Raw genomic sequence first — 57,671 nt, forward strand, 5'->3', positions numbered from 1 at the left:
GTCGGCGGAGTTTGTCGAAGGTGAGCGCACAGGGGCGTTTCGAATCGGCCAGGATGATTTGCTGGTGAGCAGTGCAGGGCGCAGCTGGATCACGTTTGCCGATTATGCAATTGCGATGCTTGATGAAGTGGAAACACCGAAGCATTCACGTCAGCGGTTCACTGTCGGATATTGAACTCATGATCGTTCCCACGCTCTGCGTGGGAATGCCTCAGGGGACGCTCCGCGTCCAGTGACGCGGAGCGTCACGGGCTGCATTCCCACGCAGAGCGTGGGAACGATCATCAGCGAGGGAACGATCAGTACCGCGCCTGAGCCTGCTCCACCAACCACCCCATTAATTCGCGCAATTTCGGCGAAGGTCCAGGTTTGTCGGGGAATACCAGGTAATACGCCAGCCCGGTTTTCACTTTCAATTCAAACGGCATGACCAGCCGCCCGGCACTCAGGTCATCGCCAATCAACGACCAATCCCCAATCGCCACGCCCGTCCCCTGGGACGCCATCGACATTGCCAGGTCCAGCGTTTCGAAATGCTGACCCTTGCCGACATTGCTCAAGCGAACATTTGCGCTGGTCAGCCAGGCCTTCCAGTCCCGTTCATCACGAGTCGGGTGCAGCAGCATGTGCTGTTCCAGATCCTCGGGCTTTTGCAGGGGCACCGGACCTTCGAGCAGCGGTTTGGAACAGACCGGTGTCAGTTGTTCATCAAACAGTCGATGGGAGTCCAGTGAAGTGTCCGGCGGCACGCCATACACCACCGCCGCATCGAACTGCTCGCGATGAAAGTCCACGCCGTGCTTGACCGTGGTGGTCAATTCCACCGGCACGTCCGGACGCTCTCGCTGCCACTGCAACAGACGCGGCAGCAGCCAGCGCATCACGCACGTCGGGGCCTTGAGTTGCAGGGTTTCGCGCTTCTCGCCGATCTGCTCCACCGCCTCGTCGATCAGCCCGAAAATCTGCTGCACCCGTGGCAGCCATTCGCGTCCTTCGGCGGTCAGGGTCAGGCCCCGGGCCTGGCGAATGAACAGCTCATAACCCAGGTTTTCTTCCAGCCCGGCGATCTGCCGACTCACTGCGCCTTGGGTGATGTACAGCTGTTCGGCGGCGCGGGTGAAGTTGCAGCACTGCGCCGTGATCAGAAAAGTGTGCAGCGCCGGCAAGGGGGGCAATCGTTTCATTTGGATCCAAGGTATGACGTAAGGACATGGCTAGTATGACTTTTTATCCATTGTTGCGGCTATGTGTCGCCCGTTCCAATGAGGCCATCCCTGGACCTGCCAACTCATCATAAACACTGCGCAGGCCCGGCGTCTCAAACGAACAAAAAGGGCAATGACATGGCGACGTGCGGCGAAGTATTGGTCAAGTTACTCGAAGATTACGGGGTCGAGCAGGTGTTCGGCATTCCCGGGGTTCATACCGTGGAGCTGTACCGCGGCCTGGCCCGTTCGAGCATCAACCACGTCACTCCGCGTCACGAACAGGGCGCTGGTTTCATGGCCGACGGTTATGCACGCACCAGCGGCAAACCGGGCGTGTGCTTCATCATCACCGGCCCTGGCATGACCAACATCACCACCGCGATGGGCCAGGCTTACGCCGACTCGATCCCGATGCTGGTGATCTCCAGCGTGCAATCGCGCAGCCAGTTGGGTGGCGGTCGCGGCAAGCTGCACGAGCTGCCGAACCAGAGCGCCCTGGTGGGCGGCGTGGCGGCGTTCTCCCACACCCTGATGTCGGCCGCTGAATTGCCAGGCGTGCTGGCCCGCGCGTTTGCGCTGTTCCAGGCCGGTCGTCCGCGTCCAGTGCACATCGAAATTCCGTTGGACGTGCTGGTTGAAGAAGCCGATGACTTGCTCGCCAGTCTCCCGGTGAACATCGACCGTGCGGGCGCCGCGCCGAGCGCCGTTGCTCGCATGACCGCGCTGCTGGCCGGCGCCAAGCGTCCATTGATTCTGGCCGGTGGTGGCGCCATTGACGCCGCCGCTGAGCTGACTGAACTGGCTGAGCTGCTGGATGCGCCAGTGGCCCTGACCATCAATGCCAAAGGCATGCTCGAATCCGGCCACCCGTTGCTGATCGGCTCGACCCAAAGCCTGGTCGCAACCCGTGCCTTGGTAGCCGAGGCCGACGTGGTGCTGGCCATCGGCACTGAGCTTGCCGAGACCGATTACGACGTGACCTTCGCCGGCGGCTTCGAGATTCCTGGCGTGCTGCTGCGAGTGGACATCGACCCGGACCAGACCGTGCGCAACTACCCGCCGAAAGTCGCCCTGGTGGCGGACTCGCGCAACGCCGCCCAGGCCTTGCTGAACGAGCTGTCCCATCACTCGCTGGCCGAGCGCCGCAACGATTGGGGTCAGGTCCGTGCTGCACGTCTGCGCGAAGACCTCGCCGCCACGTGGGATGCGCCGACCCTGGCCCAGACCCGTTTCCTGGAAACCGTGTTGCACGAACTGCCAGACGCAGTCTTCGTCGGTGACTCGACCCAACCGGTCTACACCGGCAACCTGACCTTCAACCCGGAACGCCCGCGTCGCTGGTTCAACTCGTCCACCGGTTACGGCACCCTCGGTTACGCCTTGCCTGCGGCCATTGGCGCCTGGCTCGGTGGCAGCGTCGAGGGCGGTTCGCGTCCTCCAGTGGTGTGCCTGATCGGCGACGGCGGTCTGCAATTCACCTTGCCGGAACTGGCCAGCGCCGTTGAAGCGCGTACCCCGGTGATCGTCCTGCTGTGGAATAACCAGGGCTACGAAGAGATCAAGAAATACATGGTCAACCGCGCCATCGAGCCGGTGGGCGTGGACATCTATACCCCGGACTTCATCGGTGTCGCCAAGGCGCTGGGCTGTGCAGCCGAAGCGGTCAACAGTGTCGAGAAACTGCGCAGCGCATTGCGCCACGCCGCTGATCGTCAGGGCCCGACCCTGATTGAAATCGATCAGACCCAGTGGATGAAGGCGGTGTCGAAATGACTTTGCGCATGATGTTCCCAACGGCCCTCGACGGCCTGTACATCAACGGCCAATGGTCGGCGGGCAGCGAACACCTGCGCGTGATCAACCCGGCGACCGAAGCCCTGTTGACCACCGTCAATGGCGGCGATGAGCGCTCTGTCGAACTCGCCGTCACGGCCGCGACCGACGCCTTCGCCGATTGGTCGAAAACCACCGGCGCCGAGCGCGGCGCGATCCTGCGCAAGATTGCCGCTGGCGTTCAGGCCGGTCGTGAAAAACTGATGCAGTTGCAGTCGAGCAACAACGGCAAGCCGCTGTTCGAAGCTGCCATCGACGTCGATGACGTGATCGCAACCTTCGAGTATTACGCCGGTCTGGCCGAAGGCCTCGATGCCAAGCAAGACAGCAACGTCGAGTTGCCCACCGACGATTTCAGCGCTCGCGTGCGTCGTGAGCCGTGCGGCGTGGTCGGCTTGATCGTGCCGTGGAATTTCCCGATGGTCACCACGGCGTGGAAACTCGCCCCGGCCCTGGCCGCCGGTTGCTGCGTGGTGCTCAAGCCGTCAGAAGTGACGCCGTTACCCGAGCTGCAACTGGCGACCATCATCGCCGAGGCCGGTCTGCCCAAGGGCGTGTTCAACCTGGTCTGCGGCACGGGTCTGGCGGTCGGTGCGCCGATGTCGGCGGACCCGCGCATCGCCAAGATTTCCTTCACCGGCAGCAATGCCGTTGGCGTACAGGTCATGCAGCGCGCGGCTGAAACCGTCAAAGGCGTGAGCCTGGAACTGGGCGGTAAATCCTCGCTGCTGGTGCTCAAGGATGCCGACCTCGATCTGGCCGTGGACGTTGCCTGCGGTGGCGGTTTCTTCAACGCCGGGCAAATGTGCTCCGCCACCAGCCGCGTGCTGGTCGCCGATGAACTGGCGGAAGAATTTTTATCGAAGCTGAAAACCCGCGCTGAAGCCATTCGCGTCGCCGACCCGTTCGACCCGGACGTGGAAATGGGCGCGTTGGTCAATCAGGCCCAATACCAGCGTGTACTCGGTCACATCGATCGTGGTTTGAGCGCCGGCGCCACGTTGGTGTGCGGCGGCAATCGCCCCGCAGACCTGTCGCGCGGATATTTTTTGCGGCCGACCATTTTCACCGACGTGCCCCAGGGCAGTGCGTTGTGGTGTGAAGAAATTTTCGGCCCGGTGATCTGCGTGCGCAGTTTTGCCAGCGAAGCCGAAGCAATTGCCCTGGCCAACGACAGTCAGTTCGGTCTGGTCGCCAGCGTGGTTACCCGTGACGCCGAAGCGGCGGATCGGGTCGCCAATGCCTTGCAGGCGGGGCTGGTGTGGATCAACGCACCGCAAGTGATCTTCCCGCAGACCGCCTGGGGTGGCTACAAGCAGAGCAGCATCGGCCGCGAATTGGGGCCGTGGGGCTTGCAGGCTTTCCAGGAAATCAAACACGTGATTCGCGCCGTCTGAAGGCACGAAAAAGGTGAGCGCATGCCTCCATACGAGGCATGCGCTGGCGTCATGGCTTCAATGAATTTTTATCGATAGTCAGGTGTTTTGCACGACCTCAGGATGAAGCGGTCGGCTCAGCTCAAGCCCTTTGAAACCGGGGGTTTAAGCGGATCCGATCGCGCGGATGCAACGGTTGCGACCAACCTCATACTTAAAAAAACAAAGGGAGTCCTTCATGGGCGAGCATGATCTAAACAGACGTCAATTCATCAAGACCGTAGGCGTAGCCTCGGTCGCAGCGGCGGCCATGAGCATGCCGTTCATCAAGGCCAATGCCAGCGACACGCGCTTTCAGGGCAAAACCCTGCGGTTGCTGACCTGGTCCGATGACACCGGCCTCGCAGCACTGCGCAACATTGCCGCGACCTTCGAAGACAAATACGGCTGCAAGGTCATCGCTGACCGCACCGGCAGCACCTCGGAAATGGTCGCCAAGCTCAAGGCTGGCGGTGATCGTCCGCAGTACGACGTCATCACCCTGGCGGGCGTCGGCGCAGAAGGCCTGGCCGCGGCCAACCTGCTGGAAAAACCCGACCTCAACCGTATTCCCAACCTGGTCGACGTGCCGGAGAAATACCGCACCGGCGCCAATGGCCACGGTATCGGTTACCTGCTCTGGTGCAACAGCCTGGTCTACAGCACCCGTACCCTCAAGGAAGCGCCGGACAGCTACGCGTCGCTGTGGGATCCGGAGTTGGCGCCGAACATCTTCCTGCCGCCGCCTAACTGGACCGAAGCGATGGACCTGATCATCATCGCCGCCAAACTGGCCGGTGGTGACGAGCACAACATCGAGCCTGGCTTCAAGAAACTCGCCGAGCTCAAAAGTCGTGTGGTCACCCTGGGTGAAAACCCGAACCAGATTGCCGAACTGTTCCGCACCGGCTCCCTGGACCTGGGTGGCTTGTACGCACCGGCGTTCTTCCCGAAACAGATTCGCGACCCGGCCTACGGCCTGAGTGCAACCTTTGGCATGAAGGAAGGTTTCTACACCGACTTGATGCAATCGGTGATGCCGAAGAACCGTCCGGGCGACACCGACATGGCGTACGCCTTCATCAACCACTCTCTGGACCCGCTGGTGCAGGGCAAGATGGCTGAAGACATCTACAACGGCCCGGTCAACGCCAAGGCGATCATCTCCGCCGAAGCGCGCAAGAGCCCGTTCATCCTCACGCCAGAGCAGATTGCCGAGAAGGCGATCATGCACGACAACGCCTTCCTGGCCACCGTGCATGACCAATGGATTCGTCGTTACACGGAAATCTTTTCTTCCTGATCGAGTGACGAACACAAGCCCTAAAAGCACCACAAATCAAAATGTGGGAGCGGGCTTGCTCGCGAATGCGGTGTGACATTCAACATTGATGTCGGCTGACACGGCCTCTTCGCGAGCAAGCCCGCTCCCACACTAGAACGTCGTCGCTTCAAGTCTTGTGTTTGTCAGCTGCTTTCCATTGACGAGACCCTTGCTATGGAACACCAACCTCTGACTCATCCGGTCGCCGCCGCTGCATCGCGCGCTCCCCGGGGTGTTTCGCCGACGACGCGTGCCTGGTTTTTCCTCTCGCCGTCGATGCTGTTTCTGGGCGTGCTGATCGCCGCCAGCCTGCTGGTCTTGCGCATGAGCGTGGGCACCAAAGGCGCGGAATGGACCGGGTTCAGCCTGGCCAGTTATGCCCAGTTGCTGGAACCGTATTACCTCAAATCCTTGCTGCTGACCCTGCGCCTGGCGCTGATCAGCGCAGTGATCGCGGTCATCCTGGCGATCCCGGTGGCCTACACCATGTCGCGCCTGACCTCACCGTTTGTGCGACGGATTTTCCTTGCCGCCGTGTTGCTGCCCCTGCTGGTCAACCTGTTGCTGCAAAGCTACGGCTGGCTGGTGATTCTCGGTCCTGGCGGCATGCTCAATCAGGCGCTGATGGGCCTGGGCCTGATCAAGCGGCCGATCATGCTGCTCTACAACCAGAACGGCGTCTTGATGGGCCTGGTGCAAACCGCGTTCCCGTTGGCCGTGCTGCCGATTGCCAGCGCCATGCGCGGCGTCGCCCGTACGTATGAAGAAGCCGCTGCAACCTTGGGCGCGAGCCGCTTCCAGGTGTTTCGCCAAGTGGTGCTGCCGATGAGCATGCCGGGGATCATCACCGGTGCGACGTTGGTGTTTGCCTACAACGCCAGCAGCTTCGTGGTGCCTTTGCTGCTCGGTGGCCGTCGCGTGCCGATGCTGGCGGTGATGGTGCACGACCAGATCGCCCCGCTGATGAACTGGCCCGCCGCGTCCGCTGCCGGTGTGGTGTTGATTGTCACCACGCTCGCGATCATGACCTTGTCCGAATTCATCACTGGCCGTCGTCGGCGCATGCTGGAGGCTTCCCAATGAGCACCCTGACCAAGAAACGTTATGGGCTGCTGCCCGGCGAGACCGGCAAGTTTGCCGGCATCCTCTCGGGCTTCATCCTGCTGCTGGCCGTGTTGCCGATCCTGACCATGATCGTGATGTCGTTCAGCGGTGCGTCGAACCTCGACTTCCCGCCGAGCAGCTACAGCCTGCAATGGTACAAAGCCGCCTGGCACACGTTCGTCTCGCCCGATTCCAGCGATGTGCTGAGCCTGGGCAAGGCCATGACCACCAGCTTGATGGTGGCGTGCCTGACCATGGTCTTCGCGACGATTGTGGCGGTGCCGGCGGCGTACGCGCTGACCCGTTGCGAGTTCCGCGGCAAAGCCGTGGCGCTGCAATTGATGTCGCTGCCACTGGTGTTCCCGATGGTGGTGTTGGGGCTGGCGCTGCTGTTGGTGTTCGACAGCCTGCCGTTCCAGATCACCACCTCACGGCTGGTGATCGCCCATGTGATTCTGGCCCTGCCGTTCGTGGTGAAGAACTGCACCGCCGCCATGCTTTCCATCGGCAGCGAAGTCGAGGAGGCCGCGCAAATGCTCGGCGCTTCACCGCTGCGCGCGATTGTCGATGTGGTGGTGCCGTTGATGAAGTCGGGGATCCTGGCGGGCATGTTGCTGGCGTTCATCGTCTCGTTCAACGAATTCACCGTGACCTATTTCCTCTACACCATCGACGTCATGACCGTGCCGATCTGGATGTACAGCCGCACCGTGTCTTCGCTCGACCCAACCGTATTTTCGTTTGCCGTGCTGATCGTGCTGATCGACTTCGTCCTGATCTGGGCGTTGGAGAAGCTGGTCGGTGAAGGTGGCGTTTCGTTCTGATTTCTTGAGGTGCTTCATATGACTGGTCTGATTCTGGAAAACGTCGAGAAACATTACGGCTCGGCCTGCGCGGTAAAGGATGTGAACCTGCATTTGCCGGAAGGCAAACTGGTGTGTTTCCTCGGCCCGTCGGGCTGCGGCAAAACCACTTTGCTGCGCATGATCGCCGGGCTTGAAACCCTGAGCGGCGGCGAGATTCGCCTGGACGGTGAAGACATCGGCCACACGCCGGCGCACCAGCGCAATTTCGGCATGGTTTTTCAATCCCTGGCGCTGTTTCCACACATGACGGTGGGCGAGAACATCGCCTATCCGTTGAAACTGCGTGGCGTCAGCAAGGCTGATCAGCAGGCGCGAGTGGTGGAGTTGCTGGAGCTGATTCAACTGAGCGAGATGATTGATCGCCCGGTGGCGAAGCTGTCTGGCGGTCAACGCCAGCGCGTGGCGATTGCCCGGGCGATTGCCAACCACCCGAAAATCCTTCTGCTCGACGAACCGCTGTCGGCGCTGGACGCCAAGCTGCGCGAGTCGATGCAGGTGGAAATCCGTCAACTGCAACAGCGCCTGAACATCACCACGATCATGGTGACCCACGATCAACGTGAAGCCATGACCATGGCCGATATCGTCGTTGTACTGGGTGAGCATCGGGTGCAGCAAGTCGGTTCGCCGATTGAAATCTACCGGCACCCGGCCAACGAATTTGTCGCGGACTTTATTGGCTCCGGCAACATCTTCCCGGCCACCGCACTGGGCAACGGCAAAGTCGGCTTGCCCGGTGGCGATGCGCTGGAAGTGCCGATCTGCAGCAGCATTGTGGTCGGTGAGAAAGTGAAGATGCTGATCCGTCCTGAAGACCTGCAACTGTCGCACCCACAAGCGACGGCGGGTAACCGGTTGCTGGGCAAGGTGACGTTCGTGCGCGACATTGGCGCGACGATTGAAACGACCGTGGAGTGTTCCGGGGTGTCGTTTACGGCGTTGAGCACGCCGTGCCAGGGGTTCGGGTTGAGCATTGGCAATCCGGTGTCGGTGACGTTGCCGGCTGAGGCTTGCCGCGTGTTGAGCGCCTGATCCGGATTTGAAGTCGGCCTTGCTGGCCTCATCGCTGGCAGGCCAGCTCCCACAGGTTACATCGGTGTTCACTTGATTGTGTGAGCACTCACAATCCCTGTGGGAGCTGGCCTGCCAGCGATGAGGCCATCAGTTACACCCTCAAGGCTGAATCAGACACTCAACCGCAACCGCGCCAAATCCCGCAACGGCGGCGCGCCGAACAACCGGCTGTACTCGCGACTGAATTGCGAAGGGCTTTCATAGCCCACCCGATACCCCGCCGCCGATGCCTCCAACCCCTCCGCCAGCATCAACCGCCGCGCTTCCTGCAACCGCAGCTGCTTCTGATATTGCAGCGGACTCATCGCCGTCATCGCCTTGAACCGGTGATGCAACGTCGACACGCTCAGGTTCACTTCCTTGGCCAAATCATCAATGCGCAAGGGTTGCTCATAGTTGCCATTGAGCCACTTGATCGCCTGGCTGATGCGATGGCTCTGGCTATTGGCAATGGCAATCTCATAGAGCCGGTGGCCCTGCTGACTGCGCAACAGCCGATACAGAATCTCCCTTCGAATCAGTGGCGCGAGCATGGCGATGTCTTTCGGGCTATCGAGCAAACGCGCCAGGCGCAGCACGGCGTCGAGCATCGCGGAGTCGATCCGTTCGACATACAAGCCGCGCCCCGTGGGACGTGTGGGGACGCCGAGAGGGCCGGCGTCGGCAATCAGCGCGGTAATCTCTGCCGGGTCGATGTCCAGCCGCACGGCGAGGATCGGCTCTTCAGAGGTGACATTCACCACTCGTCCGCTCAAGGGCATCGAGACGGACACCACCAGGTAATTCAGCGGATCGTAATTGAAGTATTCGTCAGCCAGCCGGACCTCTTTGCGGCCCTGCGCCATGATGCACAACGCCGGTTGTGCCAGCACCGGGGCAAAGTCATGGGACTTGCTGTGTTTGGACATGAACAGTGAGCCGATGGCAGTCGCATAATTGCCATCCTCCATCGTGTTGCGACGGATGATCGCGGCCAGTTCTGCGCGCTGTTTCTCCATGTCGGCATCCAGCGGGGCTTGAAAGTGATCGAGCGACGACATGCAAGGCATCCTCGGCTGAGCATTGGTAATGGGCTGAGCTTATGTTTGTGCAAGGACCGGCGGTAGACACATCCTGCCTCAAGCTTGCCTGATTCTGCACGCAGTGAATAAACGGTGCCTTTATGGCTGCGTAATGTCGGGGAAACTTGCTTGAATGCCGTATTCCATCGATGTGAACGTGGTTACAAGTTTTTACAGGTTATCTGAGACACCGCGCAGGATTGTGCAATACGGCGGCAGGAATCGACTAACCGCGCTTTAACCGGCGCGTTTAACCTTGGATCCTGTCGCAGCCCGTCCCACGGCTGCAACCGGACTACCTGGGAGGGTTGAACATGTCTACGCAGATCCCCGTCAGTCATATGGCTTTTGTCCGCGCCCGCGCCGGGCGTTCGGCGGAACTCGGTGCGCGCCTGAGTGCCTTGATCGAGCCGTCCCGCAGCGCACCGGGTTGCCTGAGCTTTGCCCTGCAGCATTCGCAATGCGATCCGGAGTTGTGGCTGGTGTCCGGTTTCTGGACGAACCAGCAGGCCATGACCGCGTACTTCGGCACCCCGGCCATGGAGGTTTTTGCCCGGTTGGTGCAGGACCTGGTCGTCAACAGCCTGGATTTTCATACCTTCAAGGATGTGTCGGCCGCCCAGGCGCTGGGCCAGACCGAGTCATGGGTACACAAAATGGCGGGTTGAGGGTTTAATGGTGCAACTCTCAATTAACCAGGATTCGCGACATGGCACGCAAAGCCTTTGATCATTTCGAAGCTGTTTCCGCTGTAGTACCGGGTGAGGGTGGTTATCACGCCGCGATTGCCGTCAAGGCCTTGGATGGTTCGGGTGCGCCACGCTTTCACAAAGTGCTTGAGGGGCAAATCTTCAAAACGGCAAACGAGGCCGACCTGGCCGCCGCCAAAGAGCTGACCCACCTCAAGGACGTCAAAGAAGACACCGATTTGCTCTGGTAGGTTATTTCTTCGCACCCGGGCGATACATCTTGAACAGCGCTTCTGGCCCCAGCTGGAAATAATCCGCTGGCCCGCCGCCGCGCAGAATCGGTTCTGCCGCGGCGGTGTCGTACACCCCATCCTTCAACAGCCATTTGGCGATATGCACGGCGACCACTTCGCCGAGAATCAGCCAGCTTGGCACCACGTTTCCGTCCGCCCGCTGCAACTGAATGATCTGCGTGACCTTGCACTCGAAGGACACCGGGCTTTCGGCGACGCGCGGCACCTGAATGATTTTCGAAGCAACAGGCGTCAGCCCTGACAGCTCGAACTCGTTGACCTCGGGCGGGACCATGGCGCAACTCTGGTTCATCTGCTCGGCCAGTGGCCGGGTCGCCAGGTTCCAGGCGAATTCGCCAGTCTGTTCGATGTTGTTCAGGCTGTCTTTACGGCCGATGCTGGAAAACCCGATGATCGGCGGAATGTAGTTGAAGGCGTTGAAGAAGCTGTAAGGCGCCAGGTTCAGGTGGCCGTTGGCGTCCTGGGAGGAAATCCAGCCGATGGGCCGTGGGCCGACGATGGCGTTGAACGGATCGTGCGGCAGACCGTGGCCGTTGGCGGGTTCGTAGAAGTGGATGTCGTCAGCCATGGCACAAATTCCTGGGTTCTCGATAGGCGGTCATGGTGCAAGGGCCTGCGGGATAATTCCAGTCGATCTTCGATCAAGGAGGAGCGAGCTTGCTCGTGAAACTCACTCATTGGCGTACGTGACAGATTTTTCATAAAGCACTTACCTATTTTTCACCGGTCCGCCGTCAGTCTGCGCCACGACTATTACCTGTGAAAAACGGTCGATATGACCGATGGAGTTCTACCCGCAATGAATAAGCTTCCACAAATCACCCTGGCGTTCTGGGTGATGAAAATCTGCGCGACGACCCTGGGGGAAACCGCCGGAGATTTGCTGTCGATGACCCTCAACGTCGGTTACGCCATCAGCTCGCTGATTTTGATCAGCGTGTTCGTCCTGACCCTGGTTGCACAGCTGCTGTCGAAAACCTACAAGCCGATGCTGTACTGGATCGTGATCCTGTCGACCAGCACGGCGGGCACCACCATGTCGGATTTCATGGACCGCACGCTTGAACTCGGCTACGCCACGGGCTCGATGATCCTGATCGCGATTCTGCTGGGGATATTTGCCGCCTGGCGCATGAGCGGTGATTCGCTGAACGTCACCAAGGTCCAGACCTTTCGCGGCGAGATGTTCTACTGGATGGCGATTCTGTTTTCCAACACCTTGGGCACGGCGCTGGGCGATTACCTGGCGGACGACTCTGGCTTGGGCTTTGCCGGTGGCGCGCTGTTTATTGGCTCGACCATTGCGGTGGTGGTGCTGCTCAAATACTTCACGAAGATTTCGTCGGTCGTGTTGTTCTGGGTAGCGTTCGTACTGACGCGGCCGTTCGGCGCAACGCTGGGTGATTTCCTGACCAAGCCTCATGCAAAGGGTGGTCTGGATTTCGGCACCGTCGGGTCGTCGCTGGTGTTGGCGGGGATTCTGGTGGTGATGATTGCCGGGGCTTCTTACGCGCAGAACAAGTACGCGAAGCCTGCGGTTGCCGAGTTGACCTGATACCGAGGTAAGGCCATCGCGGGCAAGCCCGCTCCCACAGAGAATGCATTCCACCTGTGGGAGCAGGCTCACTCCCACATTTGACCGCATTCTCATGAAAGAACCCGGTCAGTGTGGGAGCGGGCTTGCCCGCGATGAGGCCAGTCCAGCCACCGCTGACTCTGTTGTCAGTCCGTCTCGATCCGCGAATGCTTGCGGGTGTCTTTCATGGTCACGTACACCAGCAACGACACCGCGATGCACGCCGTGACATACCAGTAGTAACCGGTTTCCATGCCGATGCTCTTGAACCACAGCGCGATGTATTCAGCGGTACCGCCGAAGATCGAAACCGTCAGCGCATACGGCAAACCAACGCCCAGTGCACGGATCTCGGTCGGGAACAGTTCAGCTTTGACCACGGCGTTGATCGAGGTGTAACCGCTGACAATGATCAGCGCCGCCATGATCAGGAAGAACGCGCCCCACCAGGATTGAACGGTGTGCAGGGTGGTCAGAATCGGTACGGTGAACAGTGTCCCCAGAATGCCGAAGGCAATCAGGATCGGACGTCGACCGACTTTATCCGACAACGCGCCAACGATCGGTTGCAGGCACATGAACAGGAACAGCGTCGCCGCCGAAATGGTGGTGGAGTCGGAAATGCTCATGCCGACGGTGTTCACCAGGTATTTCTGCATGTAGGTGGTGTAGGTGTAGAACGCCAGGGTGCCGCCCATGGTCAGGCCGACCACGGTCATCAGTTCCTTGGGATGGCGCATCAAGGTGCGCATGGCGCTTTCCTTGGATTTTTCCTTCTTGGTGAACGACTCGGTTTCTTCCATGCCACGACGCAAATACAGCGCGACCACGGCACACAGCGCGCCGATGGCGAACGGGATGCGCCAGCCCCAGGCGTACAGCTCTTCAGTGGTCAGCACCTGTTGCAACACGATCAGCACCGCCAACGCGATGAGCTGGCCGGAGATCAGGGTCACGTACTGGAAGCTGGAGTAGAAACCGCGACGTTCCTTGGTCGCCATCTCACTGAGGTAAGTCGCCGAGGTGCCGTATTCGCCACCGACCGACAAACCTTGCAGCAGACGCGCGAACACCAGCAGGATCGGCGCGCCGATGCCGATGGTTTCATAGCCCGGGCTCAGGGCGATCAGCAACGAGCCGAAGCACATCAGGTAGACCGACGCCATGAGCGCGGCTTTACGACCCGCCTTGTCGGCGTAGAGGCCCATCAGCCAGCCGCCGATCGGGCGCATCAGGAAGCCCACGGCGAAGATCGCTGCGGTGTTCAACAGTTGCGCGGTGGTGTCGCCTTTGGGGAAAAAGGCCTTGGCGAAATAGAGGGAGAAGGCGGCGTAGACATACCAGTCGTACCACTCGACCATGTTGCCGACAGAGCCGCTGAAGATCGACTTGATGCGGCTGGCAGTGGTTCTTGATTTGGCGGGCGCGGCAGCCGACCCAAGGGGCAGGGCGTTGGAGTTATCCATTGAAGGATCCTTCGTTTAATTGTTTTTGTGGAGCGCGTTGAAACGCAGCCTGTAGGGGCTATAGCAGAAGGTGTGCCAGATCGGGGAGGGCCGGTTTAGAGGGGTTTTGAAGTTTGAGTGAGCGGAAATCCGCTTATTGGTGAGGGCGCGTGAGCGGAAAATCGCTTACTTGACGGGAGGATTGCTTTGTCTGGCCTGGCCTCATCGCGAGCAGGCTCACTCCCACAGTAGATCGGTGTACGCCGGACCATTGTGGGAGCGGGCTTGCCCGCGATGAGGCCGGAAGAAGCACTGCAAAACTCAGCTGTCTTGCAGGAACATCTCGCGGGTCAGCCCATGCCGCTGCATCTTTTCATTGAAGGTTCGGCGCGGCAGTTGCAGTTCTTCAAGCACGGCTTTCACATCGCCCTTGTGCCGGGTCAACGCCGCGCGCAGGCAGTGCGCTTCGAACGCTTCCGCCTGCGCCGCGAGTGACTGCCCGGGATCGATTCCCATCGGTTCCGGCTCATCCAGCCCCAGCACCTGCCGCTCGGCAACGTTCGCCAGTTCGCGCACATTGCCCGGCCAGTCATGACTCAACAGATGGCTCAGCTGCGGCCCGCTCAACGGTGGAAAAGTCCGTCCCAGACGCTCGGCGGCATTCTGCGCAAACGTTTCGAAGAGCAACGGAATATCTTCGCGCCGCTCGCGCAATGGCGGCAGCCGTAATTCGGCGACATTCAGTCGATAGGCCAGATCCTCACGAAAACGCCCGGCCCGCGCTTCATCCAGCAGATCAGGTTTGGTGGCCGCGATGATCCGCAAATCCACGCGAATACTCTGATTTGAGCCCAGTCGCTCAAGCTTCTGCTCTTGCAACACCCGCAGCAGTTTCACCTGTTGGGCCAGCGGCATGCTTTCGATTTCATCGAGAAACAGCGTGCCGCCATCGGCGTATTCAAGCTTGCCGATGCGTTTGCCCGAAGCGCCGGTGAACGCGCCGCTTTCATGGCCAAACAATTCAGCCTCGAACAACTGCTCGGGAATCGCCGCGCAATTGAGCGCCACAAACGGCTTGTCCGCCCGTGGCCCGAAGTCGTGCAGGCAGCGGGCGACCAGCTCTTTGCCGCTGCCGGTTTCACCACGGATCACCACATTGACCGGCAGCGCCGCCAGATCCAGCACCTGCCGACGCAATGTCTGCAAACCACGGGACACGCCCAGCAGCGTCGCGTCGAGCTTGGCGCGGTTGTCCGCCAGCTCATGCAAGGCGCGGTTTTCCAGCACCAGCCGGCGCTTATCCAGCGCCCTGCGCAAACTGCTGAGCAAGGTTTCCGGGCTGAAGGGTTTTTCGAGGAAGTCATACGCGCCATCGCGCATCGCTTCGACCGCCATCGGCACGTCGCCGTGACCGGTCAGCAGAATCACCGGCAAGTCGGCATCGCGGCGCTGAACTTCGGCCAGCAACTCAAGGCCTGTCATGCCGGGCATGCGCACGTCGCTGAGGATCACGCCGGGGAAGTGACCGGGTAAATTCGCCAGGCACTCATCGGCGCGGCTGAACAACTGCACTTCGAAGCCCGACAGGCTCAGCCATTGTTCGACGGCGCTGCGAATACTGCTCTCGTCGTCGACCACCATCACTGAGTTCAGCATGGGCTGTGAACCTCCAGGTCGATGGGCAAGGTCAGGGTGAACATCGCGCCGTTTGCATGATTGTCGGCACTCAGGCGTCCGCCCGATTCGTGAACGATGGCAAACGATACCGCCAAGCCAAGGCCCAGGCCATCGCCCACCGGTTTGGTGGTGAAGAACGGATCGAACACATTCGCCAGGTGTTCTTCGGCGATACCGCCACCGTTGTCGCTGACACTCAGACGCCAGAGTTGTTCGTCGGCCTCGATGCGGATTTCCAGGCGCTTGCAGGGTTTGTCCCGCATGGCGTCCAGGGCATTGCGCAGCAGGTTGATCAGCACCTGCTCCAGCCGAATCGCATCACCGCGCACCCACGCCGGGCGTGTCAGGTGCAGCACGGTGCTGACCTGCTCGTCCCGCAGGCGCGCATCGAGCAATTGCAGCGATTGGTCCACCACCGCCGCCAAATCAAGTCGCTCGCGCAGGCCGCTGGGGCTTTTGCGGGCGAAGGTTTTCAGGTGGCCGGTGAGGGCGGCCATGCGCGTCAGCATGTCATCCACCGGTTTCAAGGCCTTGTAAGCATCGTCGACCCGACCGTGATCGAGCAGCAGGCGCAAGGTCGCCAACTGCATGCGCTGGGCGGTCAGCGGCTGATTGATTTCGTGGGCGAGGGCGGCTGACATCTGGCCGAGGGCCGCGAGTTTGGCCGATTGCACCAGACCGTCCTGAGCGGTGCGCAGGTCTCGGGTGCGTTCTTCGACCAAAAGTTCGAGTTCTTCGCGGCTACGCTGGCGCATTTTTGCCAGGCGCCAGCGCTGATTGAGGAACAGCAACAAAAACACCAGCGCCAGCCACAACCCGGCGGCGGCGAGCGCGGCGTTGCGGCTGTCTTCGAACGCGACTTGCGGGCGACGCAACAGGTGCAAGGTCCAGCCTTCAGTGGCCAGCGGCAGCGACTCCCAGAGGTAATCCGCCGTACCGTCAGGCCCGACAACGCGCATCAGATTGCTATTGTCGTCAAAGTGCTGCAGCGCTTGATGGTCCAGCGGTGTCAGCGGTTGTTTGTCGTATTGGCGGGTGACCTTCAGTTCAGCGTGATCGCTGTCGCTCAGCGGTTTCAGCAAGCGATAGCGCCAGCCCGGCTGATTGGCGATGAAAATGATGCCGCGTGCATCGCTGACCAGCAGCGTGTCGCTGCCCTGACGCCACTCGCGCTCCAGTTCCGGAAACTCGAGCTTCACCACCATCGCGCCGAGAAACTCGCCGTTATCGCCGGTCACCGCGCTGGACAGGAAATATCCTGGAATCCCACTGGTCACGCCTACCGCATAAAAACGCCCGGTGCCCTGGGTGCGGGTCTGGCTGAAATAAGGGCGAAAACCATAGTTGTGGCCGACGTAACTGCTGGGCAAACGCCAATTGCTGGCGGCCACGGCGAGACCATTACGGTCGAGCAGTTCCAGGGTCGAGGACTGCGCAGCGCCGTTGATTTTTTCCAGTTTGAGATTCAATGCGGCCTGTTGCTCAGCCGATACCGGGCCATTGAGGGCGCCGCGCAACTCTGGGTCCAGTGCCAGCACGGCGGGCAGGGCGCGGTAACGATCGATCAATGTGTGCAAGGAATTGGCGTACAACGCCAATTGCTGGTTGGCGCGGGCGGCGTCCTCGACTAGCGCCTGGCGTTCGGCATGACGCACGGCCAAGCCTGCCGCCAGCGTGGCACCGGCGATGATAAGCAAGGTATACAACGAAAAACGCAAGGTACGGGAAATCGGCAGCATGCTGGCGCAAACAGGTAGAAAGTCGGGCGGGCACCATAGCATGGTGTGCCCGCCGCAAGAGAAAAGGGAGCCAGAAGTTGTGGGTCCCGAATGCCCTATTTGTTAAACATAAACACTCCGCCTGGACGCTGTGCTGGAGCGCAACGGTATCCGATTCAGGGATGACCTGTTGCGCACGCTGCCGGAGCCTTGAGAGGCATCAGAGTTTCGACGCGAGGAGGCGCCGCTCACACTGTCGAGACCCGGCCTCAATCGAGTGATTTTCTCAAGCATCTCCATGGTATTCCACGTAATGCCAGTCAAGCTTTCGACCTCCAGTACCTGATCACGGAGCGCGGTCTGCGCTTTCACGGTGACCTCGTCCAGCAAACTTTGTTCGGCAATCAGTCTGTTGATGGTGGTGCTCATTTCACCGGCCTTGGCTTTTTTCTCAGCTTTTTCTTTGGTGCCTCTGAACTCGTCAACATAACCGCCGACTATCGGCCCCAGCGCAACACCAACCACTGCACCGGCCAGGGTCACGCCGGTGTTGATCATATTAAAGTGCCGGTTGACCTCTTGGGTCACGTCTTTTGGAGGCATCGAGCCATCTCCCTCTGGATCCCACGTGCCAGCAGGTGACCAACCGGGGTTAAACAGAGTTGCTTGTACGGTCAACTGTACGGCCGCCGTGAGAATGGTCGAAACGACTGCTGCGTTAGCAGGACTTGAAGTTCCGGTCGGAAGCAAGGCTAATCCGGCTCGCGAGTTAACCGTCCACAAAGTGGCTCGCTTCAACCATGAACCTTCAGGCTCAGGTTCAGGCGGTAGCGTGCCGGGAGGATTCTCCCGGGGATTGTCTACCAGCGCGGGGCTGTCAGAGAGGCTCATCGTACTGCCTGCGATTGAGCTGGTACTGGACAAAGACGAGGGGCCCATCGTAATGGTGGTTTGTTGAAGATTTTGCGAAGCCGGGCTCTTCATCCCCCCTTGGTCATCAACAAAGTTTATCGGGTTGTTTCCCACCATTTGATATGGATTCAAACCGTCCACGGTTCCCAACGGATCGGGATTGATCCACCGCCATAACCATGGCGCGTAATAGCGCAGCCCATAGTAATAAAGGCCACAGGCATCCATTTCCTTGCCGGAAAAACGGATGGTTTTGTAGGCGACCTCCAGCAAGGAAATCGCTATCAACCAAGCCGTGCCGCCAAACGGGTAATAGCCTTCGTGGCTGATCAGTCTTGCGTGTTGATCAAGTTCCATCAGGCTGGAACCCAAGTGGTCATGGAGGCTATATCGCAGCTGATCCTTATCGATCCCTTCAGGTTTTTTGTTGATCCAATGCAGGCAACGTACGTTGCCACGACCACCCGGCACGGTGATGACGTGCAGTTCCTCGCCGTTGTCACGGGTGCGGATTTCCAGTCCCCGCAGGTAGATCACCTGGTGAAAATGCGTGGTGGTCGCCGTATGGGTTTCATGTCGCTTGTAAACCCGAACGCCCTGGCTGTAGCGATAGCATTCTTCGTCGTTACGACCGTCGTCGCGTTCGACCAGCGTCACCGAGGCCAACTGATCGCGGGTGTTCCAGTGCAGCGGCCGCCCCAGGTGCAATTGCTGGAGATTGCCATGGCGGTCAAACAAGGTGTCGAAATCCGGTTCGGGATCACCCGCTTTCCAGCGCACACCACGGTTGCTGGTCGAGTCGATGCGCATATGGTGGGTGTAGCCGCCCACCGCGCGATCATGGTTCAACTTGATCAGGTGGCCGCCAAGGTCGTAGGTGTAAGTCTGCTTGTAATTGAGGTGGTTGTTGGGATCGCTCGGGGAAGGTCGGCCCGGCAGCTCGGCACTCGGGGCGGCGTCATGGCCGGTGGCGCTGGTCACTTGGTACAGCGAGTCGTAGGTGAATTCGCGGTGACCATCGATGAGTTGGTTGGCGAAGTGCACTGGTTTAAAGGTGAGGTCGTCGATGCGCAGAGGGTTACCGACCGGGTCGTAAAGGTATTGGAAGTGCTGCAGCAGTGCTTGCCCGGGAACACCGGCGCTCATGCTGTCCAGCTGACCATTGGCCTCGTCGTACCTCCAGGTGCTGACCACGTGGTTTCCGGCAATTTGCTCAACGATCTGGCCGGCGGCATTGTACCGGGCGTTTTCAAGCACGGTTTGCCAGGGGCCCGTGGGATCAAGCCGCAGATGAACCTGATGTAATTGCCCGGCCCTGTCGTACCGCATTTGTTGCTGATGTGCACCGGCATCGGTCTGGGCCACGACCACACCGAGCGGGCCGAAGGTTCGGCTGCTGGTGAAGGTGCCCCCCTCGGTGATCATTTGGCTGTCGCGCAGAGGATGGCCGTGCAGGCTGAAGCTGCTGCACTCGGATACACATGCGGCATCGACTTGCCTGATCGGTCGGCCGCACAGGTTGTAGGCAGCATCGGCCGATGAGTCGGCGTAGGTATTGCTCTGGACGATGCCCTGATCGTTCTCTTCAAGCGTGAGCATACGCAACTGATTGTCGTAGGTGCTGTGCCAACGGTTGCCCCGTCCGTCCCAGCGCCGAAGGGTTTCACCCGCCAGCCCGGCCAGGATTGTGCGTTCGCCGCTATCAACGCTGCCGACTCTCACCGCTTGCCCGGCCAGTCCGTAAATTGCCGTCATATTGGGTTTGGGGGCATCAACCAGTCGCGCGTCCCGTTGCTCCACCCGCCTGCCGATAACATCAAAGTGTTGCCGGGTAATGAGCGTTTCCACGGGACCGCCCGCCACCGTGCGCCAATAGGCAATCTTGCGGACTGCCAGGCCCCGCGAGTCAAAGGATTTAACTGACGGTGTTTGCCAGTCGACAGTGGACATCATCGATTCCCCGTCTTGAGTCCTTTCGCGTCCGGCCCAACGTAAGTGTCATTGAAGTCCAGGTTGGTGATGTACCAGGGATGATTGACGACGAGCGCAGTATCCCCCTTGGCGTTGATGATCTTGATGAGGCGACCCATTACGTCGTAGAAGCTTTTATCGTGATGGCCGAATACCTTGAAGCAATCGTCATTGATGTAGCCGTAAGCGTTGGCGAAATAGGGGCGATAGGTTCGTACGGGTAATCCCTTGTTGTTGTATTCCACGCGTTCGCTGATGCGCCAGCGTTGATCGGCGTGTGCAATCTTTGGCTTGCCGTCCTCGATGACCAGTTTGCCGTTTTCCACGACATAAGCCTCACCGGGCTCGACGCGTTGCTGAGTTTGCAAGGGTCGTTCAAAACCGTCGACCAATGACAGGGTGATGTGGATATTCGCTGGAACATCATCACCCGGGTACCGGTCAGCACTCAGGCGGACGCTGTGCACCGGCATGCGATCGACGGTATGCAACAAATCATTTAACGCTTGTTCCGCCGGCGTGCGCGTTCGGATCCTGGCCAGGCGCCTGCGGGCACTGGCGCGAATGTGACCGCTGGGTAACACGTAACCGTTGTTGATCCACTCGTTCAGCCATTCGGTTTTTTGTCTGGCCGATACGGGCAATATGCCCATCCAGCAGTGAAGATCCGTGCGCAAGGTGCTGGCCGCTTTTTGCAGCTCATCTTCAGGGTGCTCGATTGCCGTGTCGGGGCTTAAGTCTCCGCTGGGGACATAGTTTCTGATGAAGTCAAAGCCGACGGGTATAGCGTTTTCTGTGCCGTGAAAAGTGTGGGTGTGCACACCGGAAGGACCGTTATAGGCTTCCTCAGTATTATCGTTGGCGTCGGTGATGCTCTTCGTTAGCCCTGAGAAGTAATCCTGCTCGAAGTGAGTGGTGCAGCCATCCGGCTGCTCGACGCTTTTGATCACCAGACAGTACTCGTCATATTGCGCCTTGGTTATACCGTGGCTTTGCGTTTCGTTGTATTTGAACACTCGGTAGAATTTATCGAGGCCAGCATACGTAGCAAAGTTGTGTAGGGCAGACCAAAGATTTCTCTGTTCGTCCTCCACTTTGTCGGCCGTGTCGTCCGTGCCCAGAAGCAGCTCCATGGGCAGATATCCAATGTTCGCAAGTTCTGCCCGGATATCGATCGGGGGCGTTACGTTGCCGTAGACCTCCAGCGCGTTCTTGTCCAGATAAGCGATTTCCATCGTCCCTCGCAAAGCCTGTAAACAGGCTTTGTCCTTCGGCAACTCGTCATTGTTCGTGTCGACGTAGAGTTGCACCGATTGCGCGGTCAGTTCCCGCACAGCGGCCCATTCGAGGGACTCGAATGAATCCAGGAAGTCCTTATAAGAAATTTTTTCGGGGTTGAGACCCGATGGTGCTGTTCCTTTTGGCAAAACCAATGCGTTGCCGCGTTGCAGAAACGGCAGACCAATCCGCCAGCCCTGCAGGTCGACCAAGTGAATGAATTGGGCGCGGGTTTCGCTCAGGTAATAAGACTGTTGTGCTCGGTCATGTGCATCGAGCCACCATTTCATTTCGTCGGGGTCTATGGAAGGTGGATCATCCTTTTCGGTCTTGCGTCGGGCGTAACTGACCGTGAAGCTGTGGGTGGGCAGGCCGAATACGTCTCGCTTCAAATTGATGACGTGGCGGCACAATGGGTCTTCGACGATACGTTCGTAACGGTAGCTGATGTTCTCCAGCAGTGATGCCATCAACACCGAGTCGGGGTGGTGGCCGCGCTCACGCACTTCGCGCACGATGTAACGATTTTGCTCCACCAGAATGGGAGTGTCGGTGTCTGCGTCTTTCTCCGCTCTGGTTTCGACTCTCAATACGGAACCTGCGAGGGCGCGGGCGATTTCGCGGGCAATGCCCTCGTCGGCCGGCGTAATGATCTCTTCGCAATCGTCGACCGGGTGATACCGACAAAACAGCGTGTCATCCAGGCGGTGTGCCTTATCGTCAAGATTGAAATATCCATCGCGAGATGCATCAATCGCTCTGCCTGTGTGATACCAGATGTCAAGCAGCGCCGATTCGGTGAAACCGGTGTCGTCGTCATCTGACGCACTTTCACTGTCGGTTTGGCGCACGCGGCCGAAGCCCCGGAATTCGCGATCCGTACTGTCGTAGTAGCCCTCGAAATAACTGAAAAACTGATTCAGGCAATTGCCGGTGATTTCGTCGAGCTGGGTCTGTTGATTGACGACTTGCACGGCAAAAGGCAGGTAACACACGGGAGTTTTCCCGAGTTCGAGGATGTCCTTTTTTTCATCCAGCCAGAATTGCGCAGAACTTCTATACACCGCCTCGGTGAAACACCCCATGTTGTTATTGCTCGATGCCAGCAAATAGGGCTTGGCGCTGACAAAGTCATAACGCCAGTGTTGGGGCTTCATGTGCGTCACGGTCAGGATCAGGCTGGCGCAACCGAGCCCTTGCAGGTCGGCGAAGGTGACTTGGCACAGGTTGTCGTAACGCACGTCTTCGGGCCACGAGACCTCGATGGGTGTCTTTTCGAAACCGTTGCCGCTGCGGTTGAGGTAAATCTCAAAGTGATCCGATTTGAGATAGATCAGCGCCGGAGCGCCGGACCCGTTCAGGTCCGCGATGCGCACCCGGTTCGCGTCGAATGTTTCGTACTCGAAAACGGGGCCTTCGATAACAATGCCGGTGCCAAATTTCCCATGCCCGAGGTTTGGCCAGCATTTGATTTCGTTGTGACGAATGCGGCACAACCCGGTCATGTCGCTACCGAGCAGGTTGCCCAGAAACACCAGCTCAGTGGGTGAGTTGCTGATCAACGGCAGACGGTCATCGGCCGGCTCATGAGCGACGTCTTCGCCTTTGGCAAAACCGTCTTCGCGCCGGTTGGCGTAAAGGCGTACAGCGTTGGGCCCGATCAGGGCCAGGGAGTTGAGCCCGTCTCCGGTAAAGTCGCCCAGTTGCGAAAAAACGTTGAAAAACTCCACCGGGAACGCCGTGAACGGAATGAAGCCGGACCAGGTTTTATCCGGGTTCAGCGTATAAAAACCACACATTCCCGGCTCGGCAATAATCCAGTTCAGACGGCCTTCGCCGGTCAGGTCCATCAGGGCCTGATGCGCCTCCTTATTGCGGTTGGCGACCGGGATCTTTTTCAGGGCTGTCCAGGGGCCATACGTGATGTGATCGACATTGTCCGCGCCACGCAGCGGTTCGCGGTAATACCAGCATTGGTCATAGCAACACAGAAAGCCGGGAATGCTTTCGCCGAACAGATCAACACATTGATATGTCTGTCCATCCTCGATTGCCGGCATGACCTCGAACGGGAAAAATGCGCTTGGCTGCTTGTTGAGTTCGAAGGATGAGTATTCGAATTCCACCGGCGGCGAGGACTCCATCAGTCCGCTGGCGTCGTACGCCTGATAATGCGCCGCTGTGATCTGACTGTAGGGCCAGAGGTTGGTGTAGTCCGAGTACTCCAGCAGCAAGCGGCGCACCAGCACAGGTTTATCACCCAGTTGCGTAAAACTGTGGAACATCAGCACCTGCTGGCAGAGGCGCCGGGTGCCCACTTCAAAGCCTCGCCCATAGGACGAAAACGGGTCGTTACGGACTAACCAAGGCTCGAGTGTCGCGCCGTCATAAACCGGTTTTTCAGTCAGGCCCAGCGTACGTTCGCCGTAATCGAATACCACGTGAAAAAGCCATGAAGGTGGTGCTGACGTCGAGACATCCCAGCCGTACAACTGGTCGCTTGCCTGAACATTGCCATACAGCACCCGATGCAAATATCGCTGGGCCCGGTAGTCATGCGGGTCAGGAAGCTCGTCCTGTTTCTCTGACAGGTACTGGTAGCAAATATGCTCGCCAAGGGCGTTCATGCTTTCCTGCAACAGCCATGTCGCCACATGGAGTGGGGCTTGCGGGTCGACCACGCGGGAGCTGTCGTCTTTGCCGAAAAGGTGCAGGCTGCCGTCGGCTCCGTGCACCAGCCAGAAGCCCTCGGGCGTTAAGTCTGAGCGCCAGAACTCGATGAGCTCGAATGCCTGTTCGACCCGAGGCCTGTACCGCACCACCCTATGTTCGCCAATGCGTTGACCACGGTATTCGGACACCGTTCTGTACTCGATCTTGCCCTCGTCGTCACGATCGGGCATCACCTCCTGCCCCAAGTGGTTGATGAACACATCCTTGTCGTCGCGATAACGTGGCACGCCCTTGTCCGTCTGGCGGGTAAAGGCCTGAAGGTTCAAGCGCCAACCGATACCGAACGGACCGTTTCCCGACTGGCTGCTGTAACTCAGTGTGAGCTGAGGATCCCAGCCACGGCCCTGTGACAAGGGCAGAGGCAATGCAAAGGAGGTGGCTCCCGTCGAACCCGTTGTACCCCAGCTACTGCCGATGGTGGCGATTGAAGCGCTCTTGGCGATGGAGGGTTCAGTGATGCTCAGGGATGCTTGGTCTTGCATGGGGCTGATCCTGTTTTGGCCTGACGCTGTTGCGTGGCAACGGTGTCGCTGGGTAGGTCAGACGCTAACAAGATGGACGGTATTCGTAACCTGTCAGATCTGACAGGTCGGAAAGGTTTTTCTAGATCGAATCGCTGTAAGAAGAAGGCTTTTAATGCCGATAAAGGTTATGCGTTAACAAAAAAAACGGCCGGATCGTCATCTGACGAACCGGCCGTTGGGGTCAATCTAAGCGCTTACTGCACTTCGACTGCCAGGCTTTCACTGATCTTTTTCTGCCAGATGGCAGGACCGGTGATGTGTACCGACTCGCCCTTGCTATCAACCGCAACGGTCACCGGCATGTCTTTAACGTCGAACTCGTAGATCGCTTCCATGCCCAGTTCGGCGAATGCCACCACGCGGGATTTCTTGATGGCTTGCGCCACCAGGTAAGCCGCGCCGCCGACTGCCATCAGGTAAACGGCTTTGTGGTCCTTGATCGCTTCGATTGCGGTCGGGCCGCGCTCGGATTTGCCGATCATGCCCAACAGGCCGGTTTGCTCGAGGATCTGACGGGTGAACTTGTCCATCCGCGTCGCGGTGGTCGGACCGGCAGGGCCCACCACTTCTTCGCGCACCGGATCAACCGGGCCGACGTAGTAGATGAAGCGACCTTTGAGGTCCACCGGCAGGGTTTCGCCCTTGTTCAGCATCTCGACCATGCGCTTGTGCGCGGCGTCGCGACCGGTGAGCATCTTGCCGTTGAGCAGGACGGTTTCGCCCGGCTTCCAGCTCTGCACTTCTTCTGGTGTCAGGGTGTCGAGGTTGACACGACGGGCCGATGGGCCGGCTTCCCAGACGATTTCCGGGTAGGCGTCCAGCGGTGGCGCTTCCAAGGATGCCGGGCCGGAACCGTCGAGCACGAAGTGCGCGTGACGGGTGGCGGCGCAGTTGGGGATCATGCACACCGGCAACGAAGCGGCGTGGGTCGGGTAATCCATGATCTTCACGTCGAGCACGGTGGTCAGGCCACCCAGGCCCTGGGCGCCGATACCCAGTTGGTTGACCTTCTCGAACAGCTCCAGGCGCATCTCTTCGATACGGTTCTGTGGGCCGCGTGCCTTGAGTTCGTGAATGTCGATGGATTCCATCAACACTTCCTTGGCCATGACGGCGGCTTTCTCGGCGGTGCCGCCGATGCCGATGCCGAGCATGCCCGGTGGGCACCAGCCGGCGCCCATGGTCGGAACGGTTTTCAACACCCAGTCGACGATCGAGTCGGACGGGTTGAGCATGGCCATCTTCGACTTGTTCTCGGAACCGCCGCCCTTGGCTGCCACGTCCACTTCCACGGTGTTACCCGGAACGATGGAGTAGTGGATGACGGCCGGGGTGTTGTCCTTGGTGTTTTTACGAGCGCCCGCCGGGTCGGCGAGGATCGAGGCACGCAGGACGTTTTCCGGCAGGTTGTAAGCCTGGCGCACGCCTTGGTTGATCATGTCGTCCAGGCTCATGGTGGCGCCATCCCAGCGCACGTCCATGCCTACGCGAACGAAGACGGTGACGATGCCGGTGTCCTGGCAGATCGGGCGGTGGCCGGTGGCGCACATCCGCGAGTTGATCAGGATTTGCGCGATGGAGTCGCGGGCTGCCGGCGATTCTTCGCGCAGGTAGGCCTCGTGCATCGCCTGGATGAAGTCAACCGGGTGGTAATAGGAAATGAACTGCAGGGCGTCGGCAACGCTCTGTATCAGGTCGTCTTGCTTGATCACGGTCATGAGTCGCGCTCCTCTAAAAGACGGGAACATTCAATAAGGTGCCTGCGGCTTGGGTGTATCGGTCGATCGCAGACACCTTTCAAGGCACGCCGGGCATGCTGGCGCGACGCTAAAAAGGCGCGGCAGTATAACGCGCCTCGCTGGCGGGTACACGCGCCAACGGTCAATCGTTGGTCGCATACCGCCCACAAGTTCTGGGCAGAGACCAGGACTCAGATGAAACGGGACATGCTTTTGACGCCAGTTTTTTGCCCCGAAAATTGAATGGTCATTTGTCAGACACCCCACTAAAGTGGCATTCGGTCTGTAGAGTAGGACACTCGATCAGCCTCCTTTCGCACGGTGAGTCAACGATTGACCCATAACGCCATCCAACGGCTTTTGCTCAAACGCTTTGCCCTCGCAGCCGGCACTTACGCCCTGGCTCTGGTATTGCTGTGGCTGGCTTTTTTCACCGGGCATTACGATCAACCGTTGAGCAACGTGGCCGTCGGCAGTGCGCTGGTGGTGATCAGCCAGGCCGCGTTGTTCGCGATGTTTTTCAGCGGCTGCAACCTTAAGTGCGCCGACCCGAGCCTGACCGAAGTGCAAGTGTTGATGGGCCTGGGGTGGCAGACATGGCTGATCGCCAATCTGGATGTAGCCCGCGGTGCGTTTCTGGTGTTCTACGTACTGATTCTGCTGTTCGGCCTGTTTCATCTTTCGCGCCGGGCCTTTTTGCGCTGCACGCTGCTGGTGTTTTTCAGTTTCAGCGCAATCACGCTCTGGGAGGGTTACCACTTCCAGCTGACCGATCCTGCGCTGGCCGCGCTGCAGGTGTGCGTGCTGTTCATCGTGCTGGTGTGGCTGGAGCTGTATGCCCGTTACGTCCAGGCTTCGCGCCAGCGTATGCGCCAACGTCGATTTGCCTTGCAGGCGCACCAGGACACCCTTCGCGGGATGATGCGCCAGCTCGAAGACCTGGTCGCGACCGACGAACTCACCGGGCTGTTCAACCGCCGCCATTTCCTGCGCCTGGCCTCTCGAGAGCTTAAAGCCATGGACGCGGGCATAGTGCACGGCCTGGCCTTGATCGACCTCGACCACTTCAAACGCATCAACGATGTTCACGGGCATGCCGCGGGTGATCAGGTGCTGCAAGCTTTTGCGGCGGTGGCCAGCGCGTGCCTGCGCGATGGCGATGTGCTGGCCCGTTATGGCGGCGAAGAGTTTGTGGTGCTGTTGCCCGACTGCAATGCCGAGCGGCTGACCTCCTGCTGTGAACGACTGCGCATCGCCTTCACCGACGTCGAGTTGATCGGCCTGAAAGTGGGCAACCTCAGTTTGTCCGCAGGCATGACGCTGCTGGAGCTCGGTGACGATCTGGACGACGCGTTGCAGCGAGCCGATCAGGCGCTTTACCGGGCCAAACGCGACGGCCGCAATCGTTGCGCGGCGGCGTGGGAGAACGTCGATGCCTGAGTTGCGTGTCGGCGAGCGCCTGTGGTCTGTGGCGCCGGGCAGCAACCTGCTCGATGCCCTGAATCAAAACGGCGTGGCCGTGCCCTACAGTTGTCGCGCCGGCAGTTGTCATGCCTGCCTGGTGCAATGCGTCCAAGGATTGCCCAGCGACAGCCGTCCCGATGCCTTGAGCGCCGAGCAACGTCAGCAGGGCTGGCGTCTGGCGTGCCAGTGCCAGGTGGTCGAAGACCTGCAGGTGCACGCGTTTGATCCGCAGGTGGACGGTCGCCCGGCCAAGGTCGCTGCGGTCGATTGGTTGAGCACCAGTGTGTTGCGTTTGCGCCTGACAACCGAGCGTCCGTTGCGCTACAGCGCCGGGCAGCATCTGGTGTTGTGGGCGGGCAACGTGGCCCGGCCCTATTCCCTGGCCAGTCTGCCGGAAGAAGACCGCTTTCTGGAGTTCCACCTCGATTGTCGCCAGCCGGGAGCGTTCAGCAACGCGGCCCGCCAGCTGAAAATCGGCGATACGATCCGCCTCGGCGAACTGCGTGGCGGGGCGTTGCACTATGACCCGGACTGGCACACCCGGCCCCTGTGGCTGCTGGCCGCCGGCACTGGGTTGGCGCCACTGTTCGGCGTGCTGCGCGAAGCGCTGCGTCAGGATCACCAAGGCGCCATCCGCGTCATTCACCTGGCCCATGAGGCGAGCGAGCATTACCTCGCCAAACCGCTGCAAGCCATGGCTGATGGGCGTTCCAACCTCAGTGTCGAGTTCTGGACCCCGGCCGGGTTGCCGCAGGCATTGGCGCAACTGCGGCTTGTTTCCCGGCAAACCCTGGCCTTAGTCTGCGGAGCCCCCGACAGTGTCGATGCCTTTGCCCGGCGTTTGTACCTGGCCGGATTGCCGCGCAACCAACTGCTGGCGGATGTCTTTGTTCCCCGGGGTTGAGCGCTGATCGTTTAACGACGCGAGACTCGCCATGCCCAATGCCATTGAAGTTGAACGCGAGCGCGGTCTGCTGACCCTGCGCCTGAATCGCCCCGAGAAGAAAAACGCCCTGACCCGCGCCATGTACAGTCACTTGGCCGAGGCGCTCAAGCAGGCCGATGCCGACCCTGAAATCAACGCCGTGCTGGTCACCGGCAGCGCCGAGTGTTTCACCGCTGGCAACGACATCGCCGACTTCATCCAGCAACCGCCGGGCAACCTCGACAGCCCAGTGTTCCACTTCATGCTCAATTTGCTGGAATGCCGCAAACCGGTGATCGCTGCGGTGGCGGGCGCGGCGGTGGGGATCGGCACGACCATGCTGCTGCATTGCGATCTGGTGTATGTCAGTCGTGATGCAAGGTTGCGTATGCCGTTCGTCAATCTTGGCTTATGCCCGGAGTTCGGCTCCAGCCTGATCCTGCCCCGAATGCTCGGCCATGCCAAAGCGGCGGAGCTGTTGCTGCTGGGTGAAGGTTTCAGTGGCGAACAAGCCGCGCAGTGGGGCATTGCGACCGAGGCACTGGGCAGCGGCGAGGCGACGTTAGCCAAGGCGCGGGAGATGGCGTTGCGCTTTGAGTCGTTGCCACCTGAGGCAGTGCGCGTCAGCAAGCAATTGATGAAAGCGCCGGACCGGGAGTTGTTGCGCAAAGTGATAGAAGAAGAGGGCGCGTTATTCACGCAGCGGTTGCGTTCGCCGGAGGCGATGGCGGCGTTGTCGGCCTTTATCAATCGGCATTGAATAATGCGGTGACTGGGCTGACGCCATCGCGAGCAGGCTCGCTCCCACATTGGATCTGTGGCGTTTCACAAATCCCCTGTGGAAGCGAGCCTACTCGCGATGGGGCCAGTCCAAACAACACATCTTCCGGACCAGAAACCAAAAAGCCCCGCCATTCACATGGCGGGGCTTTTGTTTTCAGCAACCGGTCACTCAGACCATCGGGTCGCCAACGTGCAGGATTTTCATCCCGTTGGTGCCGCCAATGGTGTGGTAGCTGTCGCCCTTGGTCAGGATGACCCAGTCGCCTTGCTGGACTACGCCGCGTTTGAGCAACTCGTCCACCGCGGCCTGGCTGACTTGCTCAGGCGGCAAGGAAGCCGGGTCGAACGGTACGGTGTAGACGCCACGGAACATGGCCGCGCGGGCCTGGGTTTCGCGGTGCGGGGAGAACGCATAGATCGGCACCGAAGAACGGATGCGCGACATGATCAACGGCGTGTAGCCACTTTCGGTCAAGGCTATGATCGCCTTCACACCCGGGAAGTGGTTGGCGGTGTACATGGCCGCCAGCGCGATGCTCTGGTCGCAGCTTTCGAAGACCTTGCCGATGCGGTGGCTGGAGGTCTTGCTGGTCGGGTGCTTTTCAGCGCCGACGCAGATGCGCGCCATCGCCTGCACAGCTTCCAGCGGATACAGACCGGCAGCACTTTCCGCCGACAGCATTACGGCGTCGGTGTAGTCGAGCACGGCGTTGGCCACGTCGGACACTTCGGCGCGAGTCGGCATCGGGTTCTGGATCATCGACTCCATCATCTGGGTCGCGACGATCACAGCCTTGTTGTGGCGGCGTGCATGCAGAATGATTTTCTTCTGAATGCCCACCAGCTCGGCGTCGCCGATTTCCACACCCAAATCACCACGGGCAACCATGACCGCGTCGGACGCCTGGATCAGCGCGTCGAGGGTTTCATCGTCGGCCACAGCTTCGGCGCGTTCGATCTTCGCCACCAGCCAGGCGGTACCGCCGGCCTCGTCGCGCAGTTGACGGGCGTATTCCATGTCGGCAGCGTCACGCGGGAAGGACACGGCGAGGTAGTCGACTTCCATCTCGGCGGCGAGCTTGATGTCGGCCTTGTCTTTCTCGGTCAGGGCCGGTGCGGTCAAACCACCGCCGCGACGGTTGATGCCTTTATGGTCGGACAGCGGGCCGCCGATCAGTACGGTGCAGTTCAGTTCGGTGGCGGTGGCGGTATCGACGCGCATCACCACGCGGCCGTCGTCGAGCAGCAGCTCGTCGCCCACGCCGCAGTCCTTGACCAGGTCCGGGTAGTCGATGCCGACCACTTGCTGGTTGCCTTCGGCCAGAGGATGGCTGGTGGAGAAGGTGAATTGATCACCGATCTTCAGCTCGATCTTCTTGTTGGCGAATTTGGCGATACGGATTTTCGGGCCTTGCAGGTCACCCAGCAGGGCAACGAAGCGCCCGTGCTTGGCAGCGAGGTCCCGCACCAGCTTCGCGCGAGCCTTGTGCTCGTCGGGAGTGCCGTGGGAGAAGTTCAGGCGGGCGACGTCCAGGCCAGCCAGAATCAGCTGTTCGAGAACTTCCGGCGAGTTACTGGCCGGGCCAAGGGTAGCGACGATTTTGGTGCGACGGACGGACATTCAAAGACTCCTGAGTTCAAGCGCTGAGTGAGGCTACTATGGTCTCGGGGTGTAGTCATTGTTCGTTTGCACTACTTTTTGTGAAGAGCTTTGTTATTCGCTTGTTTATTGAAACGAACATTCCTGAAGATTTCACGCACCGGGTCGATACAGAGCTCAAGACAGGAGATTCCCCATGCGATTCGTGCCCATTGCCGCCCTTGCCCTCAGCGTTCTCAGTGTGACGGGGTGCGCCCGTTGGTCGATGAACCACCATTTGAATAACGCCTACAGCGCATACGATCGTGGCAATTGCGAGCAGGTCATGCTCGAACTGTCGAAAGTCGAACGCTCCAGCCGCGCGCGGCCTTATGTGTGGCCGGAAGTGTCGATGATGCGCGGCCAGTGCCTGGAACGGCAGAAGCTGTTCATCGATGCGGCCCAAACGTATCAATTCATCATGGCGTCGTACCCGCAAAGCGAATACGCCTACCGCGCCCGTGCACGCCTTGAAACCTTGCAGAGCCTGGGTCATTACCCGATGCGCAGCGTGACGACCGTTCGCCCCACCCAGTACTGATGACGCAGGTCATGCAAAGTCTGGCCTGCCGGCGTCGGTGAGCTATAGTCCAATGGATCGGTTTTAGAGCCTTGCCTCTAAACCGAGGTCACACCTGTGATCGGCAGGAGTAAGCGTCAGCGGTTCGATGGACTGACGCACCGGGATCGGGGAGAGCGTGCCAGGTTTTGAAAAAAACCGACCCGTTCCGAAGCATTAGTGCGGCCCTGCTTAAGGGCCTTGCTGGGCCAACTGCGCATGTTTACCGACCGCCGGATCGAGCGGCATCAACTGCCGTATTTTCTGAAAGTGTTTAACAGTGTCACCGACAAACCCATCGGTTTTCTGGGCAACGTGTCCGCAGACGGACTGATGCTTATCAGTCAGTTGCCGATGATGGTGGGCGCCGACTTTGACCTGCGATTAAAAATCCCCGCGAGCAACGGCTGCCAGCAGGTCATCGACCTGACGGCGTGTTGCCTGTGGTGCCATGAAGACGAAACGCCGCACCATTACGACGCCGGCTTCAGCCTGCAACGGGCACCGCTGGAGTATGAGCAGTTGATGCAGGCGTTGACGCAGTATTTCAGCTTTCAGTCGTTGCCGGCTTCGGCCTGAAGTCCTGTGGTGTCTTCACCATCGCCATCGCGGGCAAGCCTGCTCCCACAAGTATCGAGTTGAAACGCAGATTTTGTGTTCACCGAATAACCCTGTGGGAGCGAGCTTGCTCGCGATGGCGTCAGTGCAAACAGCAAAAAATAGTGGGTAAAGACTAAATCGTTCTTATCGCCTGCTCGTTATCCAGCAACCGCTCCACCCGCATCAACCCCAACTCACTCATCCGATAAATCGCCATCGCCAGATGCCGCTGCTTGTCGTCCAGGCTTTCCGCCAGATCGAGCGGCGGAATGCTGACTGTCGAAAAGGTTTCGTAGATCTCGACAGTCAATGCTTCGGGGTTGGCATCGGGGATAACGGCAAGAGACCCCGGATGCCGCTCGTCGGAACTGTCAGATTTTACAGGTAGGCAATGTTCCGGTTCGCGACGTAGAAAGGAAGCCTTGGAATATTTCAACAGTCTGGGCAGAGGAGCGGAATGATGTCAGACGAAAAGGATCTATCTGTTGATTCATTGATTGGTAATGATGAAGAACCGCTTCAATCCGATGCCGTTAGAGAACTTTATGATGAGGATGGAAAACTATATTTGGATGTGGATAAGTTGCAGGTTGAGCGTGATCATTATACTGAAGATAGTGCAACGATTTCTCGTATTGAGTTTAATGTTCCGCACAGTAATGGTTCGCATCAAGTCTGGATTAAGTATGTGCATTCTTCTGGAACCTGGGATGTGGTTAGAGGAGCTTGGTATAAAGGTGTGAAATGGAATATACTTGATGTTCCAGGTCTTCCGGAGGGGCCAGGTTACTATTGGACGCAGTGGCATTACGAAGGCAATCCGTCAAAAATAGGATACAAACATATCAATGTAAAAAGTCGGCCTGTCATGGATGGAGGTGATGAGCAAGTAGTTGTTGATTCAATTACAGGCTTTGCTGGAGGTGGTCAGGTAACGGTTGTGCGGTCACGTTTTGGCACAGTAATGAGTGAATCAAAAGCATCCAGTGGAGATTTTTATTGGTCGCTGAAGTTGTTAGAGAGTGTAGCTTGGGGGAAGCATGAAATTGTTATCGAACAACTGGTCGGTTATTCGCCACCTGTTTACTCCGCCAATATAAAAACAATACACCTCCTCAAAGCGCCTGCTATTGATTCGCCGGGTTCAGGAGCTGTAATAGCACTTGGACGTCCGGTCCTGTTGAAAGGAAAGGGCGCACCGAATGAAGTCATTGACATTATGAATGGTGAAGGCACTGTCTCTCACGCGGTGACTACCGTTTTAAATGATAAAAGTTATGAGGTGGCCTTTAATCAGGCGAACTATCCCGGTGGCGGTTCGGTCGTGATAAGGGCTAGGCATCGCAGGATAGGAGACTTGGCATGGACGACGCCCCGGACTGTATATTTGCTTGCACAACCGAATATTACCGGGCCTGAAGAATACTCAGTTCAAAACACAAAATTTACGTTGACTGGGAGCTACGGCAATGTGGGCTCCAAGCTTAAAATATTGTTAGATCCGACCGACGTTGAAGTTGGAAAGATTGAATCCTTGACGAGTAATACATGGAGCTGTGAGGTGACGGTGCCTGTGGGCTCCGATCGGCAGCTCGTTGCTGTTCAGGAACGATCCGGGACGCAATCGGTGCGCAGGATTCCTCGCAAGTTCAAAATTCGACCTGCTCAGGTATCGGATATTTCAGCGGTGGTGACGTCTCCCTTTGTCGTCTTCAAGGGCGGCGGATATACAGGGTCCAAGGTTAAGGCCAGGATACCTGGTTTGGATCCCCAGCCATCCCACGTCGATGTGTCGGCGAGCGCCTGGCAGACACAGGCCATTAAAATGGTGCCGAGTGCTTCTCAACAGACTTGTTATTTCCTCCAGTCCTTTGATGGGGTTGACTCTGTGGAGGTCTCTCATTCCGTTAGGGTACCCACGCCGGTTCCGAAGGGTACACAAATCACCTTGTCTGGCGATGTTCCAACGCTCAGGGGCAATGCACATTACTGGTCTACCCATTACACGGCTATCGAGGTCAATCTCAATGGCCTGTGGGACTATATAACGGTGGAGTCTACTGGCGTGTGGAGTGCTACCGGAAAACAAGCACTTCCCCCGGGTAGCTACACACCGCAGGTTCGCCTAGGCGTCAATAATCAATGGTCCGATTATGACGTGCTCGCACCTCTTGTCATCAGGCCGAAAGAGCCGCACGACATCCTGGTTACCCCTAACGGCCTTTCCCCAACTATCACGGGGAAATGCTGGCCTCTGGCAAAGCTTTCTTTGAAGTACAGCGACGAAGACATATACCATCCCATAGATGGCAATTCGAGCGGTACATGGACAACTCGCCGTCCAAAACTGTTCACTCCCGGCAATCACACCTTCACTATTACTCAAACCTTTGGCGGACAAACTTCGCCAATCGCGGGCCCGACGTCGTTCAATATCGCTACTCCTACACCTGCTATCAAATCCCCTTCGTCAGGTGAGGAGGTTAGCTTGAGGCCGACCATAGTCGTTTCCAATGCCTACATCGACTCTGTCATCAAAGTCTACGACGCCCGGGTGGCCAACAAGGTGTTGGGCCAGCACACGGTGACCCAAGCGGGTGACTGTTCAATCACCTTGACGGACGAGTTCGTCAGTGAAGATGAACAGATCATCAAGGTCGATCAGGACTACAAAGGCCAGAAGTCTGCATCCAGTGCGGAGGTGAGCTACCAGGTGAGGCTGCCAAAACCTTTGATTAAAGTGCCGCAAGCGACGAAGTCAATCGAGCGATTCGCTGATTATTCCGGTATTGGTTGGCCCAATTCGAAGGTTTTCTTGACCCGAGTGGGCTTCCCCGACTGGGTCAGACAGGTCGATGTCGATGTGCTGGGCGAATGGAAATTGAGAGTACAGGTGGATGAGGTTGGTCCTCAAACTTTGGCGATTAACCAGCACTACGGAACTTTCACGCGCGCGGGCGATGACCAAGCATTCAACGTGATTCCGAACGCTCCTGTTTTCGAGACGCCGGCAGAGAATGAGCGCCTTACGTCGCAGCGGATGTTTACGGGGTTCGGGTATCCGGGCGATACCGTCTCCGTCGTTAGACATCGCTACCCAACCCACATCTATGGCACCGTTAAGGTGTCGGAAAAAGGTACCTGGTCCATTCGCTCGCAATACAATATTCCCATTGGACATGACCTTTGGGTGACCCTCAAGCAGGAGCGGGATGGATACCTCTCAGGCTGGACCCCGCCGCGTATTGTCCATTTGCCAAGTCCAGAGTCGTGGATCTACGAACCCGCGCCAGGTGACTGGGTGGGTATCTACCCATGGGTCTGCGGTCGGGATAAACCTGGGGCGCAGATCACGGTGGCCTCTGTGTTCGACTCTCAAGAGGTACTGGCGCCGATCACGACCGCCGATGAGTATGGCCGTTGGCGTGTACAGCTCGATAAGCCACTGCCCATCGGGCCTAATTGGGTACAGGTACGGGCCAGTCGGCCGCAACCGGATGGTCAAGAGAATGTGGTTTCCGATTGGGTGCATAGCGGGCGGTTCATTGTCGAACAAATGGGGACCGAATTTGCGCCCCCCACGGTGAAGTTACCACCGCGCAGGGGCGAAGTGGGATTAAGACCTGTGCTGAAAGGGTCGGGGCTGTCAGGCGCGAAAATACAAATCATCGTTGCCAGCGTTATCCGAGCCGAAGCCTGGGTTGACCGCAAAGGTTGCTGGACGGCTCGTTTCAAGGATGAGGTTCCAGTCGTGGACGGTCTGACGTCTTATTCCATACGTCAGTCGAGAGACGGAGTGTGGTCTCGCCAGTTGGCGCCCGAGCGCTCGTTCAAGGTGACTCAAGTCCCGGACGGTTTCCAGGCTCCTGTCATCGACGGGCCTGAGCCAGGTGATGTTGTTGACTTGCGATTCTGGCTGTACGGAAGTGCCATTCCCGGGGCACAGGTCGATGTGTGCCAGGACCTTGACGTGTATGCCACCATCGAGGCTGATGCTGAGGGTCAATGGCAAGTTTGTATTAATAGGGTATTGGCTGCAGGGGACTTTACGTTCACCGCCAGACAAACACTCGATGGCAAAGAATCGCAATCGACATCGGCCATTACCGTCAACGTAAATGAACTTCTGCCTCGGCCCGTGCTTAACCCTTCCGAGGGAACATCGGTCACTCCTGTGACGAAGATATCCGGCCGCGGTTATCCGGGCGCTACGGTTACATTGCTTCGGTCCGGTTCCCCCTATATCTCCTGGGGGGCTGGTGAAGTCGACGGCTTCGGATATTGGGAAATATTGACGAAGCCCTTGCCGTTAGGGACATTCAAAATGACCGGTAAACAAACCCTCAGCGACAAACCGCAGAGTGCCTGGATGTTGGAGCGTATCTATTACGTTTCAAACGCTGGCTAGCGTCTGATATTTCCGATGAGCGGACGCCTCTACTGTCATTTATGACAGTAGAGGTTTGTCGGTAGATGCCGCTCAATATGACTTAGTGGTTTACGGATTATCCCCCCGCATCGGATATGTCGCAGCGGGCCTTTCACGGAGTGTCACCGATGACCGACGCACCCCCGCGCCCTACATTGCAACTGGTCGACCATTTGTTCTCGCAAAAACGTAAAGCCAAACTGGGAAAATTGCAGGAATTTGTCAGCCAGGGCGGAAACGTTTTCGATCTGATGGCATACAGTCCCGCCGGATTGTGCGTTGAGTTCGACCTCACGACGATCGAGGCCAGCCAGTTGCTTGAGCTCAGCTACAGCCTTGGTTTGAAACTGGCTCGTGAATACCGCGAACATCAGCTAACCCGTAGCACCGCACCTGTAGTGGATACCCGTACTGGCTTGCGGGCGATGGTCGACAGCGCAAGGTTCGACAAGTTGTTCGAGGTGGACACGGCCAAAAATACACCAGCCAATGACATTGGTTCCACGGGTTCACCTGTGGCGTATTTGATGTGGATTATTTCTGCGGCGCTAGAACTTGAGGACGCAAGCAAAAGCGACAAAAAGATCACACTGTTCAGACGCCGTCCCGACTTGCTTCAATTGTTGATCGATGAAGCTTCCGTCAATCGTGTAGTCCCGATGCTTACGGTTGTTAATGAGGTGTTGCAATTCCATCTGGAAGCGAACAAGCAGCCTAATGATGATGTTGATACGTTGCTGCGCTCCACACGTTACCCCAATACGCTGCCCTACGACCGTGCCTTTCGCAGCATTGAATATGCAGTCACATCCAGAGAACCGAAGCTGTCACTGGGCGCGATCGTTCAAGCGCTGGACCTGGGCTTTCCTTATTTCATACAACGATCTGCCCGAGGCCCAAACTCGGACATCGCACTGCGCCTGGCCTCGCGCCTGGCACCAATGCAGCAGGAGATGTTGATCGAGCCGGCGTACCCCTTGAGCCCCCGTCAGCAATCGCAGTCCCAGCCCTGGGTCAATCCGCGCTCACGCCAGGTGGTATCGCCGGCGGAACTGACCCCCCAGGCTTTTTATCGGGCTAACTTCAATTGCGATAGCTACGAAGATCTTTTGCCGCTCAAGTCGTTTCTGCAAAAAACTCAACTCAAGCGCGAGGGGGCTGAGCGACTGTTTTCTATTGGGGCCTTTGTTCCGGCGTTGTCAGCCAACGCACCCGCCGAGCGTAAGGGACTCGATCCGAATCTGCCGATATCTGAGACAAACCCAGCACAGCCCACTGGGCCCCAGGACTTCGGTTCGGTATTTATCAACGGGGGTAAAGCACCTTCCATCGGCCTGCTACGGGAGACGGAATCGGATCAATCAATGCAGTTTGTACTGACCAACCTGGGCAAGGATAACCAAGATCGTTTTGACCGTATAAACCGCATGGTTCGCCTTAATCAATGGCTCGGTCTCAAGGCTCATGAAACCGATCAACTGGTCTGCAATGCCATCAGTGCCGAGGTTCGTAAGCGCGAGCAGGGTGCGCTCAAAATGTCCGCAAACACTATGCGCGCATTAGGTTTGTTTCGAAGAATGCATGCCGATTACGGATGCAACGCTGAAGATTTTGCATGTTTTCTCAATCGTATTTCGGCCTTTGAGTATGGTGAGGTGTTGTCCCATTTTGACCGAGTCTTCAACGCAGGATCCCTGTTCGCAACACCGCTGCAAGTAGACAACGTCGAGTTTTCGGTATTTCCGGTCAACGAGGAAGACCAGCGGACGGCAGATCATATTTGCGCGGCGCTGGGCATTGACTTCGACACCTACATCTACTTGGCCGCATTGATAGCGGCGTCGCATGGCCCGGTCGCTGAAAGACCGAACCTGATACTGAATCGCAGTCTTTCGGTTTTTTCCAGTTTTTATCGATTGGTTCGCCTTCCCAGGTTGCTGGGCATCAGCCCGCTGGAAGGGATCGCACTAATCAGCGTACTTGATTTGAAGAGCGATGGCTGGCTGACGCAATTGGCGGGACCGACACATATTGCCATGTACAAATCCGGCGACCAGATTGATGTGCTGAACGTCATTCAAGCCGTTGTTTCGATAGTGGAGTGGTGTCGACGTAATGATCTGTCGCCCAAATGGCTCACACAGCACGTCAGCACGCTGGTGGTTCCGGTGGTGGCAGGGGATCCTGAGCTTGAGCTGCTGTCGCAGTTGAGGGTGCAACTGCTGCCGGTTCGCATGACCGAGGTAATGCTGGTGGATGCCAGTGTGCCGCCTGACCCTTCCGGGGTTGGATGGATGAAGCAACTGGAAACGGTAGTGGATTCCGAGGGTCTGATCATCGGTATCAGTGATCGATCCGATGCCGACTATATGGCGTGGGTCCGCAATGAAGTCATGGTTATCGTCGATGCCATGAAGTTTCCCAAGCCGGATCAACCCTGGATTGTCGAAGCGATTTTGACTGTGGTGTTGCGCTCTCGGGCCCTGCAGCGTGCGTTGGTACAGGAAAGTTTTGCCGTGTTTTTGCAGTTGCCTTCTGATCTGGCGCTGCCGGTGATTGTATGGTCGGGCGGCTACGTCTATCAATTGCTGAGCCAGGCGCTCAAAGCCATTGCCAAGCCGCCGGCATTGACGAGCTGGCCGAAGGAAGTGCTGCGCGAAGACCCTCCGGAAAAAGACTCCGAACAGCGCGAGTTTTTGCGATTGCTCGTGGAATTGCAGCGACGTAGCGAAGTAGCGCGGGAACTCAAACTCAGTTCGGCGATGCTCATCTCTTATCTGGAAAACTCGAGCTGGTTTGGTATCGAGGACATGAGTGAGTTGTCACTGACCACCGTGTTTTATCTGACGTTGTATGGTCGTGCGGTCAAGCTCGCCAAACAACCTGCCCAGAAGCTCCTGGATTACCTGAGCCAAGTGAATCAGGAACTGGGTGAAATTTCCGAGGATGAAGAAGCCTTGGTACGTGATGCCGCAGCCGCTCTGCTGGCAGGTTTTTTTGGCTGCGGGATCAAGGAAGTCCTGGTTTGCGCCATTCACGCCAATCCGATTGGTGAAGCCGATACTCGAGCACCACTGCCGCTGATCCGCAATCTCAAACAATTGGCGCTGTTGCTGCGCATGCTGGAAACGCGTGACCAGACGGGCCTGGATTTCGATGCCCTGTTGATGCTGGGCAAGTTGACCCCCACGGACAGTGATGCAACCTACCGAGCTGCCGCACAACGCGCCCTGGAAAGCCTGTCCGAAAACTTGATTGAAGGCGCAAGCGAGGAGACGGGTGAGTTTGGGCAAAGTCTCGACGTCGTTTGCGAGGTGGACCGCAGAAAATTGGTGGCCAACATGCCGAATGAAATCGCCACGTTCACCCTGACCCTGCGCGATTACACCGGCAAGGTGTTGAAGTATGTGCAGGTGAAATGGTCTCACACTGGTGAAGGTGTACTCATGGATCAGCTGACCCGCACTGACCACCAAGGCAAAACCACAGCCCGGCTGATGGCAGGCGGCAAGATGGGTGTTGCTCATGTGACGTACCGCCTGTCATTGCGAGAGGAAATCGCTGCAGCTTCGGTGTTGATTGATTGTGACGATAAGCTGAAACCAATTAACGCCAGCATGAGCGTTGAACCCCAGCGAAATCTACTGGCAGGGGAAAAAGAGTTCGCCACCGTTAAAGTCCGGTTCGTCGATGACCATGACAACGTAGCCCGGGGGAAACAGATCAACTGGTCCACTGATTTGGGCACTATCAGACCAGATGAAACGTTCACAGATAACCAGGGCTATTCTGTCGTTCGCCTCTACAGTGAACTTGAGGGGGATGCAATCGTCAGTGCCCGGTACGTCGAGGGCGGGCAGGGAGTGGAGTTCGAACCAATCCGCTTTGTCGAGGAGCCGCAGATCAAGGCTCTGGTCGCCACAACGCCGGCGGTTGTCGGTCAGGTGTTGACGGTAATGTGTGAAGTTTTCGGGTTGAATAACAAGCCGTTACCTGGACACGAGGTAAGGTGGTCGACTTCGTACGTAGGAATGCTGCATAAGTCTTTTACTGATGATGACGGCAAGGCTTATTGGGATATTCCCGACTTGACTGAGGGGCTGTTGCATGTCACTGCCGCTGTCGGTTCTGCCGGGCAGGATCAAACCCTGGATCTCTGGGTGGCTGAGCAAGTATTGATCGGGAGGGTTTCCGAAGAATGGCTAGTGCCAGTCGCCGATTCCATGGTGCCGAGCGAGATCTGGATCGAACTACATGGCCATTCTGATCTCTCCCGGCCTATTGCTCTATACCCCGTGGCCTGGACTTTAGAACGGCTTTCACCCGCTAATCCGGTCTTTAACACGTCGATCACAATCCCGACCAATGAGTCCGGGCGATCCACCTTCATGTTCATGCCTGGGGCTGTTGGTGATTACAAACTCAAGGCGCAGGTTCAAGGAATAGATGCCCCTCAAGAGTTTTCGATTGAGGTATTACCGGTGTTTGAGTGGAAGGTAGACCTGATTCGAAATCCTGGCGCCGATGAAGTCACGATTCCAGTGGTACCTGGCTCAGGTGATCTAGAGTTGTCCGCTGGCGTTAAGTACAAACTCAATATTTTGCCCCGCAGTCAGCCACTGGTGGGGAGCGAAGCCATCCTTGGATGGACGCAGGCTGAAGGCAGTAGTGCCGCAACAGTCGGGCTTGCATTTACACCCAGGTTGGCAATCCCCACTGCTTTTCTAGAAGAAGGCACTCCATTGTCATGGGACATTGACTGCAATGCCCGCAATGATCGGACGTTCGGTCTGGTGCTCTCCTGTCCTTTCGTAAACAGGCCATTGGTCTTGAAGGGCAAAGTACGAAAATAACCTGCTCATCAGCCACGTATCCATGACATCGGAAACGCGATTGCGGGCACCCCCGTGCCGGGCAATGGCGCTCGCCCCAAATCAGGACAGGAGTTGAACCATGGCAACGCTTTTTGTCAGCACGCTGGAAGAAGAACGAGCCCTCGCCCAGGCAGCCCTGGCGTGCAATTCGCAGCTGATCAAGTATCCCGACGGTATAGAGCCTCAGTCGTTCGAGGACTTGCAAGAGTACTTGAACATTGATCCGCAGAGTTCTGCCGACGTTCATACCTCAAAAGTTGCGCAAGCGATTGCCAGTGTCCAGCAGTACATCAATCGTATTTACAACGGTATGGAGCCTGGTTATGACACGGGATCTTTTGACCCGCAGAATGAGCAGTTCTGGCAGAACATTGGCGGAAGTTTGAGTTGGTGGCGTGCCAATGTGATGATCAAAGATTACCCGGAGAACTTCACTGAGCCAACGCTTCGGATAAAGCGCACGCGTTTGTTCAGAACGCTTGAAGACAACCTGAACCAGACACACCTGAACGAAGATTCTGTGCACCTCTGTATCAAAGAGTATTTGCGCAGTTTTCAGGAAATCAGCGATCTGTATGTAATCAGTGGTTACGTTGACAGTGACCAGTTCAAAAAAGCCACCTATTACTTTATCAGCAGGGAGAGGGTCGAACCCTTCCGTCATTTCTGGCGCAAGGCCGACATCGATCTTTCGCAGCCCCAGAGTTTTGTGAACCCAACGGCCTGGAGTGAGTGGGAGTTGATCAAGATTCCATCGACCGACCGAATGCTCGATATCCGGCCGGTATTCTGGGGGGGGCGGCTATTTGTTGTCTGGGCAGACTGGCGTAAACCTCTGGTGGATCAGGACGGCAAGGTCTTTAGCGATGGCGTTCTGAAAATTCAGGCGTCATACCTGACCCTGAACGGAGAATGGTCCGTACCCTTTGTACTCAACGAGCTGCCTCGTGCCGAACCTTTCGATGAGAAGGGCGGTCGGTTGGTGGCCGTGGTGTTTGGTGAGTTGAATGCCAAGGAAGACAAGTTGGCGGTCTACTTTACCAATCGCAACTCTGCAACGCTGGGGGCTGAACCTGCGCTACTGGATATATACGACACTCGCGACACACTGATGCGCAAACGACCGGTTGAAGATAAAGCGCTTCTGGAGATGGCGACAGGGCGGTTCAAAGATGCTTCGACCTTGCAGTATAGAGTCATGCCAGCGAATCGATTCACGCTCACGGTTGACCGAATAGACGGCGATAAAGATGAAGTCGTGGGTGATTTCAACAATACGCTGGGTCTGGAGGCCGTCCTTACCCGGGAAATGGTTGGCGGTGTTAGCAAGGAAGTATTACGGGTAAGGGGGACATGCAGTTATAAAGCGGAGTCAACGCTCAATGCGAGCTTCACGCTGACGTTTGGTGCCAAGGCACCGGATGATCCGGATCCACAAGTAACCGCCATGGCGCTGGACGGTAATGGGCGCACGGAATGGATGGTCGTCCGCCGCGATCAGTTTCCCATCGATGCGAATATTCCCTTCAGTTTCGCCATTGCAGATTTCAAAGACGCGACTACAAAACCACCCATAGACCTAAGAAAAAGCACTAATGTTTACGCCGTCAAAAAACTTGTGAGCACAGCTAGCTATATTCTCCCCAAGCTGCACAGCAGCGCAGACAACGCCGCGCAATTTCTGGATTTCAACAATTCTGTTGCTGGGCAAAGTTTTCAGTACACGCGGCTGAATACCGTGATTGGCCCGCAGCTATTGGCGCGAGCTGATATTTCGGTGGCCAGCGTCCTGAGCTGGCCGACCCAGCACCTCACGGAACCGGGCTGGCCGGGCACAAAACCCGAGGGGCATGGGCCGTTTGAAGGCAGCAACGGCTTGTACATGTGGGAACTGTTCTTTCACGTCGTTCACCTGGTGGTGTACCGCCTGCGAAACGAAGGCCGATTCCTGGAGGCCCAACGCTGGAATCACTACATTTTCGATCCCAAACTCAATGAGCAAACGTTTGAAGAAACGGATCCAGGTGTCCCCGCTGCACCCAAGTACTGGCGCTGTCGTCCCCTGATTGACAAAGGCGATATCGCCCATGAGTTGGCCGAGCCCAATGATCCGGATGCAATTGCCTATGGCACGCCAAAGCACTACCGAATCGCTATGTTCATGGAGTATGTGCGCACCTTAATCGAGTGGGGCGACTGGCTGTATCGGCAATTAAACCGTGATGACCTTGCAGCTGCGCAATTACATTACTTGCGCGCAGAGGCGCTGATGGGCGAGGAACCTGAGTTCGGTACAGCCAGCGACTGGACTCCCCAAACGATCCAGGAACTGCAGAACAGGATGAAAGACCGCGAATCGCTGCGCCAGTTTGAAAGGCAGTTTGTACTGAAGCCTGATGACTGGCCGCGAGGTTCGACATCCCGGCCCTGTCTGGCAGTGCTTGGTGTAAAGGGATTTCGCACGCCCATCAACCAGACCTTGCTGGACACTTATGCCCGTATCCGTGAGCGCCTGTTTAATCTGCGACATAACCTGACTATCGATGGCAGACCGATCAATCTGCCGCTTTACAGGGCAGCGGCCGATCCCAAGCAACTATTGTTGGCTCAGGCGGCGGGGACTGCCGGGCTGGTGCGACGCGTGGGAAGTGAACTAGTGGTTCCTCCGTATCGCTTCAACGTCATGCTCGACCTGGCCTTGAGTGCACTGGAAACTCACTCCCGTTTTAGTGAAATGCTGCGTCAGCATCTGGATCAACGCGATAGTGGGCGGCAGCAAGAGTTGCAGCATCTGCAAATAAACGAATTAGGCACCTTTGCCATAACGATGCAGAAGGAAACCATCAGCCAGTTGCGCGAGGCCAAGGCTGCCTTGGTGAAAAGCAAGGAAATGGCGCAGGCGCGGGCCGAACATTTCGAGCAGTTGTCCAAAGAGTATGTCTCGCCTGGCGAGTATCGGGTGTTGGATCAGATCCAGCTGGCAAAGACTGTGTCTGCCGGATCGAGTGGGCTAATGGCTGTCGCTGCGGCAATAAGGCTTATTCCCACCATTGGTGGTGCGGCATTCGGGGGGGCAGACCCCAGCGCAATCCCGCAATCATTAGGGATGGCGGTCCAGATCATGGCCGACGGAATGTTGTCGGATGCTGAGCGCCAGTCAAAATCCGAAGATTTCCGTCGTCGCGCGCAGGACTGGAACCTCAGCAGCAAACAGGGCCGCCTGGAAGTGGATGCCTATGACCAACAACTGATAGCCCAGGATCATGCTATCAACGCAGCAGAGGCGAGCTTGCGACACACTGAAACCGCCAACGCCCACACGCTAGCGATGTATACGTTCTTGAAGCAGGAGCGTGACATCACTGTGGACTTCAGTAGCTGGATCGTCGGTCAAATGAAGAACATGTATTTCCGGGCCCACGATGCTGTGGTCTCACTCTGTCAGACAGCTGAAACCTGCATGCGCTTCCAGACCGGCGACTACGAAAGTGAGCCGTTCATTCGCCCCAACATCTGGCAAGAGAAATACCATGGATTTACGGCTTGCGAATCCTTGAAGCTGGATCTGCTGCTCATGTTGACCGAGTACCATAAACGCCATGAGCGCCGGCTGGAACTGGTCAAAACGATCTCCCTTAAGAACCTGTTCGACAACCAGCACCTGTACGGCATGCAGAGTCATGCCAATTGGGACACGGCATTGTCGGCTCTACGTGATGACACCAACGGAGGGACTCTGACGTTCGAGTTCACGCAAAGGCTGTTTGATGACGACTACCCAGGGCACTTTTGCCGACAGATCATTGCCGTCAACGTAACGATACCCGCGGTAGTCGGTCCTTTTCAGAATGTACAGGCAATCCTGTTGCAGACCGGCAGCCATACGCTGACCCAATCAAGCGAAGCATCATTGAGATCCATGTATGGCGAGGGCGCCGCCGGTCCGGACATCAAGGTCAATGTGCGCCCCAGTCAGCAGATTGGTGTATCCACCGCTCTTAATGACACAGGCATGGTCGACATATCGTTCAACTCCGATCGCTACTTTCCGTTTGAAGGGACAGGGGGGGTATCGACATGGCAAATGCATTTTCCTCGACATACAAAGCCGTCGCAGAAGGCGCTGCTGGCCTGCATGACCGACGTCATTGTAACGCTCAGCTACATGGCCAAGGACGGCGGGAGTAGTTATACCGCCTTGGCAAAGCAGCTGGTCGAGAAACCTGTCATTGCTGATCAACCTTAAGCGCTCCAGGACAACCTTGTGAGGGCAATGTGGCGCTCTTCCAGTGAACATAAGGATCAAATCATGCGTGAGCAAGATGAAAGAAAGGGTGCCGACCTGATCAAAGCTGGGTCATTCGATGAATCACTTGGCATTTCCTGGAAAAAAGGGGCGCCGCCTCATGAAAAAGCGGCGATTGGAAGACCTTCATATAACGGGAGGGAAATCAGAACCGGGAGAATGCAGAACGATGCATGGCTTGAGCAGTTTTTTGTACTGCCGGCGCCCCGAGGCGCGGAGGCCAAGTATCTGCTGACATTCGACTACCAGACCACAAAACGGAACAGCTGGTATCAGATAGCGCGCGATGGTATCTGGGGAGATGAAAAGGAACTGATGTGGGATGGCAGCCTTGAGGAACCGAACCCCTTGGACTTCGTACCCACTCCGGGGAATCAGCAACTCAAGCCAGAAGAAGCTGATGTGCAATTGGGCATACGTTTCGGTTACCCGCCTACCACAGACACTGATGCAGGTTCGCTGGATGTCACGAATGTCAGCGTGCGGCTTTATCTGGAGGAGTTGGTGCTTCGTGGCCTCCAGATCGATCAACAGGAGTTTTCTGGCACTTCTTTGTACCTGTGCAAAGGTGCCGTAGGGGATGAGGCTCATCGATTGAAGCTGTTGGTTGCCGAGGGGAATGTGTGGACTGGAACCGAAGTCTCCCTACAGAAAGAAGTGACCGCCCCACCGCCGCAGGATTTGAGAGTCACCCCCGGGTTGGGTGAGCTGCAGATGATTGAGAAAGAGTGGTTGCTGAACGTTTCTGAATATCTGCCAAACGACGACTTCAAGTTGCTGATTGAAAGCAAATGGGATGCAGAACCCCATGAGGTATTTTTTTCAATCGGTGATCACCGGGTCAAGATTGTCGACGTATTTGCTCCTGCGTTCGACCCGGTCGTGAATGAGCAAACCGTTGAGATTGGAGTCAAGGTCGGCTCTTACTACACCGATAAATTTCTTGATGAACGTGAAGTCACGTTCGATGGCAAGCAAACCCGCTCAGATGTCGAGGGTGAGGCTTTCCATCAATACTCACCGATAACCGCCGGCTCTCATCAGATCGAAGTGCTGATCGACAGCCCCTACTTTGAAGAGGGCGAGTATCGTCATTTAATTGATGTCAAAGTACTGAGCAGCAATCCCTGGAGTGACGCGAAAATTTCTCTTGGAGGGAATGGTGAGTTTCCCTTGGGCGAGAAAAAAGGCTATCCGCATCGTGGAGAGCATGAATACAAAATTCGGGTAACGGCACCCGAGAACAGCGAGTTGCTCGATTATCCGGTGAGGCTGCTATGGGAGGGAATGTCCGCCGAGGACCTCAAGGTCATCGTAGACCCACCGCTGACAGACTATGTGCCTTGGGTTGACGGCAAAGTGGAGTGGACCGTCAACTGCGTAGACGCGCAGGAAGGAGAGTGTCGGATCGGGCTGCAAGCGGAGCGTCTTCGGGATCCCTCTGAGCAAAACATGCTGTCGTTGGGCTTCAACAAGTTTGAAGTGGGCGATCGTCGGGAGGCAAACAGGTCACCGGTGTTTGATGAGAGGGAAAGTGTGCGTGTAATGCTGCAGATATTGGCAGCTGGTTCAACTGACGGTGCGAGGGGAGTCGAGGTTGTCTGGGAGACCCCGTCAGGCGATGTGATCACCTCTACGGGCAAGGACGGCTGGGCCGAATTGACATATAAACCCGAAAAGGATGGTGCCGGAGAACTGGTAGCGCGGGTCAAGAATCGGGATGATAACGACGAGGCGCGGATCGAAGAGTCGTTCAACTTCACAGCGATCGCGAGTAATTTCTGGAAACAGCATGTCGAGTTAGTGCTGGGCCCGGATAACCGGCTATCCCCTGAAGGGCCTCTGGATTTTTACTGTCTGCGTGGGAACACTTTGACGCTGCAGCTTAAGCCAATACCGGGAAGTCAAATGCTGGGCAAATCGGTGGGGTTGCGTTGGCGTGGGGAAGATCCTGGGTTAGGGATGTCGTTTTCTCCTCCGCTTGGTCAGACTTTTGAATGGACCGACGAAGGATTGGTATGGACTCTGATCGCAGGTCGTGACGGCAGTGGTTGGCTGGAACTGGATTTCTTCACCGATTTCCAGCCCTTATCGCAGGCATGGGAGCTTTCTGGTCGATTGATCTCTGATTCCATTCTGGATGAGGGCATTGTTGAATTCGACTCAAGCGTATTGTCGCCCGACATGTCCTATCCGAGCATTGGTGCGGTACACGCGTTTCGGTTCATGCCTAATCCAATGTCAGCATTGTCCGGCTTGCACCTACAAATGCTCCACCCCTCCCAATCGGAAGATCCTCGCAGACTCGGCATTGAGTTTCAGCCAGATTTGTACAAAGACGTCTTAATCGAATTGCAGGGTATTGAATGGTCAATAGATTGCATCGAGTGTGAACTGGCAGCCGGATTTGAATTGGGTCTGAGCATTAGAGCGGGAAATGAGCGTCTGCGCATCGTCGGTTTATCCATGTCACTAGGGCACAACCGCCTTGAGTTCAGCGAAACCCGTGAACCCACGATTCACCCTGTCATTGAGGAGCAGGAGGCCGCTTATGTTTCGTACCGTGTGTGCTCGTTCTACACCAAGGAGCCCGTTGAAGATGTTTTGGTAACCTTTCAATACCAAGGGAGCGAGGTCGTAGTGTCCAGTGGAGCAGACGGTTGGGCAACCTATGCGTGTCAACCGAAAACCCTCGAAGACAATGTGGTCACAGCCCGCGTGTTCAATCTATATGACGGCGAACCCGTGATCGCCGAAAAAACCTTGACTCTTTTGCTATCTGCGCCTTGGAAGGATGTGGTCATCAAGTCGATGGATGATTTTTACCAGTGGCGACTTGGGGAGGTATCCCTTTTCCCTCGTCGTGATTCGCACATCGAGTATCTGATAGCGCCGGCGACCATAATGCATCCGATAATTGAACAAAGTGTTCGGTTAGGGTGGACAGGAACACCTGCACTGGAGCTGGAGTCGACCCCTGAAGGCCCATTGGGCGCCCCTCGGATAATGCAGCGAGGGGGACTGCAATATGCCTTTTCGTTCGGTAATAAAAAGGATGGGAGCTTTGGTTTTATTGTCTCGGCCAAAAATTTGCTCAAATTGTCACCGGTGAACTCGATGTCATTGGGCGATTACGTCAATGAAGAGGTGGGCGAGCGCTAAAGTACTCCCGCCTTCTTCCACCCCAAATACCGCGTCACCAACTCGGCCCCCAACTCCTGGGGCCGAGCATCCACCACCAGCACTCCATGAGCCTTCAACCGCTCATGGAGCTGCGCCCGGTCATTCAAGTAATCCACCGTCCCGCAATAGGTCAGCGCCTCCGGCAAAGTTTGCACGGGCGTGTGCCGTAGATTGTCGAGCAAGTCTTCACGCAGGCTCGCCACCAACACCCGATGCAGTTTGCTCAGGCGTTTGACGGCGGTCAGCAGTTCTTCGTCGTCTTCATCCCGCAGGTTGGTGACCAGCACCACCAGCGCCCGGCGTTTTTGTCGGGCCAGTAGCTGTGTGGCGGCAGCCTGATAGTCGGCGGGGCGTTGTGTGCTGTCGAGGTCGTAGACGGTGTTGAGCAACACGTTGAGCTGGCCTGTGCCCTTGACCGGGGCGAGGTAGTGCGGTCGGTCGCTGGCGAAGGTGCTGAGGCCGACGGCATCACCCTGGCGCAGGGCGATGTAGCTGAGCAACAGGCAGGCGTTGAGTGCGTGATCGAAATGCGCGAGTTCGCCATCCTGGCTGCGCATGCGTCGGCCGCAGTCGAGCATGAAAATGATCTGTTGGTCGCGCTCGTCCTGGTATTCACGGGCAATGGGGGTGCGTTGGCGGGCGGTGGCTTTCCAGTCGATCTGGCGCAGGCTGTCGCCTTCGCGGAATTCGCGCAGTTGATGGAATTCCAGACCGAGGCCGCGACGTTGTCGTTGGCGCACGCCGAGTTGGCTGAGCCAGTTGTCCACCGCCAGCAGTTCGCCGCCGTAGAGGCGGGCGAAGTCGGGGTAGGCGCGGGTGTGGTCGAGCAGGTTGAGCAGGCGTTTGTCGGACCACAGGCCCATGGGGCTCGGCAGGTTGATTTCGCAGTGTTCGAAGCTGAAGTGGCCGCGCTTGAGCGGACGCAGTCGGTAGCCGATCTGGCTCTGTTGACCGGGTTGCAATTCAGCCGACAAGGGAAGGTGTTCGAAGCTCAGGCCGTCAGGGACATGGTCGAAAATCTGAATGTTCAGTGAGTAAGCAAAGTCATGCTCGACTTCCAGGCGCACTTCGCTCCATCGACCCAGTGCGAGGCTGCCGGGCATTTGTCGCTGGATGCGCGGTGACGGCAGGCGCTTGAGGCGAACGGCGTCGAGAACGGCCAGTGCCAGCAACGCCAGGAGCAGTCCCCAGTTGATCGACAGCAGGGTGGAGGGCACGTCGAATTCCAGCGCCCGCAAGGTGCCAAGCACGATGCCGATGCCCAGCAGGATCGCGAGCCAGATCAACAGCAGGCGTGACGGTTTCACAAACGCGGCGCCGACACTTGGTCGAGCAGTTGCTTGAGCACCTGATCGACGTCCAGCCCTTCGATGTCCAGCTCAGGGGCAATCCGCACCCGGTGGCGCAGCACCGCGAGGGCGCAGCCTTTGATGTCATCGGGAGTCACGAAATCGCCACCGCGCAGCAGCGCACGGGCGCGAGCGCAACGCACCAGGGCGATGGATGCTCGTGGCCCGGCGCCGAGGATCAAGCCCGGCCAGGTTCGGGTGGTGCGCGCCAGGCGCACGGCGTAATCGAGCACCTGATCGTCCAGCGGCAGATCGCTGGCGATGCGCTGCAAGGCCAGCACGTCCTTGGCTTGCAATACGGTGCGCAATGGTTGCACGTCGAGCATGTCGGCGCGGGTCGAGCGGCTGACCTGGCGGACCATGTCCAGCTCTTGCTCGGTGTCGGGGTAATCCATGCGGACCTTGAGCATGAAGCGGTCGAGCTCGGCTTCCGGTAACGGGTAAGTGCCTTCCTGCTCGATGGGGTTCTGCGTGGCCAGGACCATGAACGGTTGCGCGATGGGCAGGGCGCGGCCTTCGAGGGTGACTTGGCGTTCCTGCATGGCTTCGAGCAGCGCGGCCTGGGTTTTCGCCGGGGCGCGGTTGATTTCGTCGGCCAGCAGCAGGTTGGTGAACAGCGGGCCTTTGCGCAGCTTGAACTGCTCGGTGTTCAGGTCGTAGACCGCATGCCCGGTGACGTCGCTGGGCATCAGGTCCGGGGTGAACTGGATGCGCGCAAACTCGCCACCGAAGCAACGGGCCAGCGCCCGCACCAACAATGTCTTGCCCAGCCCCGGAACGCCTTCGAGCAGCACGTGGCCGCCGGCGATCAGTGCGGTGAGGACGTCATCGATCACGGTATTCTGGCCAATCACCGCTTTGCGCAATTCAGTTCTGACCGCCTGGGCCAACTGACTGGCGCGCTGGCGTTGCTGGGCGGCGTGGGTCTCGCTGCCAGGCTCGATCTGTTGACTCATAGCGTGTTCCTCAAGGTTTGCAGGTGGGCGACCTGACGGCTGAACTCAGCGCTGGACAGCCGCTGCTTCGGTCGCGGGCTCATGGCCTGGCTGATGGCGCGTGTGGGTTGGCCGGTCAGGCGTGCGAGCACCAGCCATTGTTCGGCGACGCCGAGTTGTTCATAACCGGGGTGACGGTGACGGACCCGGCGCAGGATGTCTTGCTGCAAGGCTTGCAACAGGGTGTGCTGACCGCTGCGGCGCAGGATGAAATCGGCGCTGGCGCGCAGGTGCTCTTGAAGTTGTCGGCGGGCTTTGGGCGCCGGTTGCAGCAGCGGACCATGACGGACCCCGACGCGCCAGATCCCAAGACCGATCAGGGCAATGAGCGCCACCAGCGCCTGGGGGAAGTTGCGCAACAGCAAGGTCGGCAAGCTGTCGTGATCGGTATTGAACAGCAATGTCACGCTCGTGTCGGCGGTCAGGTACCAGAGTAGCCAGGCGTTGTCGTACTGTCCGATGGCCGGGTTTTTCCACAGTTCGGCGTCGGTCACCACGGTGATCGAGCCGAGGCCGTGGTTCAGCTGCATCATGTGCGTGGCCTTGGCACTGTTGGCCCAGGCTTGCGCGAGGTTTTTCGGGTCTTCGAGATGGAACGCGGTGTCGAAGCTGGCGTAGGCCGGTGCTGTTTCATCTTCCAGATACAGCTTGGTCAGTTTCGGGTAGGTGTCGTCGAGGATGTCCGGCGGCGGCGCCTTGAGGTCTTTACTCAGCAACTGGTGCAACTGCACGCGATCAAGCAGCAGGTCGTTGCTCTGGCCAGTCTTTTCATCCCACACGGATTGGGCCACAAACAAAAGACGTCCGCCGGCCCGGGTCCAGTTCAACACCTGATCGATCTGGCGCGGTGACATGTTCGCGCGATCGCCGAGCAACAACAGGCTGTGTTGACGTGGATCGAGGATCGGCAAGATGTCGAGGCTATTGGCGTGGCTGACGCTCAAGCCCTGTTTGCGCAGGAAATACTCGGCAGCCAGATACGGATTTGCCTGGGCTTCGGGGGATGGACCGTGATCGATTTCTACCTGATAGGGCGTTGCCTTGAAATACAGATAGAGGCTCAGCGCGCCAAGCAGCAGGACGATGAGCGCGCCGCCACCGAACCACAAACGCCGGTTCACCGGGCGGCTCCCGGGCCGAACAATGCGCGCCAGCCATCACACAGTTCCTGCTGCAAATGCGCGGGTGGGAGTCGATGTCCGTAGGCCATGTTTTGCCAGTGCAAGGTCAGGGTTCTGCTGAAAGCGAGCAAGGCCGGTTGGTGCAGTTGCGCGACACGCTGCAGCACTTCGCCTTCGGTGTCGGCCGCTTTCAGCGCCATGTTGTGCTCATGCAGCAGGTGGCTGAGCAGGGCGCGATACAGCAACCCGAGGGCGGCGCGCGGGTTGTCTGGCCACAGACTTTCGGCGCTGGCTGCAATGTCGGCGGGCAAGGTTTCGCGATTCAACTCCAGGCCGAAAGCGCGTTGCGGCACGGCACGCGCAACCCGGCGGTTTATCCGTGGTCGACGGCTGACGAACGCCTGCAACCAGTCGCGGTAACGCCAGATCAGCAAGCCGATGGCCCCGATCACGGCGCCCCACAACAGCACTTCGATCAAGTTGGCGAGGAAACCGAAACGCTGGCTGTCGAACAGGCTGACCAGCGCTTTCAGCCAGTCAGGTGTCTTGCCGTCGTTCTGGTTTTGGCGGGCAGGTTCGTCTTCGCCAAATCGATAGCGGGTGACCGTTTCCTTATTCTTGAAGGGGGGCTGGGCGAGGAGGGTTTTGATGCTGTCTTTGGAGGCCTGGCTGGTCAGCGGTTGATCCAGCAGACGCGGGCTGTCCGGTGTAATGGCCGGCTCGTCGGCCCAGACATTCTGTGCCGTCGGCACCAGCAGCATGGCGGCCAGCAGCAATGTGACCGCCGTACTCATGAGGCGTTGGCGCAGTCGGCGGAACACCAGTTCGATGTCCCAGGCTTCCAGCACCGTGCGTCGATTCAGGTAAAGGCTGAAACCGCAGGCCACATAGATCGGCTCCCAGACAATCAGCACCAGCACGTAAAAGGCATTGGTCAGGTGCTCCAGCCATCGCCATTCCTGCACAGCGGCGGTAATCAGGGTTTGCCATCCCCAGTCCAGTTCGACCCGTTGCGGCAGGAACATGTAGAACAGCACCAGCAAACCAATCCACAGCGCACTTTCCAGATGCACGCCGATAATCGTCAACCATTGCGCGGCGCCAGCGTTGCGCTGCAGCAGCACGCTTAATCGTTGTTGGCGTGCTTCGCCCCCAAGGCCTTCAAGTTGTACCACCGGCATCAGGAAACTGCGGCTCAGGCTCAGCCGTCGCCAGGTCAGGCTTGCAAGCAATTGTGGCTTGAGCAGGCGCGGCCACTGGCGCAGCGCCTGTTTCAAGGTCGGCGTTTCACCAAACATGGCGCTCGACAGAATGTACAGCGGCAGCCGTTCGAAGGCCGGCTTAAGCCACCAGAAGATAAACAGCGCGAGTGACGGTGAATCCCACAGAAACAAGGTGAGCAGGGCGAAGACCGGCAAGGTGACGATGGCCCAGCTGGTCATCAGCAAGCGTCGATGGCGCTGGCTCAGCAGGACGCCCAGGTCCATGGCTTCCCATGTCGAGCGGGGGCGGATCACGACCGTGGCGTCACTCAGGCGCATGGCGGGTCCGTCCGGCAAACAGCAGATAAGTCGCCATCAACACCCATAGCGCCGCGCCGACCAGGTATTTGGTCATGGGGGCCGGCGCGGTCATTGATGACCAGTACGCTTCGATAAACGCGGCAATCAGTAGAAACAACATGACGCCACAGATCAGCAACACGCTTTTGCGCGCCGCCAGTCGCAATGCTTCGGCGCGGGGCAGGCGTCCCGGTGCGATCAAGGCCCAGCCCAGTTGCAGGCCGGCGGCACCGGCCAGGGCAATGGCGCTCAGTTCGAAGGCACCGTGCCCGATGACAAAGGACCAGAAGGTTTGCCCGTAGCCGATGTGCGTCAAGTGCCCGGCCACGGCCCCGATCATCAGCCCATTGAAGAACAGGAAAAACACGCTGCCCAGGCCAAAGAGTATTCCGCTGGCGAAGGTCTGAAAGGCGATGCCGATGTTGTGCATGATGTAGTAACCGAACATCACCCAGTCTTCACTGGCCGCACGCTGCGCCGAACGGCCCAGATGGCCGGCGACGGGGTCGTACATGCTTTGCATCTCACTGATCTGCTCGGCCGGGATCAGGTTGTAGACGAGGTCCGGGAACAGATACACCAGCAGCGCAAAGCCGATCAGGCTGCCGAAAAACATCAGGCCGGCGGCGAGTACAAAGCGCCATTGCTCGCGTACCAGTCGCGGAAAATCGGCCAGGATGAAGCCCAGGACGTTGGCGCCCAGCCGGCTGCGATGCCGATACAGTTGCTGATGCCCACGCAGCGCCTGTTGCTGCAACGAGTCGATCAGGAAACTGCTGTAGCCGCGCTCCTGAGCCAGCGCCAACTGGTGACAAAGGCGTCGATAGTCCTTGGGGAAACTGGCGATTCGGGTGGATTCCTTGTCCCGCTCCAATTGCTCGAGCATCAGCGAAAACTGCGCCCATTCGGCCTTGTGACGATTTTCGAAAAGACTTTGCTTCATGCCGGACCCAACAAGCCACGTGCAATGCCATTGAGTTCGGCCACTGCCCGTGGCTCGGGCACCTGCAACGGCTGGGCGAGGATGGACGCCAGTTCATTGACCCGTGCCCCCGAGAGTTCGCCCTGGCGTTCGGCGAAGCCAAGGATGGCGCGCTGTTCGGTCAGTGCCAGAGCAAAAGCCGGGCGCTGGGGAGGCGCATCGGGCAGGTGCGGACGGGCAAGCGGTTGCTCGCGATAAATCACCAGCGTGCCGGCGGCCAGGTCTCCGAGTCGTTTGAAGGTGGGGTGTTGCAGGCAGCAGATGGCACCGAGGAAATAACCGAAGGGCAACAGGTCGACGAATCGCAACAGGTTGCGCAGCAGCGAAGCGGACCAGCCTACCGGCGTGCCGTCGTCGTGCACCACGCGCAATCCCATCCATTGTTTGCCCGGTGAGCGTCCCTGGTTGAGCACCTCGAACAGCACCATGTACCACCAGCTCACCGCGAACAACAGAATCGAGCCAAGCCCTGCGCCGAGTTTTCCCAGAAACGCCAACACGACAAACAGGACGCCGAGGATCAGTCCGCGCAGCCCCAGGTCGATGGCGAAGGCCAGCGCACGGACCATCAACCCGGCCGGGCGCAGTGGCAAATCGATGCCTTCGGGCGTCTCGATTTGATACCGCGTGTCCAGTGGCGGGGACAGCGTCGCTTTCCTTGGCAGTGCTGTGGTCTCGAGCATGGGCAACCTTATGTGACCTGTTCGGGATTCGATGTTCGTCCGATGCTAGCAGCCTCTCGGGGGGAAACGACATAACTATGTATTGCACGGTGAGTAGGCAGAGGTGATTGAATGACAAGATTACTGGCCGGGGCGGGATGTGAACGCCTAGACTTCGCCGATCTTCAGTTCAGGAACAGCCCGTGACCTCGATCTTCTGGTACGACTACGAAACCACTGGCATCAATCCGCGATGCGACCGCCCGCTGCAGGTGGCGGGGATTCGCACCGACTTCGATCTCAATGAAATAGACGAACCGGTCAACCTCTTTTGCCAGCCCAGTGAAGACATCCTGCCGCATCCGGCCGCCTGCGCGATCACCGGCATTACCCCAGGCCAGTTGGCCGAACAGGGTTTGCGCGAAGCCGACTTCATGACCCGGGTGCACGCCCAGCTCGCTGCGCCGGGGACGTGCGGGGCGGGGTACAACACGCTGCGCTTCGACGACGAGATGACACGTTACAGCCTGTATCGTAATTTTTTCGACCCGTATGCCCGTGAGTGGCAGGGCGGTAACAGTCGCTGGGACCTGATCGACGTGGTGCGGGCGGCGTATGCCTTGCGCCCCGACGGCATCGTCTGGCCAACCGATGAGGAAGGGCGGGTCACGCTCAAGCTCGAACGGCTGACCGCCGCCAATGGCATTGACCACGGCAGTGCCCACGAGGCGTTATCGGACGTTCGCGCCACCATCGCACTTGCGCGCCTGATTCGTGAAAAGCAGCCGAAGTTGTATGACTGGCTGTTTCAGCTGCGCGGCAAACAAAAGGTCATGGACCAGATTCGCCTGTTGCAGCCGATGGTGCATATCTCCGGGCGTTTCTCGGCCGCACGAAGTTACGTCGGTGTGGTGCTGCCGCTGGCTTGGCATCCGCGCAACAAAAACGCTTTGATTGTCTGTGACCTGCACCTCGATCCCCAAGGGTTGCTCGATCTGGATGCCGACGCCTTGCGCCAGCTGCTGTATACCCGTCGCGATGACTTGGCGGAAGGTGAACTGCCGGTGCCGCTCAAGCTCATCCATATCAACAAGTGCCCGGTGGTGGCGCCGTTGTCGGTGCTGCGTCCAGACGATCAACAGCGCCTGGGGCTGGACATGGTGCTTTATCAGGAGCGCGTGCTGCGGCTAAGTGACGCACAACAGGTTTGGCGGGATAAGGTACTGGCGATTTATGCCGGTGAAGACTTCACTCAGAGCCAGGACCCCGAACAACAGTTATACGATGGTTTTATCGGTGATCGGGATCGACGGCTATGTGAGCAAGTCCGAGCGGCCGACCCTGTCCAATTATCACAAGAGCAATGGCCTTTCGATGACGAACGTTTGCCTGAATTGTTGTTTCGTTATCGCGCACGTAACTTCCCTGATACGTTGAGTTTCGAGGAGCAAGAGCGCTGGCGAATATTCTGTCAGCAACGTTTGTCAGATCCTGAGTGGGGGGCGCCAAATACGCTGCAAACTTTCATGGAGGCTGCTGCCCAACTGGCAATTACCGCTACATCGTTTCAGCGGGAGGTGCTCAATGAATGGCAGAATTATGTCCAGGAATTACGCAAACGTTTAAATCTTTGAAAACGAAAATACCGCAGCCTGAATTGCAGACATAAAAAAACGCCAGCATCTGCTGGCGTTATTTTTTGTCGCGGATAAGTCTTTGACAAACTCTGTGGCTTAGCCCAGCAGAGTAGCCCAACCTTCTACCACGTCACCGCCCC

Annotated in this window: 38 protein-coding genes (2 of these 38 cut by a window edge); 20 read left to right on the forward strand and 18 right to left on the reverse strand. The window is 58.0% G+C overall.

Translation table 11 applies throughout. From position 1 onward, the window contains the following. Positions 1-175, forward strand: partial view of an NAD(P)-dependent oxidoreductase gene (locus QRN31_RS00915; protein WP_285429562.1) — the final stretch only. Its footprint begins 440 nt before the window's first position; only the last 175 of its 615 coding nucleotides appear in the window; the start codon falls outside the window, past its left edge; it ends in the stop codon at positions 173-175. Positions 176-299: 124 nt separating this feature from the next. On the opposite strand, the gene QRN31_RS00920 is transcribed toward QRN31_RS00915, so the two are convergent. Continuing rightward, positions 300-1,184, reverse strand: a complete 885-nt coding sequence (locus tag QRN31_RS00920) for a LysR substrate-binding domain-containing protein (protein ID WP_285429563.1) — start codon at positions 1,182-1,184, stop codon at positions 300-302. A 159-nt stretch (positions 1,185-1,343) separates the two neighbouring features. Between QRN31_RS00920 and QRN31_RS00925 the strand changes: the two genes are divergently transcribed. The 6 genes from QRN31_RS00925 to QRN31_RS00950 all read left to right on the forward strand — a co-directional run bounded on the left by QRN31_RS00925 (position 1,344) and on the right by QRN31_RS00950 (position 8,782). Beyond that, a complete protein-coding gene (locus QRN31_RS00925) occupies positions 1,344-2,981 on the forward strand; it encodes a 5-guanidino-2-oxopentanoate decarboxylase (protein ID WP_285429565.1) in 1,638 nt (545 codons plus the stop codon). 8 nt (positions 2,982-2,989) lie between these two features. Further along, the gene (locus QRN31_RS00930) at positions 2,990-4,438 is read left to right on the forward strand and encodes an aldehyde dehydrogenase family protein (protein ID WP_285429659.1); all 1,449 of its coding nucleotides are present in this window, start codon (positions 2,990-2,992) and stop codon (positions 4,436-4,438) included. A 217-nt stretch (positions 4,439-4,655) separates the two neighbouring features. Beyond that, positions 4,656-5,759 carry an ABC transporter substrate-binding protein gene (locus tag QRN31_RS00935; RefSeq protein ID WP_285429566.1) on the forward strand — a complete coding sequence of 368 codons (1,104 nt, stop codon included), beginning with the start codon at positions 4,656-4,658 and terminating at the stop codon, positions 5,757-5,759. A 195-nt stretch (positions 5,760-5,954) separates the two neighbouring features. Then, positions 5,955-6,863 carry an ABC transporter permease gene (locus QRN31_RS00940; RefSeq protein ID WP_285429567.1) on the forward strand — a complete coding sequence of 303 codons (909 nt, stop codon included), beginning with the start codon at positions 5,955-5,957 and terminating at the stop codon, positions 6,861-6,863. Beyond that, complete coding sequence (locus QRN31_RS00945; RefSeq protein WP_090187568.1) at positions 6,860-7,708, forward strand: ABC transporter permease; 849 nt, start codon at positions 6,860-6,862, stop codon at positions 7,706-7,708. The genes QRN31_RS00940 and QRN31_RS00945 overlap by 4 nt, the downstream gene beginning before the upstream one ends. Before the next feature lie 18 nt (positions 7,709-7,726). Beyond that, a complete protein-coding gene (locus tag QRN31_RS00950) occupies positions 7,727-8,782 on the forward strand; it encodes an ABC transporter ATP-binding protein (protein WP_285429569.1) in 1,056 nt (351 codons plus the stop codon). A gap of 152 nt (positions 8,783-8,934) precedes the next feature. Here QRN31_RS00950 and QRN31_RS00955 read toward each other — a convergent pair whose 3' ends face one another. After that, the gene (locus QRN31_RS00955) at positions 8,935-9,864 is read right to left on the reverse strand and encodes an AraC family transcriptional regulator (RefSeq protein ID WP_285429571.1); all 930 of its coding nucleotides are present in this window, start codon (positions 9,862-9,864) and stop codon (positions 8,935-8,937) included. A 335-nt stretch (positions 9,865-10,199) separates the two neighbouring features. On the opposite strand from QRN31_RS00955, the gene QRN31_RS00960 reads away from it, so the two are divergent. Both QRN31_RS00960 and QRN31_RS00965 read left to right on the forward strand, forming a co-directional pair. Next, on the forward strand, positions 10,200-10,553 hold the full coding sequence (locus QRN31_RS00960) for a putative quinol monooxygenase (RefSeq protein WP_285429573.1): 354 nt from the start codon (positions 10,200-10,202) through the stop codon (positions 10,551-10,553). A 41-nt stretch (positions 10,554-10,594) separates the two neighbouring features. Next, complete coding sequence (locus QRN31_RS00965; protein WP_285429575.1) at positions 10,595-10,825, forward strand: hypothetical protein; 231 nt, start codon at positions 10,595-10,597, stop codon at positions 10,823-10,825. A gap of 1 nt (position 10,826) precedes the next feature. On the opposite strand, the gene QRN31_RS00970 is transcribed toward QRN31_RS00965, so the two are convergent. Next, entirely contained in the window at positions 10,827-11,456 is a 630-nt protein-coding gene (locus QRN31_RS00970; protein ID WP_090187556.1) for a flavin reductase family protein, read from the reverse strand. A 231-nt stretch (positions 11,457-11,687) separates the two neighbouring features. On the opposite strand from QRN31_RS00970, the gene QRN31_RS00975 reads away from it, so the two are divergent. Continuing rightward, entirely contained in the window at positions 11,688-12,443 is a 756-nt protein-coding gene (locus QRN31_RS00975; RefSeq protein WP_285429578.1) for a COG4705 family protein, read from the forward strand. A 167-nt stretch (positions 12,444-12,610) separates the two neighbouring features. Here QRN31_RS00975 and QRN31_RS00980 read toward each other — a convergent pair whose 3' ends face one another. From QRN31_RS00980 to QRN31_RS01005, 6 genes are all read right to left on the reverse strand, one after another. After that, entirely contained in the window at positions 12,611-13,930 is a 1,320-nt protein-coding gene (locus QRN31_RS00980; RefSeq protein WP_285429580.1) for an MFS transporter, read from the reverse strand. Between the two features lie 300 nt (positions 13,931-14,230). Then, positions 14,231-15,565 carry a two-component system response regulator MifR gene (mifR, locus tag QRN31_RS00985; RefSeq protein WP_285429581.1) on the reverse strand — a complete coding sequence of 445 codons (1,335 nt, stop codon included), beginning with the start codon at positions 15,563-15,565 and terminating at the stop codon, positions 14,231-14,233. Beyond that, complete coding sequence (locus tag QRN31_RS00990; RefSeq protein ID WP_285429582.1) at positions 15,559-17,325, reverse strand: sensor histidine kinase; 1,767 nt, start codon at positions 17,323-17,325, stop codon at positions 15,559-15,561. Before QRN31_RS00990 ends, mifR begins: the two co-directional genes overlap by 7 nt. 102 nt (positions 17,326-17,427) lie before the next feature. Next, positions 17,428-20,166: an RHS repeat domain-containing protein gene (locus tag QRN31_RS00995; protein ID WP_285429584.1), complete on the reverse strand. Its 2,739-nt coding sequence runs from the start codon at positions 20,164-20,166 to the stop codon at positions 17,428-17,430. After that, positions 20,166-24,680, reverse strand: a complete 4,515-nt coding sequence (locus QRN31_RS01000) for a SpvB/TcaC N-terminal domain-containing protein (RefSeq protein ID WP_285429585.1) — start codon at positions 24,678-24,680, stop codon at positions 20,166-20,168. Before QRN31_RS01000 ends, QRN31_RS00995 begins: the two co-directional genes overlap by 1 nt. Before the next feature lie 236 nt (positions 24,681-24,916). Continuing rightward, complete coding sequence (locus QRN31_RS01005; RefSeq protein WP_285429586.1) at positions 24,917-26,440, reverse strand: fumarate hydratase; 1,524 nt, start codon at positions 26,438-26,440, stop codon at positions 24,917-24,919. 354 nt (positions 26,441-26,794) lie between these two features. Here QRN31_RS01005 and QRN31_RS01010 point away from each other — a divergent pair, with 354 nt between their 5' ends. Genes QRN31_RS01010 through QRN31_RS01020 form a run of 3 tightly spaced genes read left to right on the forward strand, consistent with a single transcriptional unit; the run spans position 26,795 to position 29,610 of the window. After that, entirely contained in the window at positions 26,795-27,901 is a 1,107-nt protein-coding gene (locus QRN31_RS01010) for a GGDEF domain-containing protein (RefSeq protein ID WP_285429587.1), read from the forward strand. Then, positions 27,894-28,829, forward strand: a complete 936-nt coding sequence (locus QRN31_RS01015; RefSeq protein ID WP_285429589.1) for an iron-sulfur-binding ferredoxin reductase — start codon at positions 27,894-27,896, stop codon at positions 28,827-28,829. The genes QRN31_RS01010 and QRN31_RS01015 overlap by 8 nt, the downstream gene beginning before the upstream one ends. Before the next feature lie 31 nt (positions 28,830-28,860). Further along, positions 28,861-29,610, forward strand: coding sequence for an enoyl-CoA hydratase-related protein (locus tag QRN31_RS01020; protein ID WP_285429590.1), 750 nt, complete (start codon positions 28,861-28,863; stop codon positions 29,608-29,610). A 192-nt stretch (positions 29,611-29,802) separates the two neighbouring features. Here the strand turns inward: QRN31_RS01020 and pyk are convergent, their stop codons facing one another. After that, entirely contained in the window at positions 29,803-31,254 is a 1,452-nt protein-coding gene (pyk, locus tag QRN31_RS01025; protein WP_285429591.1) for a pyruvate kinase, read from the reverse strand. A gap of 175 nt (positions 31,255-31,429) precedes the next feature. Here pyk and QRN31_RS01030 point away from each other — a divergent pair, with 175 nt between their 5' ends. Both QRN31_RS01030 and QRN31_RS01035 read left to right on the forward strand, forming a co-directional pair. Beyond that, positions 31,430-31,813 carry a tetratricopeptide repeat protein gene (locus tag QRN31_RS01030; protein ID WP_285429593.1) on the forward strand — a complete coding sequence of 128 codons (384 nt, stop codon included), beginning with the start codon at positions 31,430-31,432 and terminating at the stop codon, positions 31,811-31,813. 237 nt (positions 31,814-32,050) lie between these two features. Further along, positions 32,051-32,410 (forward strand): PilZ domain-containing protein, encoded by a 360-nt coding sequence (locus tag QRN31_RS01035; protein WP_285429594.1) that lies wholly within the window; start codon positions 32,051-32,053, stop codon positions 32,408-32,410. A gap of 154 nt (positions 32,411-32,564) precedes the next feature. Here the strand turns inward: QRN31_RS01035 and QRN31_RS01040 are convergent, their stop codons facing one another. Continuing rightward, a complete protein-coding gene (locus tag QRN31_RS01040; RefSeq protein WP_285429596.1) occupies positions 32,565-32,867 on the reverse strand; it encodes a DUF6124 family protein in 303 nt (100 codons plus the stop codon). Positions 32,868-32,891: 24 nt separating this feature from the next. Here QRN31_RS01040 and QRN31_RS01045 point away from each other — a divergent pair, with 24 nt between their 5' ends. From QRN31_RS01045 to QRN31_RS01060, 4 genes are all read left to right on the forward strand, one after another. After that, positions 32,892-36,839: a hypothetical protein gene (locus tag QRN31_RS01045; RefSeq protein ID WP_285429597.1), complete on the forward strand. Its 3,948-nt coding sequence runs from the start codon at positions 32,892-32,894 to the stop codon at positions 36,837-36,839. 149 nt (positions 36,840-36,988) lie between these two features. After that, the gene (locus tag QRN31_RS01050) at positions 36,989-41,713 is read left to right on the forward strand and encodes a Tc toxin subunit A (protein ID WP_285429599.1); all 4,725 of its coding nucleotides are present in this window, start codon (positions 36,989-36,991) and stop codon (positions 41,711-41,713) included. A 100-nt stretch (positions 41,714-41,813) separates the two neighbouring features. After that, positions 41,814-45,980 (forward strand): Tc toxin subunit A-related protein, encoded by a 4,167-nt coding sequence (locus QRN31_RS01055; RefSeq protein ID WP_285429601.1) that lies wholly within the window; start codon positions 41,814-41,816, stop codon positions 45,978-45,980. Between the two features lie 63 nt (positions 45,981-46,043). Further along, complete coding sequence (locus QRN31_RS01060; RefSeq protein WP_285429603.1) at positions 46,044-49,202, forward strand: hypothetical protein; 3,159 nt, start codon at positions 46,044-46,046, stop codon at positions 49,200-49,202. Here the strand turns inward: QRN31_RS01060 and QRN31_RS01065 are convergent. Genes QRN31_RS01065 through QRN31_RS01090 form a run of 6 tightly spaced genes read right to left on the reverse strand, consistent with a single transcriptional unit; the run spans position 49,199 to position 55,915 of the window. Then, positions 49,199-50,530 (reverse strand): DUF58 domain-containing protein, encoded by a 1,332-nt coding sequence (locus QRN31_RS01065; RefSeq protein WP_285429605.1) that lies wholly within the window; start codon positions 50,528-50,530, stop codon positions 49,199-49,201. The genes QRN31_RS01060 and QRN31_RS01065 overlap by 4 nt on opposite strands. Next, entirely contained in the window at positions 50,527-51,528 is a 1,002-nt protein-coding gene (locus QRN31_RS01070; protein ID WP_285429606.1) for an AAA family ATPase, read from the reverse strand. Before QRN31_RS01070 ends, QRN31_RS01065 begins: the two co-directional genes overlap by 4 nt. Beyond that, a complete protein-coding gene (locus tag QRN31_RS01075; RefSeq protein ID WP_285429607.1) occupies positions 51,525-52,688 on the reverse strand; it encodes a DUF4350 domain-containing protein in 1,164 nt (387 codons plus the stop codon). The genes QRN31_RS01070 and QRN31_RS01075 overlap by 4 nt, the downstream gene beginning before the upstream one ends. Next, positions 52,685-54,229 carry a DUF4129 domain-containing protein gene (locus QRN31_RS01080; protein ID WP_285429608.1) on the reverse strand — a complete coding sequence of 515 codons (1,545 nt, stop codon included), beginning with the start codon at positions 54,227-54,229 and terminating at the stop codon, positions 52,685-52,687. The genes QRN31_RS01075 and QRN31_RS01080 overlap by 4 nt, the downstream gene beginning before the upstream one ends. Then, positions 54,216-55,193 (reverse strand): stage II sporulation protein M, encoded by a 978-nt coding sequence (locus QRN31_RS01085; protein WP_285429610.1) that lies wholly within the window; start codon positions 55,191-55,193, stop codon positions 54,216-54,218. Before QRN31_RS01085 ends, QRN31_RS01080 begins: the two co-directional genes overlap by 14 nt. After that, the gene (locus tag QRN31_RS01090; RefSeq protein WP_285429611.1) at positions 55,190-55,915 is read right to left on the reverse strand and encodes an RDD family protein; all 726 of its coding nucleotides are present in this window, start codon (positions 55,913-55,915) and stop codon (positions 55,190-55,192) included. Before QRN31_RS01090 ends, QRN31_RS01085 begins: the two co-directional genes overlap by 4 nt. A gap of 182 nt (positions 55,916-56,097) precedes the next feature. Between QRN31_RS01090 and sbcB the strand changes: the two genes are divergently transcribed. Further along, the gene (gene sbcB, locus QRN31_RS01095) at positions 56,098-57,528 is read left to right on the forward strand and encodes an exodeoxyribonuclease I (RefSeq protein WP_285429612.1); all 1,431 of its coding nucleotides are present in this window, start codon (positions 56,098-56,100) and stop codon (positions 57,526-57,528) included. Between the two features lie 99 nt (positions 57,529-57,627). Here sbcB and mvaT read toward each other — a convergent pair whose 3' ends face one another. Next, positions 57,628-57,671: the end of a histone-like nucleoid-structuring protein MvaT gene (mvaT, locus tag QRN31_RS01100; protein ID WP_007933316.1), read on the reverse strand. It continues 334 nt past the right edge of the window; 44 of the gene's 378 nt are visible here — the last part of the coding sequence; its start codon lies beyond the right edge, outside the window; it ends in the stop codon at positions 57,628-57,630.

The sequence above is a fragment of the Pseudomonas sp. fls2-241-R2A-110 genome (genome assembly GCF_030209165.1).
GTDB lineage: Bacteria > Pseudomonadota > Gammaproteobacteria > Pseudomonadales > Pseudomonadaceae > Aquipseudomonas.

What these genes read in the sequence shown, in the direction of transcription:
- QRN31_RS00935 (WP_285429566.1), top strand. Translation starts at nt 4,656, where the DNA reads ATGGGCGAGCATGATCTAAACAGACGTCAATTCATCAAGACCGTAGGC.
- QRN31_RS01015 (WP_285429589.1), top strand. Translation starts at nt 27,894, where the DNA reads ATGCCTGAGTTGCGTGTCGGCGAGCGCCTGTGGTCTGTGGCGCCGGGC.
- QRN31_RS01030 (WP_285429593.1), top strand. Translation starts at nt 31,430, where the DNA reads ATGCGATTCGTGCCCATTGCCGCCCTTGCCCTCAGCGTTCTCAGTGTG.
- QRN31_RS01000 (WP_285429585.1), bottom strand. Translation starts at nt 24,680, where the DNA reads ATGCAAGACCAAGCATCCCTGAGCATCACTGAACCCTCCATCGCCAAG.
- QRN31_RS00980 (WP_285429580.1), bottom strand. Translation starts at nt 13,930, where the DNA reads ATGGATAACTCCAACGCCCTGCCCCTTGGGTCGGCTGCCGCGCCCGCC.
- QRN31_RS01085 (WP_285429610.1), bottom strand. Translation starts at nt 55,193, where the DNA reads ATGAAGCAAAGTCTTTTCGAAAATCGTCACAAGGCCGAATGGGCGCAG.
- QRN31_RS01050 (WP_285429599.1), top strand. Translation starts at nt 36,989, where the DNA reads ATGACCGACGCACCCCCGCGCCCTACATTGCAACTGGTCGACCATTTG.
- QRN31_RS00965 (WP_285429575.1), top strand. Translation starts at nt 10,595, where the DNA reads ATGGCACGCAAAGCCTTTGATCATTTCGAAGCTGTTTCCGCTGTAGTA.
- QRN31_RS00920 (WP_285429563.1), bottom strand. Translation starts at nt 1,184, where the DNA reads ATGAAACGATTGCCCCCCTTGCCGGCGCTGCACACTTTTCTGATCACG.
- QRN31_RS00995 (WP_285429584.1), bottom strand. Translation starts at nt 20,166, where the DNA reads ATGTCCACTGTCGACTGGCAAACACCGTCAGTTAAATCCTTTGACTCG.
- QRN31_RS00950 (WP_285429569.1), top strand. Translation starts at nt 7,727, where the DNA reads ATGACTGGTCTGATTCTGGAAAACGTCGAGAAACATTACGGCTCGGCC.
- QRN31_RS01090 (WP_285429611.1), bottom strand. Translation starts at nt 55,915, where the DNA reads ATGCTCGAGACCACAGCACTGCCAAGGAAAGCGACGCTGTCCCCGCCA.
- mifR (WP_285429581.1), bottom strand. Translation starts at nt 15,565, where the DNA reads ATGCTGAACTCAGTGATGGTGGTCGACGACGAGAGCAGTATTCGCAGC.
- QRN31_RS01035 (WP_285429594.1), top strand. Translation starts at nt 32,051, where the DNA reads ATGTTTACCGACCGCCGGATCGAGCGGCATCAACTGCCGTATTTTCTG.
- QRN31_RS00960 (WP_285429573.1), top strand. Translation starts at nt 10,200, where the DNA reads ATGTCTACGCAGATCCCCGTCAGTCATATGGCTTTTGTCCGCGCCCGC.
- QRN31_RS00925 (WP_285429565.1), top strand. Translation starts at nt 1,344, where the DNA reads ATGGCGACGTGCGGCGAAGTATTGGTCAAGTTACTCGAAGATTACGGG.
- QRN31_RS01070 (WP_285429606.1), bottom strand. Translation starts at nt 51,528, where the DNA reads ATGAGTCAACAGATCGAGCCTGGCAGCGAGACCCACGCCGCCCAGCAA.
- QRN31_RS00975 (WP_285429578.1), top strand. Translation starts at nt 11,688, where the DNA reads ATGAATAAGCTTCCACAAATCACCCTGGCGTTCTGGGTGATGAAAATC.
- QRN31_RS01005 (WP_285429586.1), bottom strand. Translation starts at nt 26,440, where the DNA reads ATGACCGTGATCAAGCAAGACGACCTGATACAGAGCGTTGCCGACGCC.
- QRN31_RS00970 (WP_090187556.1), bottom strand. Translation starts at nt 11,456, where the DNA reads ATGGCTGACGACATCCACTTCTACGAACCCGCCAACGGCCACGGTCTG.
- QRN31_RS01060 (WP_285429603.1), top strand. Translation starts at nt 46,044, where the DNA reads ATGCGTGAGCAAGATGAAAGAAAGGGTGCCGACCTGATCAAAGCTGGG.
- QRN31_RS00945 (WP_090187568.1), top strand. Translation starts at nt 6,860, where the DNA reads ATGAGCACCCTGACCAAGAAACGTTATGGGCTGCTGCCCGGCGAGACC.
- QRN31_RS01045 (WP_285429597.1), top strand. Translation starts at nt 32,892, where the DNA reads ATGTCAGACGAAAAGGATCTATCTGTTGATTCATTGATTGGTAATGAT.
- QRN31_RS01055 (WP_285429601.1), top strand. Translation starts at nt 41,814, where the DNA reads ATGGCAACGCTTTTTGTCAGCACGCTGGAAGAAGAACGAGCCCTCGCC.
- QRN31_RS00990 (WP_285429582.1), bottom strand. Translation starts at nt 17,325, where the DNA reads ATGCTGCCGATTTCCCGTACCTTGCGTTTTTCGTTGTATACCTTGCTT.
- QRN31_RS01080 (WP_285429608.1), bottom strand. Translation starts at nt 54,229, where the DNA reads ATGCGCCTGAGTGACGCCACGGTCGTGATCCGCCCCCGCTCGACATGG.
- QRN31_RS00930 (WP_285429659.1), top strand. Translation starts at nt 2,990, where the DNA reads ATGATGTTCCCAACGGCCCTCGACGGCCTGTACATCAACGGCCAATGG.
- QRN31_RS00955 (WP_285429571.1), bottom strand. Translation starts at nt 9,864, where the DNA reads ATGTCGTCGCTCGATCACTTTCAAGCCCCGCTGGATGCCGACATGGAG.
- QRN31_RS00940 (WP_285429567.1), top strand. Translation starts at nt 5,955, where the DNA reads ATGGAACACCAACCTCTGACTCATCCGGTCGCCGCCGCTGCATCGCGC.
- QRN31_RS01020 (WP_285429590.1), top strand. Translation starts at nt 28,861, where the DNA reads ATGCCCAATGCCATTGAAGTTGAACGCGAGCGCGGTCTGCTGACCCTG.
- pyk (WP_285429591.1), bottom strand. Translation starts at nt 31,254, where the DNA reads ATGTCCGTCCGTCGCACCAAAATCGTCGCTACCCTTGGCCCGGCCAGT.